Here is a 55,643-nt window from a genome sequence, read left to right as displayed (position 1 = left end):
CCGTCGCGAGGTCCAGGAGGCGCCCTCCGCGCCGCACCTGCCGCCGGGCGCCTACCCGGGAACCTGCCGCGACCTGACCGACGCGCAGCGGGAGGCCCGGGCGACGGCGCGGCCTGCCGCCCTGCGGCTGCGCGCCGCCGTGACCTCCTGGACGGTGCACGACGTCCTGCACGGTGACGTCGAGGGCGTCGTGGACGACGTCGTGCTGCGCCGCAACGACGGCACCCCCGCCTACAACCTCGCCGTGGTCGTCGACGACGCCGCGCAGGACGTCGACCAGGTGGTCCGGGCCGACGACCTCCTCACCTCGGCAGCCCGCCAGGCCTACCTCGCGTCGCTGCTCGACCTGCCCCAGCCCACGTACGCGCACGTGCCGCTGGCGGTCAACGTCGACGGCCGCCGCCTCGCGAAGCGCGACGGCGCGGTGACCCTGCCCGACCTCGGTCGCGACCGCGCGTGGTCGATGCTCGTCGAGTCGCTGGGCCTCGTGGGCGACAGCCCCGCCGAGCTCCTGGAGTCCTTCGACCCTGCGACGGTGCCACGTCGGCCGTGGACCGTCCTCGGCTGAGCGGGCGACGAGCAGCGTGGTCCGGGCCGTCAGTGCTCGGCGAGGAACGACTCCATGAGTCGCGTGACCGCCTCCGGCTGCTCGACGGTGCTGGAGTGCCCGGCATCCGGCACGACCTCGAGCCGTGCGCCGGGGATGGCGGCCGCGATCGCCTCCGCCTTGGCCACGGGCGTCGCGACGTCGTCGGCCCCGACCACGACGAGCGTGGGAGCGGTGATCAGGGGCAGCTCGTCGACCACCGGCTGCCGGTCGGTGACCCCGAGGATGGCGGCGCGCATGCCGCGCCGGTCGACCGTGCGCAGCTTCGCCACCCACGGGTCGACGACCTCCGCGCGCCGTGGTGACGCGAGCAGGTGCGGCCCGAACATCAGCGGCTCGACCTTGCCGCGCACCGGTCCGATGCCGAGCCAGCGGTAGACCCGGGCCAGCAGCCGGTACTGCGCCACCTTGTCCGGGTCCTCGGGACCGGCACTGGTGTCCAGCAGCACGAGCGAGCGCACCCGCTCCGGGTGCCGGGCGGCGAGGCGCATGCCGACGAAGCCGCCCATCGACAGACCGGCGTAGTGCACGGCTCCGAGACCCAGGTGGTCCAGCAGGGCCACCAGGTCGTCGGTCAGGGAGTCCATGTCGGCGGTCCCGTCCTCGGCCGCCGGCGTGTCGCCCTGCCCGCGCCAGTCGACGGTGATGCACCGGTACCGGTCGCGCAGCGCAGCCACCTGCGGGTGGAACATCCACCCGCTGAACAGGAGACCATGACCCATCACGAGGGTCGGCGCACCCGGCCAGGGCTCGCCAGTGTCGGTGTGGTGGAAGGAGATCCCCCGCAGGTCTGCGTGTGGCACGAGTCACAGGGTGCCACAGGTCGAGGCGGCGTGCTCGCACGCGACGACGCCCCCTCCCCGCGCCTCGGGAGAGGCCGTGAGGAGGGGGCGTCGGGTGGGTGCGGACGACCTCAGATGAGGTTCTTCTCCTGCAGCCACTCCTTGGCGACCGTGGCCGGATCAGCCTTCTCGTCACCGTCGACGCGACCGTTCAGCTCGATGAGGTCCTCGGTGGTGAGCTGCTCCGACACCGCGTCGAGCGTGTCCTCGACCGTGTCGCTGGCCTTCGCCTCGTTGATCAGCGGGACGATGTTCTGCGCCGCGATGAGGTTCTCCGGGTCCTCGAGCGTCACCAGGTCGTTGGCGGCGATGGAGGGGGTCGTGGAGTAGATGTTCGCGACGTCGACGTCGCCGTCCTTCAGCGCCTTGACCGTCGCCGGTCCACCGGAGTCGCTGATCGCCGTGAAGTCGACGTCCTCGACGCCGTAGACCTTCTTCAGGCCAGGCACGCCGTAGGAGCGGGTCTCGAACTCGGGGTTGCCGCCGACCTTGACGGTGCCGAGCTTCTTGAGGTCGCCGATGGAGGTGATGCCCTCCTTCTCCGACAGCTCCGACGTGACGTTGTAGGAGTCCTTGTCCTCGGCGGCGGCCGGCTCGAAGGTCTCGAGCTTCTCGGGCAGCGCGTCCTCGAGCGCGTCGTCGACGGCGCCGGACTCGGTGGCCGTGGCGTTCTTGTCGAAGTAGAGCAGGAGGTTGCCGGTGTACTCGGGGATCAGGTCGATCTCGCCGTTCTCCAGCGCCGGGATGTAGGCCTCGCGCGCGCCGATGCGCAGCTTCTTCTCGACCTTGACGTCCTTGGCCTCGAGCGCCTGGGCGTAGATCTCGGCGATGATCTCGGACTCGCCGAAGTCGGCGGAACCGATGACGATCGTGTCGGAGTCGGAGCTGGAGGCGCCCGACTCGGTGGGGTCGCCGCCGCAGGCGGTCAACGTCAGGGCAGCAGCCGCGAGCGCGGCGCCGAGCCCGATCTTGTGCACGGACATGTCTCTCCTAGGGGGTGGTCGTGCTCTGGCTGGTGGGGGTCGGATCGGTGCTGGAGGAAGCGCTGGTGGCCGGTCGGGAGGGGCGGGCGCGCCGCTCGGCCGCCGCCTGCGCGACGGCGAACAGACCGTCGAGCAGCAGCGCGAGGACGACCACGACGACCGACCCGCCGACCATCTGCGGGTAGTCGCGCACGGCCTGGCCGTCGAAGATGTAGCGCCCGAGGCCGCCGAGGGACACGTAGGCCGCGACGGTCGCGGTCGCGACGACCTGCAGCGTCGCGGCGCGGAAGCCGCCGACGACGAGGGGCAGGCCCAGCGGCACCTCGACGCGGGTGAGCACCTGCCACTCGGTCATGCCCTGCGCGCGGGCGGCGTCGACGGTCTGGGGGTCGACGGACTCCACGCCCGCGTACACACCGGCGAGCAACGGCGGCACCGCCAGCACCGTGAGTGCGAGGATCGGCGCCTCGAGACCGAGGCCGAGCAGCAGCGTGAGGAGCGTCAGCACCCCGAGCGTGGGCAGCGCGCGCAGCGCGCCGGTGACCCCGATCGCCAGGCCGCGGAAGCGTCCGGTGTGGCCGATGTAGAGCCCGAGCGGCACGGCGATCGCCGAGGCCACGACGAGGGTGAGTCCGGTGTAGCCGAGGTGCTCGAGCACGCGGTTCGGGATGCCGGCGTCGCCGGTCCAGTGCGCGCCGTCGGTGAGCCAGTCGACGGCGTCGGAGACGACGCTCATGCCTGACCCCCCAGCGACATGCCGCTCTCGACGGTCCGACCGCCCGCGAGCCGACGCCAGAACGGACCCTTGGCGCGCCGGCTGGGGCGATCCCACGGCATGAGCAGCCGACCGGCGAGCACCAGGAGGGCGTCGAGGACGAGTGCCAGGACGACGATACCCACGAGGCCGACGACGATCTCGGTGAGGAAGTCGCGTCGGTAGCCGTTCGTGAACAGCGACCCGAGGCTGGAGACGCCGATCAGGGCACCGACGCTGACCAGGCTGACGGTCGAGACGCTGACCACGCGGATGCCGGCCAGCAGGACCGGTCCGGCCAGCGGCAGCTCGACGCCGAACCCGCGCTGGCGGGAGGAGTACCCGGTGGCGGTCGCGGAGTCGAGGACGGCCGGCGAGACCGACGTGAACGCGTCGGCAGCCGTGCGCACCATGATCGCGACGGCGTAGATGCTGAGGGCCACGACCACGTTGAGGGGGTCGAGGAAGCCCGTCCCGATGATGCCGGGCAGCGTGACGAACAGCGCCAGCGACGGGATCGTGTACAGCACGCTGCCCGCGCCGAGCAGCGTGCCGCGCAGCCGCGGGTGCCGGCTCGCGTACCAGCCGACCGGCACGGCGACGGCGAACCCGATCACGAGGGGCACGACGCTCAGCCAGGTGTGCTGCCAGAACAGCTCGAGCACCTGGTCACGGTTGCGCCACGCCCACTCCACGGGTCAGCCCTCCAGCACGCCGGCGGGACGCCCCGACGCGTCGACGACGACCTTGCGGCCCTCGCGATCCTCCACGTGCAGCGAGCGGCCGCCCTTGTCGAGACCGACGAAGCTGGCGACGAAGTCGTCGGCCGGCCGGGCGAGGATGTCGGCCGGGGCACCGACCTGGGCCACCTCGCCGCCCTTCTTGAGGATGACGACCTGGTCGCCGAGCGCGAACGCCTCGTCGATGTCGTGGGTGACGAACACGATCGTCTTGTCGAGCTGGGTCTGGAGCCGACGCAGCTCGGCCTGCAGCTCGAGCCGGACGATCGGGTCGACGGCACCGAACGGCTCGTCCATGAGCAGGATGTTGGGGTCGGCGGCGAGACCGCGGGCCACACCGACGCGCTGCTGCTGCCCGCCGGACAGCTGGCCCGGGTACTTGCGCGCCTGGGTCTCGTCGAGCCCGACCGTGTGCAGCACCTCCAGCGACCGCTCCCGGGCCGACTTCTTGTCGGAGCCGTTGAGCCGGAGCACCGTGGCGACGTTGTCGACGACCTTGCGGTGCGGCAGCAGGCCGGCGTGCTGCATGACGTACCCGATGCTGCGTCGCAGGGCGACAGGGTTCTGCGTGGCGACGTCGACGTCGTCGATGAGCACCTGGCCGGCGGTCGGGTCGACCATGCGGTTGACCATCCGCAGCAGCGTCGTCTTGCCACAGCCGGAGGAACCGACGAACACGGTGGTGGTGCGCGAGGGGATGGTGAGGTCGAAGGAGGCGACGGCCTGGGTCCCGTCCGGGAACGTCTTCCCGACGGACCGGTACTCGATCATGGGACGACAGTCTCCCCGGCCCCACTGACATCGGCAATCGGAACGGTCGAGACCGGGAGTCCGGCCGCACGCCAGGCGTGGATCCCCCCGACGACGTCGGTGGCGTCGAGGCCGAGCGAGCGCAACGCAGCGGCGGCGAGCGACGACGTGTAGCCCTCGGTGCACAGGACGATCCACTCGGCGTCCCACGCCGCCTGCGGCAGGCTCGCCCCCGACTCGGGGTGCAGACGCCACTCGAGGTGGTTGCGGTCGACGTGCAGCGCACCCGGCACCACCCCGTCGGCCTCGCGCTGCCACTGCGGTCGGATGTCGACGAGGACGGCGCCGGCTCGGACACGGTGCGCGGCCTGGTGGGGCGTGACGCGCACGAGGTGGCGTCGGGCGTCGGCGAGCAGCGCGTCGACGGAGGCGAAGCGGGCGCGTCGTCGGGTCGGCTCGACGGGCAGCGCGCTCACGACGCGACCCGTCCTGCCGCGGGTCCGCGGACGCTCTCGGGGGCGGCGATCTCGGGGTCGTCGCTCCAGACGTGCGCGAGGCGCACCAACCGGTCGGAGCCGTCCGGGCCACGCTCGACGTCGAAGAAGTCCATCCGCTCGAGCGGGGGCGAGTACACGTGGACGCTCACGGCGGTGGCCTCCCGCGTGTTGCGCACGTCGTGCACGTAGCCGGGACCGAACGCCACCACGTCGCCGCGCGTGCGGGTGCTCTCCTCGAGCTCGCGCGCGCCCGGGTCCCACACGAGCTCGTCGAGCTCGCCGGCGACGACGGTGAACGCGCCGCTGGACCCGCCGTGGCCGTGGAGCTGCGTGCCCTGCTCCTCCGTCCAGGAGATGAGCCAGACGTCGACGTCGGCGTCGTGGTGCAGGCGCACGTGCCACCGCTCGTCGGGGTCGGCGTGCACGGAGTGGAGCTCGGCCCGCACCTGCTCGGCCACACAGGTCGCCTGCTCCACGAGCTGCGCGAGGGGCAGGGCGTGGCGGCGACGTCGTGGGCTCATGGGGGTGATCGAACCGTCCCGGACGTCCGCTCGGGCGACGTCCCACGATGCGGGAGCGGTGCTGGCGAGGGATCGGTCGTGATAGGTCCGCGCCGCCGCGCCCCCCGCCGAGTCGTCCGGGAGGGGGCCCTGGTGTGGGTGGTCGCGGGCATGGGATACAGTTGCGTCCGCGGTTGAGCCGCACTGCAAGGCCCCGTGGCGCAGTTGGTTAGCGCGCCGCCCTGTCACGGCGGAGGTCGCGGGTTCGAGTCCCGTCGGGGTCGCAGAGAAGCACGAGGAAGGGCCCATGCCAGCAGGCATGGGCCCTTCGTCGTCCCCCCGCCGACTCGGGAGCCGGCAGCCGTCGCCCCTCCCGCAGTCCCGACTTCCCACGGCAAAGGTCGTCGTCCCGCGGGATCCTTGCCTCGGGACGACGACGTTTACCACGGGACCGTGGTAAACCGCCGACCCCAGATGGCCTGCGTCACACCGGGAATCGGCCCTCACCGCCCTTCGTTGAACATTCCATGACTTCCACGAGCACGACGCCGTACGTCCTCGACGACGCGGCCCTCGACACGCTGTTCCGTGAGGCGCGTACCGCGAACACGTTCACCGACGAGCCGGTGACGGTCGAGGACATCCGCGCGATCCACGACCTGTTCCGTTTCGGCCCGACGGCGATGAACAACCAGCCGCTGCGCCTCGTCGTGGTGCAGAGCCCCGAGGCCCGCGAGCGCCTCGTCCAGCACATGGGCGGCAGCAACAAGGCGAAGACCGCGTCGGCGCCGGCCGTCGTCATCGTCGCGGCCGACGAGGCGTTCCAGGAGCGACTCGCCGAGCACTTCCCCCACGCGCCCGGTGTGCGCACGATGTTCGACGACGACGCCGAGCTGCGCGTCGACAACGCACGTCTCAACACCGCGCTCCAGACGGGCTACCTCATCCTCGCCATCCGCGCGGCAGGTCTGGCCGCAGGACCGATGGCCGGCTTCGACCGCGCCGGCGTCGACGCCGAGTTCCTCGCGGGCACGTCGTGGCGCTCCGAGTACGTCATCAACATCGGTCACCCCGGCCCCGACGCGTGGGGCGACCGGCTGCCGCGCATCTCCTTCGACGACGCCGTCACCGTCGTCTGAGCCCGCTCGTCGCGGGCGACGGTCACCGCCTGCGCGTCCCTCCGAGGACGTGCGATAAGGTGATCGTCGCCCGGCACGACGACGGGCGACGGTCAGGTAGCTCAGTTGGTAGAGCGTCCGCCTGAAAAGCGGAAGGTCAGCGGTTCGACCCCGCTCCTGACCACCTCGGGTAGTTGAGACAATTCCAACAGTTCGTTTGAGGCAATTCAAAGGGCCTCTGACCTGCGGAAACGTCAAAGGTTCCGTCAGATCGCCCGTCTAGACTCCAGATCCGGACGGGACGCGTGGAGGCGGTCACTTGAGCAGCGAAAAGGTCGACGGCGGCGACCGTCCCGCACAGCCCCTACAGGACGATCGCATGGCCTGCCGCCTGCGCGAACTAGGCCACCGCGTAGCAGAACTGCGACGGTCCGCCGGCTTCACTCAGGTCGAACTTGCCGAACGCTCCGCCGTGCACTTCATCACGATCAGTCGGCTTGAGCGAGGCACACAGAACGTCTCGGTGGCGGTCGTCTGGAAGCTCGCGCACGCACTGGACGTTGACGCCTCAGACCTCTTGAAGTAGCGCTCGAGATCCAGATTCGAAGTCACGGCGGTGATCCGCATCCTCGCCATGAAGCCGCAATAGAAAGTCGAGATCATAGGTCCGAGGCGGCCGCATCAGCGCCGGCCTACCCGACCTGCCCGCCACCGGGCCGGGGCAAAACATAGACCCGAGGCAGGGCGTCTCCGCGGCCCGCGTTGACTGCAACGGGCGCAATCCTGATCCGTTTGATCTCGAGCCGGCCGGGACCGTGACGCTGTCGACGCCAGTGCCCCCTGCGGACATGTGGCGCCATAATTCGACCAGTCGGCTCAGCGTGCCCAGACGAGCCGACGGTGGATCTCACGTTCAGAACGCGGACGGAACCTCCACCAGTGCGATTGATATCGCGCACCATCGAATCGGTGCCGAGCAGTTCGATGGCATCGCGCACGCTCGTGCCGCTCGGCACGGCTGCGGCGACATCGGGTTCGTGCCAATCCGCCCATGCCGTGACTGCGATGAGATTCCGAAGCAAGGCCGCATGTCGTGTCTTCGACACTCGTGCCGGAATTACGTGCCTGCCCAAGGTCTTCGTAGCCCCGGAGGGGAGGCGCACGCACCAAGCGAAGTTGTCGGTCAACCGCCCAAGCGAGTCCGCCAGGAGTAATACGCCCTCGACGCGGCCACCGCGGACCTGCAGGACCTGTTCTAGATCGAGTGCTCCCAGCGCATCCACAGCTTCGCTGAAGAGTGCTCCGAGGTCTGTGGACGACTTCAAGAACATCCGCCGAGCCGCGAGATCGAGGACCTCAAGCGCGCGGACCTCGTCTTCGCTCGGTGCTCGTACTGCTTGTATCGAAAGAGGCTCGGCAAAGGCCAGGAAAACTTGCGGGAAGGGCAATCGCAGAGAGTCGGCATCCTCTTCGGTTAGTGGCTCAGAGTCCGCGAACGAGAACGTCTGGCCGGCCGGAAGCCAGAAGGCCGTTGCAGTAGTCATAGCGACCGCGAGGTTGCCCGCCCACGCCCCGTCACTTCCGGTCTCAAGAGCGCGCGACCAGGTCCCGATGGAGGACTTGGCGTACAGGTGACGCAAAGTCGCCGCGCGTCCAGGCCGGGGGTGCTGTGGGCCAACCGAGAAGTCGGAATGCGCATCGCCCAGGCTGCTGACCAACGCCTCACCGAGGATCAGTCGGTCTCGCCACTCCTCAACAAGTTCGTCGACGTCGCGGTGGGAGAGGCGTTCCCGGATGGTGGCGGCGAGCGCGGCAGATGGCGCCGGCCAGTCATCACCTAGGACCGGCGCACTAATCTCCCCCGTGCCTGCGGCGAAACCCAGGTCCTTGAAGACGACGTCCTGTTCGGCGGCTTGGACACCTTGCACCCAGGGAAGCGGATGCCATGCGTAGAGTGCGTCGGCTTGGAGCGTGGTCGGGTGCGTCTTCAAGAGTGGGCCGGTCACCGAGATGAGTTCCTCAAGCGCAGCGACTTGTTCGGCTGTCATGTCTGGAGTTGGGCACGTGTCCTTTGAGGCAAGCCTGAGGCGCCGTTGCCGAGCAAACATGCCGGCATGCGCAGCGAGTCCCCAGCGTTTCTCTCCGTCGGCTTCGGTCGGTCCGCGTTTGCGGGCCCCCCGTAGATACTGGAGCCTGATGATGGCCTCGTGGTCGAGCCGACGCTCGGCGGGGTTGTCGCTGATGTATCCGCCTTGCCCGACGATGCTCATGAACCGCTCGATGCCATCTCGGCCACCACCGAGCGCGTCGATCACAGCGTCGGACGCCTTCTCCCAGGCTTGCTGGACTTGCAGTGATGTGGCGCGCGCCTGCTTGACGGCCTGATTCAAAGCGTCCGCTTCGTTCTCAAGGCGTTCAACCTGCGCGCCGACAGATCTGTCCCGCTCGATTGACTCGGTCCGAGCCTGTTCACGTAGTCCGTCTACCGCTCGGGTCGCGAACTCGGCCTCCGCAAGCGCGGCTTGCTCGCCCTCGAGTTCACCTCGGAGTGCTTCGAGTCGCGCCTGTGCGAGTGATGCGCGTCGCCGCGAGGATGCGTGGCCGTGCTTTCCTCTGGCCATTAGGAGCGACCAACTGCTTCGGCATCCAGAAACGCGTCGCGCTCGGCGGCGGAGCGTTCTAGTAGGCGAGCAAGGTCTCCGATATCTGGGCTGTAGCCGGACTTTCGCACCTTCTCCAGCATCAGGCGGATACGTTCATCGTCGTCCCACAGACTGGCGAGCTCGTCGTGGAGCGTCTGCACTCGATCGATGAGTTCATCAACCTTGGGGGACGTGCTCACAGACCGGTCGCGCTGCACGGGTGTGAGTGCGAGTCGCACACTGCTCTCCTGCGCCGCAGATCTCTGGATAGTCAGCCGACGCGCGCGTACTTCCTTGATCTGTCGTTCAAGATCCACGATCGCCGCGTCCAGATTCTCAGCCATGCCGCCTCTTCGCTGTAGGTCACGAAATTACCAGCAGGCGGAGACATCGCTGTTGCTCTTCGATCAACCGTCGCGTGGTGGGGTTACCGAACTGGCCATGGCTGGTCGGCATCTCCAGGAACCTGGGCTGAGCTACGTCCTCACACGAATGCAAGTCGCCGCCCGCGGCGGGAGGCGCAGACTGGCGGACTCGAATCTCGAACCTTCGACCGGTTGCAGAAACAGGGTGATCGCCTAGCCACAAGACGGTCGCTCTATGCCTCAGGAGCCGCCGCGCATACGGTCTCGACACAGGTCGGAAGTTTGGGCGGCGTCTACGGTGACGGAGCAGCGGCGCACCGGCGGCGGATTACGGCTAGTGGTGCGCGCACCGCGAACAGGACGGGTGACGTGGCCATCGTTTGGACAACGTATGATACACGTACACTTGTTGCGTCAGATCATACGCGATACCATAAGGTATGGATGTCGCAGGAACGGCAGAGCGCGCGATCGCGCAGATCGGCGACGGCTGGATCGCGGGCGATGTAGAGGACGAGGCGCTCGACTTCAAGCGGTTCCCTCCCTCCGGTGATCGCCGAGCTCCCGAGAAGTTCCTCAAGGACCTCGCCGAGTCCGTCGTGTGTTTCGCCAACGGCAACGGTGGGGTGTTGATCGTCGGCGTTGCCGACAAGGCGCCGACTCGAGCCCAGGCATTAGTCGGTGTCGACCCGGTTCGATGGCCCCTGTCTGAACTGGTTGCCAACCTCTTCACACGCACCAGTCCGTCCATCACCGTGCGCGCGCACGCGCTCACGATCGAGGGCAAGACGTTCTACGCTCTCGGCGTGCCTCCGGGAATGGACGTCTACAGCACCACCGAGGGCGTCTACAAGATCCGGATCGAAGACAAGTGCATGCCACTAGAAGGGGAACAACTTCGCGGCCTTCGAGCTGTCCGGCAGGGGCGAGACTGGTCGGCCGAGTCGTCGGGAGCCTCGTGGAAGGCCCTGTCGACAGCAGCACTCGAACACGGGGCCCGATTACTCCGACGCCAAGGTAGCGACGAGCTTGCAGCCATGGCGCTCGAGAATCCCGCGGCTTTCGGCCGGGCTTCTGGTATTGCCACCAAGGATGGCGACCCGACACGGGCGGCGATTCTGCTCTACGGAACATCTCACGCGCTCCAACAGGTCCCGGAGTGGGGCGTCAACGTCCAGACGCGGAATTCCCCGGGCGGCGATGGACGCGTGCTGCTGAGGCGCGGAGACACCTCACTCCCTCTGGTTCTATTGATCGATCAACTCATCACGATCGTCGGCGCGATCGCACAAACCCAGATCATCCGAGTGGGCGCCGAGCAGATCGAACTGGTGGACTATCCGGACGATGTGCTGCGCGAGATCTTCGCCAATGCCTTCGCGCACCGAGACTGGGAAGCATCTGGGCTTGTCGAGATCATCCACAGCCCGGCCGAACTAGCCGTTTCGAGCCCCGGCGGATTGCTTCCCAACCTTCGCCTGGATCGACTCCTTCACGACACCGCCAGTCCGCGAAACCGCGTGCTCGCCGCGCACATGGCGCGACTGCGGCTGGCCGAGATGAGCGGACTCGGATTTGACCGAATCTTCCGCGAGATCGGCAAGCTCGGCAAGGAGCCGCCTGTACTCGAAGACGGTCCCCGATTCCGCGTCGTACTGCCTGGAGGTGCCGGCGATGAAGCCTTCGCACGGTTTCTCCGAAGCGAGGCGATCAGTGACACTTTGGCAGAGGACGTCGACGTGCTCATGGCTCTCACTGCCTTGAGGAACTCACGATCGGTGAACGCGACAACCCTCTCGCCTCGCCTGCAACGCAACGTCGGCGATGCGCAACGAGTTCTCGAACGGATGCAAAGCGCTTCTCTCGTCCATCCCACGAGAGGGACCGCACGACGAGCCCACCCCAACTACACATTGACACCAACGACGGTCGCAGCGATGCGGTCGGCCATCACTTACCGCACTTCGACCGTCGATCACGATGATCAAAAACTATTGCGCCATCTCAAGCGGCATGGACGTATCACCAACGAGGATGTTCGAAACTATCTCGACTGCGACGTTGAGACAGCCCGGAACAGACTGACTCGTCTGCGCCGGCGCGGCGTCATCGACTTCGCACCCGACGCTCCGCGACGTGGAGCGTTCGTGGAGTACGTACTCGTCAGGGAAAGCGAACGGTCCTTGCCAGAAAGGCCCGCTCCGAAGCCCAGCGTCGACCAGCCGGCGCTGTTCGACGGGGACGTCTGAGGGGCCTCGTTCTCTTGGCGCGAAGCGCCGTCTGACACGGTTGGGCCGAATCAGTACACGGCGACGACGTCCACGAGGATCGCCGGCCCCTCCAGCCACGCCTTCACGTCGTCGGCGGGTAGTTCGAGTTCGAAGGCATTGACCAAGTTCTGAATCTCCTGCGAGATGCGAGTCATCAGCATCCGCTTCATCAGGTGCTCCCAATCGTGCAACAGCCATTCCTCGCTGCTGAGGAACCCCTCGCCGCCTCCGTCGATCAACTGACGCACTGTACCGAGGACACGCACTCGTCCTTCGATTCGAGCGACTGAGGCACCACCGACAAAGTTATCGGGGTCGAAGTGGAGGTACACGCGTTGGGCAAGGCTGGAGTCCTTCATCTCCAGGAGCAATGGGATGGGAAGCAACTCGTTGCTCAGGTACACCTGCTTGAGCTGCGAGGCGAACTCAGGATCGGAGTCAATATCGACGTCCCCGAGGTCGGTCAGATCCAGGTCGGATGCCTCCATGACTCTCCGAAGAAGGTAGAAGACCTTCCCCGCCATGCTGGCCGTCGTCAGGGTCGTCAATCCCTCGAGTTCCACGAGATCGTTGATGCTTAGTGGCTGCTCTTCCTTGGGCTCGACCATCAGGATGCCCTCGTGTGTCAACGCGTCGATGATGCGACTGGCCGTCGAACGAGCGGTCGGCTCCAACCGATAACTCGACTGGTACTCCACCGTCGTTCCCCGATCTCCGGAGAGGCCTAAGCCCGAAAGGCCGACGGAACCGCCCGCGGTGCGGCGCGTCGAAGCCGTTTCTACGATGTCGGACTGTCGCGGCACTGCGAGATCGTGGTACTCCGCGTACGCAAGAAGGGCATCTGTGTCGAGGTACGTCGGGTTTCGAAGCGCCATGGCCCCATCATCTCTTCTCGTTACGACATCAAAGCGTCCTACTCTTGCGCGCTTGGGTACGCAGGTCGCTCAGGGTCGAGTCCCAGATGGCGGGTTGGCTGCGTTCTAGTGTCGCGCGTCTGAAGTTGTTTGACGGGTCGAGCGGGGGTCGGCGGTCTTGCTCCCGGCCGCTTGGGTGACAGCCATCCAGCCTTCTGACCGGGAGCTTGCGTGCAGCGGGCAACGTGGGCAGGATGAAGTTTAGTTCAGCATGCACTGTATTGTTCAGTGCATGCTGACTCTTGCCTCCCGCTTGGATGCCATGCAGCGCCTGGGCCGGGCGATGGCCGACCCCACTCGCTCTCGGATACTCCTGTCGCTGCTGGCGTGCCCAGCGCACCCGGCAGAACTCGCCAACGCTCTGGACCTGACGCGCTCGAACGTGTCCAACCACCTGGGGTGCCTGCGGGACTGCGGGATCGTGGTCGCCACCCACGAAGGCCGTCAGGCCCTCTACGAGATCGCTGACCCCCACCTTTCGCGTGCTCTCACCGAGCTGGTCGAGGTCAAGTTGGCCGTCGACGAGGACGCTCCCTGCCTCGACGTCACCTGCGAGGTGCCCGGCTGCCATGAAGAGAGCTCTAGGGCATGACGGTCACGGCACTGCTCCAAGCGATCGGGCTCTTCGTCGCGACCAACACCGACGACATCATCGTGCTCTCGCTCTTCTTCGCCCGCGGAGCTGGACGTCCGGGGACGACGGCGAAGATCCTGGCCGGGCAGTACCTCGGTTTCGTCGGGATCCTCGCCGCCGCACTGCTGGTGACCGTGGGGGCGGGGTGGGCGCTGCCAGAGGAGGCCATCCCCTACTTCGGGCTCGTCCCCCTCGCGCTGGGCCTCTGGGCCGCGTGGCAGGCCTACCGCGGCGAGGACGACGACGATGATGCCGCCGTGTCCGGCAAGAGCGTTGCAGTGGCGACCGTCGCCGGCGTCACCTTCGCCAACGGTGGGGACAACATCGGCGTCTACGTCCCGGTGTTCCTCAACATCAGCACTCCCGCTGTCATCACCTTCTGCATCGTGTTCCTCGTGCTCGTGGCGGTGCTGGTGGCCATGGCCCAGTTCATCGCCACGCGTCGACCCATCGCCGAGGTCCTCGAACGGTGGGAGCACATCCTCTTCCCCATCGTCCTGATCGGATTGGGCGTCGCGATCCTCGTCGGTGGCGGCGCGTTCGGCCTCTAGTGTCGCGCGCCTGAACTGGTTCGCCGTGTGGCGTGGGGCAGGATCTCCTCGGCGGTCTTGGTCCAGATGAATGGGTGGCAGCGCTCGTTCCAACCGTCGATGAAGGTGCTGATCGCTGCGACGAGTTGCTTGACGCTGTCGAAGGAGCCGCGGCGGATGGCCTGTCGGGTGATGATCCCGAAGAAGACCTCGACGAGGTTGAGCCAGGACCCGCTGGTCGGGGTGAAGTGCAGCGTGATCCGCGGGTGCTTGGCCAGCCACTGCTTGATGTCCTCGTGCTTGTGCGTGTGGTAATTGTCCAGGACCACGTGCAGTTCCCGGCGCGGGTAGGCCCTGGCGACCTTCTTGAGGAAGTCGAGGAACTCGGCCTTGCCGTGCCGGTCATAGCACTGATCGGTTACCGCACCGGTGGCCACCTCAAGAGCGGCGAACAGCGTGGTGGTGCCATTGCGCTTGTAGTCGTGGGTCCCCTTCTCCGGCAAGCCCGGTCGCAGCGGCAAGAGCGGGGCGGTCCGGTTCAAGGCCTGGATCTGGGACTTCTCATCCACGCACAGCACGACCGCCTTCTCCGGCGGGTTCAGGTACAGCCCGACCACGTCGCGGACCTTGGCCTCCAGCTCCGGGTCGGCGGAGAACTTGAACGTCTCCCGCCGCCACGGCTTGACCCCGTACTTGCGCCAGGCGCGGGCCACAGTGGCATCCCCGATCCCCAGGTGCTGGCCCAGTAGCCGCGAGGACCAATGCGTCACCCCGAGCCTGGCCGGTGGCGGCTCAAGCGTGGTGGCGATGATCCCGACATCATCGACGCGCTTCGGTCGGCCCGAACGCTCCTCGTCCTCCAGGCCAGCGAGCCCGTCGACGGCGAACCGGTCACGCCACTTGATCACCGTCGGACGCGAAACCCCGACCTGCCGAGCCACCGTAGAGGTGCCCGCCCCCGCCGCGACGGCCAGCACGATCCGCGCCCGCTGCGCACGTCCCGCCGGCAACGTGCGCGACCGTGTCCACGAGGTCAGGGTCGCACGATCCTCAGCGCTGATCTCCAGTACAGATGACGGCATACGCCATCATCCCATACTGTCAACGAATTAATGACGCGCGACACTAGACGCCGAAGGGCAGCACGTCCTGAGTTTCGGATACCTCAAGAGGGCGATCTCTCCGCGCGAGGCGCGCTTCGATCAGAGGAAGGTACGACGTTTCACGCTCGATGCTGATGCTTCGCCGCTTTTCGAGGAGCGCCGCCTCAGCGGTAGTACCCGATCCCGCGAACGGGTCCAGCACGATGCCATTCTCTGGAGTTACGAGGCGGATGAGGAAGCGCATCAGGTCGAGCGGCTTCACGGTTGGGTGGGCCACTCCGTCGACCTTCACTCGTTCGCTCTGGTTCGGCTTGGCCACGCGCAAGGCGGGATAGAGGGACCGCGACGATCGCGCGTCAAGCTCATGCAAGAGCAGATCCTCGACGATGGCGTTCGACGGCCACCGCCCCGCCCTGGTCCCGTCCGGCACGCGCGTTCCGTCGATGTCGAGCGCGCCTGTGCCGTGCTCAAGGACGTTAGCCAGCACTGTGCCGATGATCGGTTTCCGCACGAGGATGGCGGGTTCGTACACGGGCGTTAGCGTGGTGCTCTTTCCTCGGACCTGGTCCACGACTGACGGGCCCAGATCCTTCGCGACTCGGCCGAGGTCGCCCGTCTTGGGCCGTCCAGATCCGTGGATCCAAGCGATCGTATCGCGCACTTCGAAGCCCACGTCCTCCGCTGCAACGGTCAGCCGATGCCAGGTCCTCGTGCCTCCGAACGCAATCAAGTGCCCTCCCGGGCGGAGGGCACGGAAAGCCTCAGCCAGCCACACTGCGCACCATGCCTGGAAGGCGACGGGGTCGTTGTCTGCGTAACCGCGCGAGTGGGTCGCCTTCTCGTTCCAGTTCTGCGACTGCATGCCGAGCATCGACTGATCTGCACTTCCTCGGTCGATGGCGTACGGGGGATCCGTGACAACCGCGTCGATCGTTTCGGTACCGAAGGTCTTCATGATCTCGATGCACGACCCCGTCAAGACTTGGTGCCGCGGGGTGAGCCTGTTCTTCTTGGGTTCCATGCAGCGCCTTATCGGCGCATCAACGCTCGACCAGATCGCCATCTAGACGACGCGGTTCGGGTGGGGGTACCCGACCGCCAGGCTCACCTTGTCTAACGGATTGAACCCGACCCGACGTCTCCGCCGACGCGGCCTGCCCTCAACCGCGCTTACACACTCATGGGCTTCATACGTAACATGAGTGTATGCATACGACCGTCGACGCAGCCCGCCGCCTGACGGTCAGTCCCGCTCGCGTCCGGGCACTCATCCACTCGGGGCACCTCGAAGCAGTGCGCCTCGGGCGGGACTGGCTCATTGAGGAGCGAAGCCTTGCGGAGTTGGCCGCTCGGCCGCGACCGGCCACCCACCGGCCGTTCTCAGGACGGATCGCTTGGGCGACCGCGCAAGAGGCGGCGGGCGCGATCAGCCCGTGGGTCTCGAGTTCTGAACGGTCGCGCGTTCGGAGTCGACTCCGCGGCGAGTCGCCCACCGACGTGTGGCGGGCGCGCCTCGGTCACCGTGCGGCCTCCATACAGCGATTCAAGATCCATCCCACGAATCTGGCAGGTCTGCTGGAAGACAGCCGTGTCCACGAGACTGCGCTCGGTGGGAGGATCCCTTCACACCTCAACGTCGTCGGCGGGACTTCGCTTCTGTGGTGCGCCAGCGACGTGCTTGACGACCTCGTCCTGACCTACGGCCCACTTCGATCCTCAAGTCCGAATCTCGCTGTGCGATGTCTGCCTGCTGGCGTGCACCTCCAAGCGGGAGCACCTGTCCCGCCGCTGATCGCGGCTGCGGACTTGTGCGACGAGGGTGATGCTCGTTCAGTGAGGGCTGGGGAGCGACTTCTCACCCATGCGATCGAGTCCTTCAAGACATAGCGAGGAGGGCCCCCTTCCGCCAGCGCATGCGAGGCAGGTGGCGACCTGAGTCTGAGCAAACCCCGCTTGAGTTCGTGAGGTGCACCGGACGCGGCGCCTCTGGCCGGGTACTGTCGGATCAAGTTCTTTGTTGCGATCGCGCCCTACGAGTCAGGAGCGGACGGTGGAGACGAGCAGCGTCCCTTACGACGACCAGACCCCGGAGCAACAGGCCGTGACGCGTGCGCAATGGAACACTGAGATCGCCAGAACCCGCGCTTCGCTCAACTACGAAGAACTGTTTGCTGCTCGCGGCGAGGTGTACTCGGAGGCCACGCCGGACGGTCGACTACTGCGCCACCCGGCGGCCCCGCCTGAAGAGGCGGACAAGACTCGGTAGACGGTGGGCGCCTCTGAATCTTGGATCGAGCGCTCACACGGCTCCGCACGGCCCCTAAGACACCTTCAACCGATGTCCCGCGAAGCCTTCTCCGGTCGGCTGTCCGCGCTTTAATCCCTCCAGCGGTCTCAGATGGTGGAGCACCCTGACTGGGTACCTCCAGCCCACTCGAAGCTGCTGGACACTTGGCGTTGGCAAGAGCACTGTGCTGCGGATACTGCGTGACGCGGGGCGAGAGGGACGGCGCTTGACCTGACCGGGGAATTTGCAGCCGCCTGCCCTTCACGATCGCGCCCTCGTTGTTAGTTCAAGGAAAGCACGATCTCCTGATCCGGCTCCAAACTGAGGTCGGCAGGGTCGCCATCAAACTTCGCCCCGTTACTGGTGACGTCGACCTTGCTGCCCGGCTCTGCTTCGACGCCACCGATCTGCTCAGGCGACAGCGCCACTCCCCATTGGGTGAAGAGTTGTCCGAGAGTGAACTGTTCGCCAACCGAATCGGCTTCGATGTGGATGGTGCCGTCGCCGTCATGCGTGTGAAGAGCAGACATTGCACCGGTTGCGGGGTCGACGCCGATGTTCGGCGAGACCGAGACTTCTTCGCCGTCGATGATGATGCGCAGGCTCGGGTGATAGTGCTCGGCCGTGCCCATGGGTCCTAGATCAAGGCCAGCAGCTTTCGCGTGAGCCAGGACATCAGCCGGGGTTTGCCAAGGCGGCTTCGACGTGGCGTCTGGTGTTGGCAAGACGACGACATTGCGTGCGTCCGACGGTGCCTGTCCCTGGTCGGTGGCGCAACCAGTTAGGCCCGCAATTGCAGCGAGCGTGACGATCGTTGAGGAGCGAAGGTTCATGAGCGACTTCTTCCACGTGATGAAGGACAAGCAGATGGACAAGCACCGCGCTGCATCAGCGCGGTGCGTTGGCGCCCCCGCCCATCGAGAAGCGGGGGCGCCGACTCCCGCAACTACTTGAGGAGCGCTTCCATCTGCTTGATCTCGGCCTGCTGCGTCGACTCGATGGTCTTGGCCAGAGCGATGGCGTCCGGGTTCTCTCCGTCGGCAATCTCAGTCTTCGCCATGCCCAGCGCACCTGAGTGGTGCTCGATCATCATCGAGAGGAACGCCTGGTCGAACGCGTCACCTGACTTCGACTCAAGGTCCGCCATCTCGGAGTCGGACATCATCCCCTCCATGTCGTGACCGCTGTGGTCCATCCCGCCCATCGAGGATCCATCGGACGAGGCATTCCAATCCTTCAGCCAACCCTGCATGGTGGCGATCTCTGGTCCCTGGGCTGCTTCGATCTTGGAGGCCAGGGCCTTCACCTCCGACGATCCAGCGCGCGTTGCCGCGAGCTTGGACATTTCAACTGCCTGCTCGTGATGCGGGATCATCATCTGCGCGAACATGACATCCGTGTCGTTGAACTTCGCGGAGGTGCTGCTCGCGCTTGACGTGTCGGACGAGTTCGAGTTCGCCGAATGCCCGTCATGACCGGACGTATTGTTGATGGCGAGGTAGGCGCCAACTGCGACGACGACAACGATCGCGAACGCGACAATGGCGCCCTTGGTACTGATGGTCTTCATAATTCTTGAAACTCCTTGTGATTAATCTGGTAATAGAAGTTGAGCAAACCTCAACTTCTCACCGGCGATTCACACAGAGTTCCGTGACGAGATCTGGGGGTGGCGGATGACGACCTGTCACATCGCTGACTGCACCAGGCTCCAGGTCGATGCAGGGCACCAAGACGAATGATGACGCGGTCAGCGCAGGCGCAGTGTCGGGACCCGCGCCACCAGAGGCGGCTGGCGTGCTCGAGCACAGGTCACTGGAGTGCGCGCTTGCAGGGGATTTTGTCGGCTTGCCGCTCGGATCCTCGACATCGACCGCAGTGTCGTCATGACTGTGCTCCGACATCAGCGTGGGTGACGTCGGGGTCGGCATCCCCGACATCGCGCCAACACACGCTTGCGTCTGCCCGACTCCTCCGTGCATGACGACGAGGCCGAAAGCGACCACCAGGACGACCAGCCCACGCCGTGCAGCGAGAGCAGCACGAGAGACCACCGACGTCGAGACAGGTCTCATGACGACGCTCCTCCGATCTCGCGGCCAGACTGGTGTGCCTCCATGACAACGATGGGCACGCCACGCGAGTTCCCAGGAGACAGTGTCGATGATCTTTTGAAACGGAAATCCACTACTTCTATTATCTCATAATTCCCAGTTCCGATGAATATGCATTCTGTCATTGGCCCACAGGGTCGATGGTCAGGCGATTCCAGGCGGTCAGATAATCATCGCAACGTGTAGCCCGCAGCCCGGACCGCTGTTTCGATGCTTTGTCGCGAGGTGCCCTTATCCATCTGCACCTCGAGGCGACCGGTTGCAAGATCAACCGAGACCTCTCGGACCCCGTCCACCTGTCCGACGCTGTCACTCACCGAGCCCACGCAGTGGCCGCAGGTCATGCCTTCGACCTCGAAGACCTCCGGCGCGCGGGTCGTCAAAGACTCGACGCCGAGAACGACGTCACTCCTTGAGTCACCGCAGTTGCATGATGTGCACATCAGTCCACCTTCGTTGATTGATTCGAGTCTGGTTGTCGGGGCTGTCGCTCAAGCGGACCGCAGGAGGCGGGCCATGGCGTCGTTGACTTCCTTGAGCTTCGCCTTCATGTCGGAGCCGCCACCACGTGCTGCATCAGCGACGCAGTGCGCCATGTGCTCGTCGAGTAGCTCCAGCGCAACGGCTTGCCACGCTTTGGTCGCGGCAGACACTTGAGTGAGTACGTCGACGCAGTAGGTGTCTTCGTCCATCATCCGGCTGATGCCCTTCACCTGGCCTTCGATCCTGCGGAGTCGGCGCAGATGGCTGTCTTTTTCGATGGAGATACCCCGGAGCAGAGTCGGGCGCTCCATCCTGAGCGTGATCGTTCACGGTCATACCGACTTCCTTTCTCGATCATCGGTGTGCGCCAGGTCTTCCTGACTGATCTCCCTTGGGCGCAGATCGAGCCGGCGCAGCAGCTGCGCGTTGAGCGCCACCACGATGGTCGAAGCCGACATCAGGATCGCTCCCACCGACATCGGGAGGATGAAACCAATCGGGGCAAGGACACCAGCGGCCAGGGGAACGGCTGCCAAGTTGTAGCCCGCGCCCCACGCCAGGTTCTGCATGCTCTTTCGGTAGGTCGCACGGGACAGGTCGATGATCGAGAGCACCGAGCGAGGGTCGTCCGAAGCCAGGATGATCCCGGCAGAGGCAATCGCGACGTCGGTGCCCGCGCCGATGGCAACCCCGACATTCGCCTGAGCCAACGCGGGAGCGTCGTTGACACCGTCGCCAACCATGGCGACGAGCCGACCCTCCTCCTGCAGTTCCGCGACCTTGCTGGCCTTGTCCTCCGGCCGTACACCGGCAAAGACACGGTCAATGCCCAGAGCGGTTCCTACGGAGTGCGCTACAGCTTCGGCGTCTCCGGTGATCATGACGACCTGAACACCACGCTCGTGGAGCTGATCGATGGCAATCCGCGATTCGGCGCGGATCTCGTCAGCCAGGCTAACGGCACCAATGACCTCACCGTCGCGGAGCACGTGCAAGATGATCGATCCATCCCGCCGCCATTCGTCCGCGACCTCGAGCTCACTGCCACCGGCTTGCTGGAGAAGCGCTGGCCCACCCACCTGTACGCGGCGCCCGTCGATGAGCGCACTCACACCAACCGCAGGATGAGAAGAGAAGTCCGTGGCCGCAGGCACCGGCACGCCGCGCTCCTTGGCGGAACGCACGATGGCGCGAGCCAACGGATGCTCGGAGTCGGTTTCGGCTGCTGCCGCGAGCGCAAGCACGTCGTCGGCCGAGATGCCGCCGGAGGGCGCAGGCTCGATAGCAGTCACCGTCGGCTTGCCCTTCGTGAGTGTGCCCGTCTTGTCGAAGAGCACAGTGTCGACCCGTCGCATCTGCTCCATGGCCACGCGGTCCTTCACAAGGACTCCCGCGCGGGCGGCTCGCTCAGTCGAGATGGAGATGACCAGCGGGATCGCCAATCCGAGTGCGTGCGGACACGCGATGACCAAGACCGTGATGGTGCGGATGACCGCGTCTTCGGGCAGGCCGAAGATCGACCAGACCACTGCCGTGATGATGGCTGCACCGAGGGCGTACCAGAACAGCCAGCCAGCGGCGCGGTCAGCGAGTCGCTGCGTGCGCGACGCAGATGCCTGAGCGTCAGCCACCAACTTCTGAATTCCCGCGAGCGTGGTTTCGTCGCCCGTCGCCGTCACTTCGATACGCAGTCCCGAGTCGGTTGCCACAGTGCCGGCAACGACCTGCTCGCCGACCTCCCGGCGAACGGGTCGAGACTCGCCCGTGATCATTGATTCGTCCATCGAGGCAGAGCCATCGACGATCCTGCCGTCAGCCGACACGCGGCCGCCCGGTCGGACGATCACGACGTCGCCTACTGCGAGAGAACTGGGCGCGACAACCGAGACCGATCCGTCCTTCTCGACACGTTCCGCCTCATCCGGCAGAAGTGCCGCCAGCGAGTCGAGCGCTGAGCTCGTCTGGGCGAGTGAACGCATCTCGATCCAGTGGCCAAGAAGCATGATCGAGACCAGGAGCGCGAGCTCCCACCAGAAGTCCAGGTGGTGCGGAAGGAGGCCCAGGGTCGATCCCCAGGAAGCCACGAAGGCAACCGTGAGCGCGAGGGCAACCAGCAACATCATGCCGGGTTGGCGGCTCTTCGCTTCTTGCCATCCGCCAATCAGGAACGGTCGGCCTGCCCATGCGTAGAGCGCCGTTCCGAGGATCGGCGAGATCCACTCGAGACCCGGGATATCCGGAAGCGAGTAGCCGACCAGGTCCGCAAACATCGAAGAGAGCAGGACGGTCGGAACTGCAAGCAGCAGCGACCACGAGAACAGTCGCCGGAACATCGCAACGTGCCCCTCGTGCCCGCCGTGTCCATGGTGGCCGTGGTAGCCGTGGTCATCTCCGTGGGCATGCTGCCCGGCACTCGGGTCCTGTGTTTCGTGATGGTGATGTTCGTGGTGCTGCATATCCAGTTCCTCCGCTCGCGTGGTACCCCTGGGGGGTATAGGCCACTGTACAGGTACCCCCCAGGGGTATCAGAAGCATGATGACTTCACCTGTGCTGCAGCAGTCGCTTAGCGTGTGAGCGAGGCCAGAAGGGTGGCGTTCAAGACTCTTGGCGCTTCCGCGGAAGACAGCCGCTGCGCCGCGATCTCCGCGGCTGCCGCTTGGAGCAAGGCGTGCATGGCGGCGACTTGCCAATTGGCGGGGAGGTCCACGCGAAAGACTCCCTCGCTTCTCCCCCGCTCAATCAGATTGACTACACGGTCCTCCAGCGGTGCGTGCAGCGCTCGGATGCGATCGGGTGCAAGTTCCTTCTGAGCGACTTCGAGGAGGGCGCGAGACTCGTCGAGCAGTTCCCAGCTCGCGGAGACCAGACTGGCGAAGGCCGTCACCACGTCGCCGTCGAGATCGAGTGCGGCCAGCACGTCGTTGCCGCGACGGAGCACGTCCGAGAGTGCCGCATCGACGAGTTCAGCGCGTGACGTGAAGTGCCCGTAGACCGTGGCCCGGCCAACTCCGGCCGCAGTAGCGACATCGTTCATGGACGCCTCCGGCCGCAGGCGGAACGTCTGGACGGCGGCATCCACGATGGTCGACCGGTTGCGGATGGCGTCTGATCGCGGTCCGCGGCGCGCGCCCTTGTTACGCACTACGCCCTGAACTGTCTGCCGCTGTGGTTGCACTGGAGGCATCTTGAGAACTCTTAACGTGGACGGGAATGTCTGAGTTAGTGTATCGGTTGAGCGATCTCGTACACCGAAGTCCAACTTAAGGAGGTGCGGTCATGACGACCGCGTCCAACACCACCCCTGCGGGCGATGTCGCAGGGAACCAGCCACATCCACGACGATGGCTGGCCCTCGGCATGCTGGGGCTCGCCCAGTTCATGCTCATCCTTGACGTGACTGTCGTCGCGATCGCGTTGCCCTTGATGGGCGCAGATCTCGACATGAGCCGCGAGGCGGTCACCTGGGTCGTCAGCATCTATACGCTGACCTTCGGCGGACTCATGCTTCTTGGCGGACGTCTCGCTGACATCATCGGCCCGCGCACTCTCGTCTACACCGGACTGACCATCTTTACGCTGGCCTCGCTGTCCGCTGGCGTGGCGCAGGACGGCGCCATGATGCTCAGCAGTCGAGTCGGCCAGGGAATCGGCGCAGCGCTCCTGTCGCCTGCCGCACTCTCCGTCGTCGTGCGACTGTTCGAAGGCGAGGAGCGCAACCGCGCCCTAGGTATCTGGTCCGCGCTGGGCGGCGCCGGTGCAGCCGTCGGCGTCCTCGTCGGCGGAGTGCTCTCCGCGGGGCCGGGATGGCCCTGGGTGTTCTTCGTGAACGTCCCTGCCGGCGTGCTCGTTTTTGCGATCCTGCTGCGGGCCCTGCCGGACATGCCGCCGGTCAGGACACCCGGTGCGAGTGCTCGTCCCGACGTCCTGGGTGCGTTGCTCGTCACGGGTGCTACCGGAACGCTGATCTACGCGACGATCGACGCGGGCGAGGCCGGATGGCTGCAGCCGCGGACTCTCTCACTCTTCGCCGTGTCCATCGTCCTCTACGCGGCATTCGGCGCCTGGCAGCGCGTCGCCCGTTCGCCGCTGATGGATCTTGGTCTACTCACGCGACGTCCGGTGGGCTCTGGCACCTTCGTGATCGCCATCGCCACGGCGCTCATGGTGGCCGTGTTCTTCCTGGGCTCGTTCTACCTGCAGGACCGCGCCGATCTCGGACCGCTGGCGACAGGCCTGCTCTTCCTCCCCGTAGCTCTGGCCACGATGGCCGGTGCGCAGGTCGGCGGACGAGTCATCGGCCGCACAGGCGGGCGAGCGCTCGGCGTCGCTGGACTCCTCGTCGCGGCCGTCGGGCTCGCCATCCCCGCGGTCTTCGAAACGACCGTCGGGGTCGTTCTCGGTATCAGTCTGGGCGCAGCGGGCATCGGCACGTTGTTCGTGGTGGCATCCGCGACTGCTCTGGGGATGATCGAGCCGCACGAGGCCGGGATCGCCTCTGGCATCATCTCGACCTTCCACGAGTTCGGCGCATCACTCGGCGCTGCCGTGGTGTCGAGCGTCGCGGCAGCCAGCCTCACCGGCGAGACCGGATCCGGCTTCGCGTCCGCATTCGGCGTCGCTGCGGCCGGGGCCGTGATCTCCGCATTTGTGGCCGGACTGGCACTGCCAAGTCGAAAGTAGCCAGACGGGGGTGCGTGGTCGCCGTATTCGCAGGCGGCCACGCACCTCGTACCAAGTGCGGGGCGGACCGCTATCGAGCCCTCACCGCCAACCCTCGACATGCCCGTGACCGTGCGAACCGGAGCCATCATGAAGTCGCAAGCAAGCAGCCAGCTCAGCAGTGAAGGTCCACTCCGCATCCTGCTGAACGGTCACACGCCTACGGGCGACGACCTCCAGCACCCGGCCCTGATCAACTACGGGCACTTCACCTCGATGCAGGTTCGCTCAGGCAGAGTTCGCGGCCTCCACCTGCATCTCGAGCGCATCCAGAGGTCGCACCGGGAGTTGTTCGGCCACGGGATCGACCTGGACCACGCTCGCGACCTGATGCGCTTCGCCGTAGAAGAAATGCCTGACTCCTACCTACGCGCGATGTTCTTCGAGCAGCACCCCGGTCGACTCTCCGTCATGACAGCTCAACGACCGCCGGTTGCCGCCAACACTGAACCGGTCTCTCTGCTACCGGTCGAGTACCAGCGCCCTGTCGCGCACATCAAGCACGTCGGGACTTTCTGCAAGATCTTCCACTCCGTCCAGGCCGAACGCGCAGGCTACGACGACGCACTCCACATCAGCGTCGATGGCTTCGTCTCCGAGACCACAGGCGCGAACATCGGCTTCTACGACGGCACCCAGGTGGTGTGGCCCACGCAGCCCTCGCTCCCCGGCGTGACCTGGCATCTTCTCGAGACGGCTCTGAGTACCAACGGGACACCTTCGGTGAGGGAGCCGGTCGACGTTCGGGACCTCGGCAGTTTCGCCGCCGCCTTTCTCACCAACTCGATGGGGGTGGCACCCATCGGCGAGATCGGAACCGTGCCTATGGGCGATCCCACCCACACCATCGCCAAGCTCCGCTCGATCTACGACCAGATCCCTTGGGACGAGATCTGACCTCGGCGGATAGGGCCGGCCGCTGGATCGCCCCGCCCCTCACGAATGGCATCCGCCCGATCCCCGTCCACTTCAGAACTTCAACCGCGTTGAGTACGGAGCAGAGGCGCGAGAGAGCCTCCGACTACATCAGGAGGCGTCGACAGGCGGGGAGATGACGTCGAGCAGCGCCTGTGGCCTGACGGTGGGTTCTGATCTCGTCAGAGCCGAGAACTATCGCGGTCGCGCTCGCGCTTGTGGGCGGCCTCCACCGCGTCTTGAAGGGTTCTCAAGTCTGAGCGATGGTGTTGCTCGATCGCGTCCAACCACACGAGGCGCCTTGCTTCGATGAGAGGTTCGAGGGCGTTCGCCAGGCCTTCTTGCATCTCGATTCGAAGTGCTTGCACGGGTGTCGTTGGGAGTTCGTTGGGGGGCCGATTGTCCTTCCAGAGCGCGATCAGTTGTTCGATGGCATGGGCGACCATGGCGTCCAGGGCTTCCATCTCTTGGCGATCGAAACGGCGACCAGCATCGGTGGCCCGAAGTCTCTTGCGGGAGTTGGAGAGTTGGACTCTTCGTGCACTGCACTGAGGACAGAAGTCTTGCCGGTGGTGGAGGTGTCGGCCGAGTCGCGTGTCGCAGGTGGCGCACCAGCGAGCCCCGTCCGGCGCCGTCCGCCGGGTGGGAGGAGGCTCGACTTGCCATATGGGGGCGGCAGGGTCCTTCGGTTTTCGGGGCGTCATTGGCCGGGCCCGTCGCTGAGTTCAGGATTCGTCTGAGCTGATCTCACAGCTCAAACCTTGCTTCACAAACGCTATACGTATCGATAGCGATAGACAAAGCGTTTCGGAGCGCCTGGGTCGACCGAGATCACCAACATGAGCAGTCAGTCCCGGCCCTACGCACCGCCACGCAGGCACAGGCCGGCCAGCCGTGTCGATCTACAACGATGCGCACGGCGCAAGGATTGGGTGGGCCGCGGTCCATCGCCTCACACACCCAAGTGCGGCCGAGCCGAACGAGACGACCGGGGGCGAGCCGAGTCCTTGCGGCCCACCCCCGATGGAGTTGATCAGGCTCCCAGACCATCCCTGGCTCTAGCCAGCCAGGTCGAGGGCAAGCCCGGCCAGGCCTGCCACTCCGACGATCTGCGTCCGAATAGAGGTATCGGCACGCTTGCCCAACTCCTCAAGCCGCAGTGGCATGAGCTCCTCGGCGGCAGCCGGCCGTCTCCACGAGCCGTGACGGAGCGCTACGACCTCGCGAACCGACGGACCGAAGGCCCATCTCTGCTCAAGGTCAGCGGAACATTGCGTCGGTTTGGCTCGATGCCGCTGCGTCACGCCGGTCTTGACGGCGCCGCGCCCCGCGTCCACGCTAAGCGTATTCGCTTAGCACGAGGGGAGAGAAGGAGGCCGCCAACACGCCGTTAGGAAACAAGAAGGAGAGCGACCCGGCCAGGTCGCCCTCCCTCCATAGGCGTCTCACAACGCCGCTCAAGAAACCCAGATCTAGCCAATCGGAGAAGTCCTGATGCACAAAATCGTTACACCCTGCCCTGACAGGGTCAAGCTGCGGCGGACGGTCGCGGACGTCGCTCAAGGAGCCGCCCCCCGGACGGCGGCGCCTCCACCCTGCACCGCCCTACCCGTGAAAACGCCCGCTTCTGCACAACGAGAGCACCGACCGTCCAGTCAACCGGTCGCTCCGGACCTCCAAGACACCGCGGACCGCTCTCGTACTCCTGAGGAAGACCACTCACCTCGCCCGCAGGAATGCTGCACTCCCGTGGAAGTCGTAGTGGCCGATCTCGTGGCTTTCGCCACCACCTACGTGGACTGTCTCCTGCCGGTGCAGACGCTCACGTGGGCTGGGCGCTCGTTCGGAAGGTTCTGCGCACGCTCGCAAGGATCCTTCGACCCGTCCAGGGACCTCACCCTGCCTGCACCGCGGCAGTTCGAACGGTCCCTCCCGCCCGAGGACGCCCCGGTCCTCGTCGCGGCAGTGACGTGGCTGGCCCAGGCGTTCTGGGCAGCGAACCTTCCAACCAAGTCCACCAACGCCTCCGCCGAGTGGGAGCGGGCGCGATGACCCGCAAGGCCATCAAGACACGCTCTTCCGAAGCAGAAGCGATCCGGCTACACGAGGACTTCGGCAACACCGCCAGTCCGCCAAGCCGTACGGCGGGTGCGGCGGAACTTCGACGCACTCAGCCGGATCGGACACGCCTGCTGATGCTGTACAAGCCCCGCACTGATCATCCAGATCAGTACAGCGTCGTTCGTCAGGTCTGCGACCTGACCTTGAGAGTGCCCTTCTCGTCGCTCGAGACCGACCGCAAGTTGATGAGCGTCGGTTGTCGGTACGGCCTGTACTGCATCACGGTTCACGGAGAGTTCGTTCCGGATCGTCACCTCACAAGCCCTCACATCGCGAAGTGGCTCAACTCCGTGAGTGACGACAAGCGCACGACCGCGAACTACAAGTCCAAGCTCAACATCCTGCGCCTGGGCCGACGACCGGAGATCCACACGCCCCGCATCGCACCGAGCGAGCCGTACGAGGCTTCGGAATGGAGAGTTTACGACCGGTTCGCGCGCTCAGGCATCTCTGCAGACGCGACGGCGATGATCGTCTTGGCCGGCATGTTGGGGCTGCGGCCGGGGGAGGTCGCCGGAGCGACGGCGGACCGGATCTGCGTTCAGGAAAACCGGGTTTGGATGACGGTCCCCGACCGCGATGGTGTTCTCCGGATGGTGCCAGGGTTCGGGTTCGCTGCGGAGTGGTTGTTGGCTCAGAAGAACTCGGGTGCGGCTTATCTGGTCCGTCCGAACCTCAAGAAGCGCTCCCAAGTTCCCTCCGTAGTCCGCAAACGAGTCGCCAAGACCATGCCGGAGTTCGAGAACTTCTCGATCGACCGAGCACGGCACACGTGGCTCGGGCACCTTCTGCGCTCACGGATCCCCCTCACTGCGGTCTATGCCGTGGCCGGCCTGACCCCTGGCTCGACGCTGCCGAGCGACCTCATGAAGTACTTCGTGGCTCCGGACGACGACGAGATCTGGGCGTGCATGCAGCGTTCCGCCCGAACCTCCCCCCTCGGCCGCTGAGCGACCCCTCAGCGCCCGATCCGATGTGCCGTCCATACGGCGCAACACGACCCGGAACACTGAACGAAAGGACTGGCCCCATGGCCCCTCGCGCTCCACACCGCGCCTTCAAGACGACCGACGAAAGAGTCGGCCGAGCCGAGCGTTGGATCGACCTCTCGGGCATCCTCGACCACCTGGCTCCCGCCGAACGTGGACTCAGAGCTGGTGCCGGCAGGCCCGTCCAACTCGTCCAGTACTCGATCAGGGCCCTGCTGATCGTGATGGCCGAGATCGCACTCGACGGACGTCCCCTCACGTGGGCCGAGATCACTCTGACCATCTGGTGTCGCTACTCCGACAAGATCCTGCGCAGACTGGGTCTCGAAGGCATCCGCGATGCTAGAACGCTCGAACAGATCCAACGCGCCGCGAGACCCGGCGCCACCGCGGCCGACATCGCCAACGGTCGGAGGGCCGAAGCGCGTGCGCGTCGTCGGATCATCGACGCGTGGGAGCAGGCGACGGTCCCGATCAACGACAACGTCGCCCCCGCCAACCGCCGCATCACCAACCGCGAGCTGAAGGCTGCACGCGCGAGCACCGACGTAAGCGCTCAACGAGCCGCTCGCATCCAGGCCTTCAACCTGCTCATCCAGGGCAGCGTCTATGCCGGCAACGAGTGGTTCAACTCGCGCCGATCCGACGAGCACGCGGCACTGGATCCAAAGGACATCGCGAAAGGCATCATGAGCGGTTGGCGCGGAGACCTCGCCATCGACGAGACCGACGTCGACTACTCCATCGCCACTCTCGGCAGGGGCAACGACCTCACGAGCGACGACGCCTACCACCCGATCGCGGAGATGGCGGAGTTCTTCCGAAAGCCGGGGTCGCGGCTGCAGTGGCCCAACGCGATCGGCCTGACCTTCGCGATCGCGGTGGCCCGCCCGGAGTCTCGGCGCGTTCCCACCATCGCGCTGGCCGGGTCCATCGACCAACCGTCCGCCGGAAGCGCGACCGGCGCCATGGCCGTCATCGATGCGATCGACGACGCAGACCTCAGTCCCGCCCTCGCATCGAATGCCCACCAGTACGTCGTTGTAGATCAGGCGTACCCACACCGGAAGACGTGGGCACGCGACATCGCCGACCGAAACCGCTCCCAAGTCGTGCGCTATGGCAAGACCACGGCTCGCGTCCACGGCCTTCGCGCCTGCTCCGACAAGAACGGCACAGTTGCTGCGCACCTGTTCAACGGCGTCCCTGTGTGCCCGGGGTTCCCCGGCCTCGCCCTGCGGCGCGCCAACCTCGACGTGCCTCTCGTCGCGGACGTGGGCGGCGACCGCCACACGTGGGGGAAGCGCCTCCACGCACATGCGGAGCTCCTCGCGCAGATCCTCCCGTTCGTCATGCCGCGGCACGGACGTCCCGTCCACGTGCCTGACCACGGTCCGGGACGACCCCCTGCGGGCGCATCACCCCGACCGGACATCACGAGGATGAAGGTCGTGTGCCCCGCCGTCGCGGGTCAGGTGCGCTGCCCTCTCGTGCCGCAATCGATGGAGGCTGATCCAACCGTCGTGCCTCCTGTCGAGAACCCGCCGCTCGAGGCAGACCGTCCGGCGACCTGTCAGAGTTCCTACACGCGGCTTCGACTCGACTACTCCCAGTTCCGGCACTACCAGCCCATCATGGCCGGCGACTACCGACACGAGGACTTCTACACGTCGGCCAGATCTCGCAACGAAGGGTTCCACGCGGCACTACTCCACGGGACCGCTGGGCACCTCGCGCGAGGAGACGTCAAGCCCTGGAAGAACGCGTTCGTCACCATCGCCTACGCACTCGCCGTCGGAGCCACCAACCTTCACATCATCGAACAGTGGAACGACGTGCTTGCCAGCAACGGCGGCAAGGCTCCGCTGGAAACCCACGACCGAAACCAACGTCGACGCAAGACTGCCGTCGCCGAGTACCTGGCAAACAAGCGACGCTCGCGGTCCCACTGACCCGAAGCGACACCGCGAACGCCCGCCGATCCATCGATCGGTGGGCGTTCGGCGTCTCGACACCGAAAACCCGTTAGCGTTCCGGGAGCAAATCCGAGTTCTGGACCTCTCACGGCCTCGAAGTTCTCAGGGCCCGAACGGGCCCGAGTTAGCCCGAGTCCCTTGAGGCGCCATGTCGTGGCTCCCGCGCCGTCGCCTCACCCAACCCGGAGCTCAGAGGAACCCGTTAGCGTTCAGACCGTAAACCCGGTAACGCCTGCGCTTCCAGGGTTCTCTGAACTGCAAAAATCAACTACCCACCTCCACGGTCCATCTTCCCGGACTGGCCCTCTCTTGTGGCACCACGAGCGCTGCGGCACGCGCTTCAGACGATCGCGTTCTGCTGGTAGAGCTTGGTCAGCGTGGTGCCGGGACTGTGCTCGACGACGTCGCCGTCCCCGATCCCGGCCCGGCGCATCCACGCGCAGCAGGCCCGCCGCTGCACGGGTGAGGCCAGCTGGCGGACGAGCAGCTCGCGGTACTCCGTGCTGGGCGTCGGCCCGGCGGTTCCGGTCCGGATCAGCCTCGGGTGATGTTGTGGTTCACCCGAAGCACGTTCATGGGGTCGTAGGCCTCCTTGGCCGCGCACAGCGCCTCCCAGTCGGCGTCGTCGTAGGCACGTCGGACCCGACGACGTGTCTGGTCCTTGCTGAACAGGAAGCCGGGCAGCGCCTTCTCGGGCAGCCACGGCGCCAGCGCGTCGAGCACGGAGCGCTGCGCGGCGAAGACCTCCTCGCGACGGTCCTCGAACGCCGGGTTGGTCACGAACAGCTGGTAGCCGCCGCGGGCGTGGCTGGCCGTCGACACCGAGACGGTCGAGGCGAGCACGCCACCCAGCTGGCGCAGCTCGACCCCGCCGAACGGGAGCGTCGCGTGCTGCCCGGCCACGGACACGAGCGCCTCGACCGCGTCGTCGGGAAGCTCGTCGAGCACCCTGGTCTCGATCCACGCCGGGGTGGCCCGCGGCGGGTCGAGGTAGACCTGGCCGATCTGGTCGTAGGGCATCGGCCCGACGGTGTCGGCCTCCACCGTCAGGGCGCGCAGCGGCTTCAGGAGTGCGTCGGCCGCGTCGAGGGACCCGACATAGGCCACCCGGACCTGGACGAAGTAGCGGTTGCGCTTCTCCGGCGGCGTCTGCGGCAGGTCGGGGAAGCGGAGCACGACGAGCGAGGAGCTCATCTCCTGCGGCAGGTCTCGGCTCCATGCAGCCCACGTGCGGATGGCCTCGTCGACGTCCTCCTCCCCGAACGTGATGGTGCCGCCGACGAAGGACTCGAGCACCGGGGTGGCGATCTCGGCCGACACGATCACCCCGGCGTTGCCCCGGCCTCCGAGCGAGGCGGCGAACAGGTCGGGCCGCTGGGTCGGCGAGCAGACGTGGAGCTCGCCGTCGACCGTCGCCACCTCCAGCGACCGGACCGTGTCGGCCGCCAGTCCGTGGCTGCGGGCGAGCACGGGCAGCCCCCCACCGGAGAGGTAGCCCGCGACGCCGACGTCGGGCGAGGAGCCGCAGAGCGCGACCCGCCCGGCGGCGACGACGGTCGGCAGGACGTCGCGCCAGCGGACTCCCGCGCCGACGACGACCGTGTAGGGTCTCAGCTCGACGTCGTCGAGCCCGGACAGGTCGAGCAGGATCGAGCGGCCCAGCTCCACCGAGGCGCCGTGGCCGGTGGCCTGGACGGCCACGGGCCAGCCCTGCTCGTCGGCCACGCGGAGCGCCGCGGCCACCTGGCCCCCGGTCCGAGGACGCACGACGAGGGCCGGCGGGACGTCGAGGGTCAGGTTCCACCCGCGCCAGTCCTCGTCGGTCTGCGGCACGAAGGCCGCGACGGGCTCCGGCAGTGCCGCGAGCGCCGCGAGCGTGCTGTCGAGATCCGCGCGCAGGTACCCCGGGCCCGGCTCGACGACGTGCCACGGCGCGACCCCCGGTCCTGTCCGCGACGCGACGAAGTCGGTCGTCGTCGAGGCGACCGTCCGGCCGGCGACCTGGACCTCGGCCGTGCCGCTGCCCCGGTACGTCTCGCCGTCGATCACCGCGTCGACGGCGATGTGCACCTGGACCGGGTGCTCCCGGTCGAAGAGGGTCTCGACGAGCGTGTACGAGAACCCTTCGGCTCGCGACGTCCACGCGCCGTGGCCCTCGCTCGCCGGGGTCCGCAGGGCCACGGTGCCGTCGCCGGCGAACGACAGGAGGAACGCGTCCTCACGACCGTCGTGCGGCGCGACACCCTTCCAGGTGCCGACGGGGGTCTTCTCGATCGGGTCCATCGGTGGGTCTCCTTGTCTGGCCGGTGCGGCCGGTACGAGCCGTCCCGCTGGGGCGTGGGAGGCGGCGAACGATCAGGGCAACGCTTGTACACTCGTGATGGTCCGGCCGGCCCTGGACGGGCCGCGAGAGCTTCCCAGCGCTGCGTGACCCGCAACCGGGTCGAGTCGAGAGGACGTCATGGAGAAGACCGCACCACTCAGTCCGACCTCCAAGGGAGGGCTGACACGGCAGCGCATCCTCGACAGTGCTCGGCGCTGCTTCGCCACGCACGGGTACGAGCGGACGACGATCCGTCGCGTGGCCGAGGAGGCCGAGATCGACAAGTCCTCCGTCATGAAGTACTTCGGCACCAAGGAGAACCTGTTCCGCGAGTGCGTGGCCTGGGACATCCCCATCGACGCTCTGACCTCCGAGGGCCAGGAGGAGTCGGCGCAGCGGTACGTCTCCACGATGCTGCGCATGTGGGAGGCCGACCCGCACTCGCCGATGGCCGTCCTGCTGCGCACCAGCATGACGAGCGAGCTCGCCGCGTCGATGCTCCGAGAGCACATGACCCGTGCGTCGATCGACGTCATCGAGCGGCACATCGACGCCGACGAGGCCCGCCTGCGCGCGGCGATCTTCTCCGCGATCATGATGGGCCTGGCGAGCGGTCGGCACATCATCGGGCTGCCGGACCTCACCGACGCCGACATCGACCGCATCGTCGAGGTCGCGTCTCCTATGGTCGCCACGCTGCTGCACCCCTAGACCGGTCCAGCCGGGGTCGTCCGGCTCTCGCGCCGCCCCTCACGCTGCGACCCCTGCTGACCCTCGACCGCGGAGTCACGGCGCACGGTCAGCGCGACCACGACCGCCGCGAGGACGTAGATCCCCGCGACGGCGAGGAACGCGGTGGTGAATCCCTCCGAGAGTGCCGCGCGGGCGGAGGCGAGCAACGTCGCGTCCCCGGTGGACTCGGCCCGCAGCAGCTCCTGGGCCGCGGACGGCAGCTGGCCGGTGCTGATTTGGGTGGCCAGGACCACGAGCGTCGCGAGACCGATGGCGCCACCCACCTGCTGGGCGGTGTTCATGACCGCCGCCGCAGCACCCGAGTCGGGGCCGTCGACGCGGGACATCGCCGAGATCGTGAGCGGGACGAAGGTCGACCCCAGGCCGAGGGCCGTCACCGCCATGGGCGCCACGATCGCCGTGGCGTAGCCGGAGTCGACGTCGAGGAAGCTCAGCCAGAGCATGCCGAGCGCGGTGACGGACAGGCCACCGCCGGCGATGACGGCCGGCGCGAGCCGCGGGAGGAGCCGCGGCGCCAGCACCCCGGAGCCGACGAAGATGGCCGTCGCCCAGGGCAGGTAGGCCAAGGCCGACTCGATCGCGGAGTACCCCAGCACCTGCTGCATGTAGAGCGTGAAGAAGTAGTACGTCGCGAACATCCCCGTGCCGAGCAGCAGCATCGCGACGTTGGCGCCCGCGCGGGTCCGGTCGCGCAGGATGGCGAGCGGCAGCAGCGGGTGCGCGACACGGTCCTGGGCGACCACGAAGACGCCGATGAAGACCGCGGCCGCTCCGTAGAGGGCGATCGAGGCCGGGTCGCCCCAGCCGTGCTCGCCGCTGCGGGTGATCGCGTAGACGAGCGAGGTCACGCCGAGGGTGCCGAGGACCGCGCTCGGGACGTTGAGCTCGGAGTGGTGGCGCTCCCCGGACCGCAGGTAGCGGGCCCCGAGGAACAGGGCGACGGCGATCGGGATGTTCACCAGGAGCACCCAGCGCCAGCTCGCGTAGGACGTGAGCACGCCACCGAACAGCAGACCCGCGGTGGAGCCGAGCCCGGCCATCGCGCCGTACAGACCCATCGCCCGACCTCGCGCCTGTCCCTCGAACGACGTGGCGATGAGCGCGAGGGCGGCGGGGGCCACGATGGCCGCACCCATCCCCTGCAGGACACGGGCGCCGATGAGGACCTCCTGCGACCAGGCCAGACCACCGAGCAGCGAGGCTCCGGCGAAGAGCACCAGGCCGACCCGGAAGATGGCGACACGTCCGAGCACGTCACCGAGCCGGCCACCCAGCAGCAGGAAGCCGCCGAAGGCGAGCGCGTACGCGTTCACGACCCACGCGAGCAGCACGCCGCTCATGTCGAACGCCTGCTGGATGCTCGAGAGCGCGATGTTCATGATCGTTCCGTCGAGCACGACCATGAACTGGGCGCCGGCGATCACGGCCAGGGCCAGCCCGGGCCTCGTGACCCCTGGACTGTCGGTGGCGGTGGTGACGGTCTTCTCGGTGGTCATGAAAGTCCCCTGTCGTCGGCGGTGGCGTCGCGATCCCGCAGAAGTGTACAAGCGGTGCTTTCTCAGGATAGCGAAAAGTAGCCAGGTGTACACCCCCTGCCGCGCTCGGCGTCCCGGGGCCGCCCGACCCATGGCCCGACCGGGGGTCAGGACCAGGCGGCGCAGACCAGCAGACCGCGCGCCTGCACCCAGCGGCCGGCGACCTCCGCTCGGACGACGGACGCGCTCGATCCGTCCGTGACCGTCGCGACGAAGCCGTCGCCGTCGTCCAGGCGCACCTCGGCGCCGCGGAAGCCGGGCGAGGTGCCGTGCACGGGGAACCAGGTCTTGAAGACCGCCTCCTTGATGCAGAACAACAGCCGGTCCCAGGCGACCTCGGGTCGCGCGGCCGACCGCTCGGCCAGCCAGGTGCGCTCCGTGGCGCTCGCGATCCGCGCCAGCACGGTGGGTGGAAGCGCGTCGGCCGGCTCCGCGTCGACGCCGAGGGCGCGCCACCGCGACGCCTCCCCCAGCGCGGCGGCGACGTAGCCGTCGCAGTGCGTCACCGACCCCACGACGCCCACGGGCCACGTCGGGGCGCCACGCTCGCCGGGGAGGATCGGCACGGGCGCACGCCCGAGGTCGACGAGGGCCTCGCGGGCGAGTCGCCGGCCCGCGGCGAACTGGCGTCGCCGACGCGGCACGGCGGCAGCGACGACCGCGGCCTCCTCGGGGCTCAGGCCCGAGTCGTCACCCTGCACGCGCAGGTCCGCCACGAGCTCGCGCGCCACCACCCCGGCAGGCACCAGCCCGGCGAGCAGCCCGCCGTCACCGCCGCCAGCTCGCGTCACCATCGCCCCAGGCTAGGGCCGTCGCCCCGCTGGGGAACGTCACCGCCCGAGGCTCGGCGTCACTCCGGCGACGACGTCCCGAAGCGCGCCGGCTGCGGGTAGCGCGGGGAGAGCGTGTCGCCCGATGAGGTGCCGGTGAGCCGGCGCTTGATCCAGGGCGCTGCATGGGTGCGGGCCCAGGCCAGGTTCTCGGCACGCAGCTCACGCGGGGTGCGGACGACGGCCTCGCCGAGCGCGAGCGGCTCGAGGTCGTGCGCGACGCCGAGCACGTCGAGCACGGCGATGGCCATGCGCTGGTGACCCGCCGACGACATGTGCAGGCGGTCGACGTCCCACATCCGCGGCTCGCGGTACTCCCGCATGCGCCAGAAGTCGACCAGGCGCGTGCCGTGCCGTTCGGCCACCTCGCGGACGAGCTCGTTGTAGATCGCGAACCGGCCACGCCCTGCCGCGAAGATGGGGAACCCGGCCGGGTCGAACGCGGTGAACAGCACGACCGTGGCACCGGTGCCGGCGAGCCTGCCGACCGCGTCGTCGTAGCGCGCCACGAGGGCGTCGACGTCGACCCTCGGCCGCATGATGTCGTTGCCGCCGGCGTAGAGCGTGACGAGGTCCGGCCGCGCCGCGAGCGCCGGCTCGAGCTGCTCGTCGAGCACCGCACCGAGCTTGCGACCGCGGATCGCCAGGTTCGCGTAGGCGAACGACGAGCCGACCTCCTCGGCCCGCGCGGCGAGCACCTCGGCGACCCGGTCGGCCCAGCCCCGCACCCCGTTCGGCAGCGTCGGGTCGTGGTCGCCGACGCCCTCCGTGAACGAGTCCCCGAGTGCGACGTAGGTGCGGTAGGTCATCGCTCCAGGCTAGGAGCCCGCTCCCGGCGGACCGCGGCCTGGTCCCCGTAGGCTGGCGGCATGGACCTCGGACTGGCAGGCAGGACGTACGTCGTCACCGGAGGCTCCCGCGGCCTCGGCCGCGCGAGCGCGGAGGTGCTGGTCGCGGAGGGGGCGAACGTCGTCCTGTCGTCGCGCTCGCAGGAGTCCGTCGACGCCGCCGTCGCGGAGCTCGGCGACCTCGGGGCCGGTGGGGTCGCGGGCCTCGCGGCCGACAACGCCGACCCCGCCACCGCGGGCGCGCTCATCGCGCTCGCGCAGGAGCGGTTCGGTGCGGTGCACGGAGCCCTCGTCAGCGTCGGCGGCCCGCCCCCGGGCACCGTCCTCGGACGCAGCGACGAGGAGTGGCGCGGCGCGTTCGAGAGCGTCTTCCTCGGCGGCCTGCGGGTGGCCACGACGGTGGCCGAGGCGATCGAGCCGGGCCAGGGCGGATCGATCGCGCTCGTGCTCTCGACGTCGGCGAAGGCACCCGTCACGGGCCTCGGGATCTCCAACGGCCTGCGACCCGGGCTCGCGATGGCGGCGAAGGACCTCGCCGACGAGCTCGGGCCCCGCGACGTCCGGGTCAACGCCCTGCTGCCCGGACGGGTCGACACCGAGCGCGTGCGCGAGCTCGACGCCCTGTCGGGCGACCCCGACGGGTCACGCGAGCGCGCCGCCGCCGGCATCCCCCTGCGGCGCTACGGCCGACCCGAGGAGTTCGGACGGGCGGCCGCGTTCCTGCTCTCCCCCGCCGCCGGCTACCTCACCGGCGTCATGCTCCCCGTCGACGGCGGGACCTCGCGCACGCTCTGACCCGCACCGGCGTCACCGGCGTGGCAGCACCGTGTCGGTCGGCGCGGTCCGGTCCGCGGGCGTCCACCCGGGCGGCCCGAACAGGTAGCCGAGCTTGTCGCGCAGCCGTGGCGTGGAGCGGACGTCGCGGACGATCTCGACGTAGTCGCCGTACTGCAGCCGCAGCAGGTTGTAGGTGTCGACCTGCTTGGTGAGTCCGTACCGGGGTCGGTGCCGCTCCGGCGCGAACGACCCGAACAGGCGGTCCCAGACGATGAGGATGCCGCCGTAGTTCTTGTCGAGGTACTCGGGGTCGCTGCCGTGGTGCACGCGGTGGTGCGACGGGGTGTTCATGACGTACTCGACGGGCCGCGGGAGCCTCCCGACCAGCTCGGTGTGGACGAAGAACTGGTAGACGAGGTTGAGGCCGAAGGCGACGTAGAGCGTCCACGGCGCGAAGCCGAGCAGCGGCAGCGGGAGCCAGAAGAAGAACTCGAACCACGGGTTCCACTTCTGGCGCAGCGCGGTGCCGAAGTTCATGAACTCGCTCGAGTGGTGGGCCTGGTGCCCCGCCCACGCGATGCGCACCCGGTGGCTGAACCGGTGGTGCCAGTAGTAGCCGAGGTCGACACCGAGGACGACGAGCACCCAGTACCACCAGGTGTCCGTCGGGAGGTGGAAGGGCGCCACGTAGGCGTACACGGCGACGAAGCCGAAGAACGTGACCACCTTGAACGCCGTCAGGAACACCAGCGACAACACCCCCATCGAGATCGAGGTGCGGGCGTCCTTCAGGGCGTAGCCGCTGGTGCTGTCGTCGTGGTCGAGCCAGCGCAGGGCCGCCAGCTCCACGAGGATCGCGAGCACGAAGAACGGGGCGGCGTAGGTGACCGGGTTCTTGAGCGGGTCGAGCAGGTCGTGCACAGCGCCTCCAGGTATATGACTTGTGGGTAAGTTACCACCGGTTCATAACGCCGCGCCAGACCCGGATAGAGTCCGGGCCATGGCCGCTCGACCCAACGCCGGCACCAAGGGGGTCCCCCGCGCCGAGCGCGAGCGCCAGATCCTCGCCATCGCCTCGGTCGCCTTCGGCACCCACGGCTTCGTCGGCACCAACGTCGCCGACGTCGCCCGCGCCGCGGGCATCTCCAAGCCGCTCGTCTACGCCTACTTCGGGTCGAAGGAGGGGCTGTACGCCGCCTGCCTCGACCGCGCCGGCGAGCTGCTCGGCGACGAGATCGAGCGCGTGGCGCGTGGCGACGTCGTCGGCCTCGAGCGCGGCGTGCGGACGCTCGAGGGCATGTTCGGCGTGCTCGAGGACCAGCGGCACGTCTGGCGCCTGCTGCACGACCGCAGCGCGCCGTCCACGCCCGAGGTGGCCGCCGTCGTCGCGGCCCACACCGACCGCATCCACGCCCTCGCCCACGAGGGAGTCAGCGAGCTGCTCGCCCTGGCCGGCGTGCGGGACGCCCTCGACGTCTCGGCCATGACCGCCACCTGGCTCGGCATCGTCGACTCGCTCATGGACTGGTGGGTCGCCCACCCCGAGCAGAGCGCGGCCGACATGGTCGAGCGGGTCACACGCCTCGTCGCCGCCCTGTTCACCGACGCCGCCGGCGCGACGCGATGACGGCCCGACCGGGCGTCGCGGTGCTCACCGGCTCCTCCAGCGGCATCGGCGCCGAGGCGGCCGTGCAGCTGGGACGTCGCGGCTGGACGGTCTGCCTGCTCGCCCGCCGCGCCGACGAGCTCGCCGCCGTCGCCCAGCGGGTCCGCGAGGCAGGCGGCACGGCGCACGTGCACCCGGTGGACCTCACCGACGACGCCGACGTCCGGTCCGTCGTCGACACGCTGCTCGCCGAGCACTCGCGCGTCGACGTGCTCGTCAACAACGCCGCCCGCTCCATCCGGCGCCCGATCCGCGAGTCCGTCGACCGGCTGCACGACTACGAGCGGACGATGGCGGTCAACTACCTGGGCGCCGTGCGGCTCACGCTCGCACTGCTGCCCCGGCTCCTCGAGCAGGAGCGGGTCGACGGCTCCCGGGGTCACGTCGTGTTCTCCTCGACGATGTCGACACAGCTGCCGATCCCGCTCTTCTCGGCGTACCTCGGCAGCAGGGCGGCGCTCGAGTCGTTCGCCCGGTCGCTGCTCGCCGAGCACGGCCACGACGGTGTCACGACGACGGTGGTGCACTTCCCGATGGTGCGCACGCCGATGTCCGGCGCGACCGCGATCTACGCGGCGATGCCGATGATGAGCCCGGAGAGGGCGGGCGGCTGGCTCGTCCGCGCGGCGGTCGACCGGCCCACCCGGGTCACCAGCCTCGGCGGCGCCGTGTCGGAGGCCGGCATGTCCGTGCTCCCGGGCGTGCTCACCAAGGTGGTCACGCCCGGCATCCGCCGCATGGACCGTCGACTCGCGCGACGCACGCGCGAGGACTGAGCCGCGCGGTCAGCGATCGTCGGAGCGCCCGCCGCCCGGCCCGACCACACCGGCCTGCTCGAGGGCGCGCAGCACCAGCCCGGCGCCGACCACCGCGGCACCGAGCGCGACGAGCGCGGTCGAGGCGGCCGTCACGCACGAGAGCACGAGCAACGCGCCGCGACCTCCCGAGAAGCCGTCGGGGACGAGGAGCTGCAGCACCAGAGGGATCGCCGCGCCCGTGACCAGCAGCACCACCCCACCCACGAGGATCGAGCGGGCCTCGACGTACGGGGGCGTCATCACGTCTCCTGACCGGTTCCGGACCGCCCAGGAACCTGCACGCAGCCTAGCGGCGGGAGTAGCATCCTCGGCAGACCTCACCACCCCCGAGGTCGACCGTCCGCGCGCCGGCCACCCGCACCGACGCCCTCTGCAAGGAGCCACCCATGCCCGATCCCGTCTTCAGCCACCCGCACGAACAGGTCGTGTTCTGCCACGACGAGGCGACCGGACTGCGCGCCATCATCGGCCTGTACTCCACCGCCCTCGGCCCCGGCCTCGGCGGCACGCGGTTCCACCCGTACGCGAGCGAGGCCGACGCCCTCGCCGACGTGCTGGCCCTCAGCCAGGGCATGGCGTACAAGAACGCCCTCGCCGGGCTCGACCTCGGCGGCGGCAAGGCCGTGATCATCGGCGACCCGCGCACCCAGAAGACCGAGGCCCTCCTGCGCGCCTACGGACGCATGGTCGAGTCGCTGAACGGTCGCTACTTCACCGCGTGCGACGTCGGCACGTTCAGCCCCGACATGGACGTCATCGCGCGCGAGACGTCGTACGTGACCGGTCGCACCGTCGAGCACAGCGGCGCCGGCGACTCGTCGGTCCTGACCGCGTTCGGGGTCTACCAGGGCATGCGCGCCAGCGCCCAACACGTGTGGGGCGACGCGTCCCTCGCCGGACGCACGGTCGGCGTCGCCGGCGTGGGCAAGGTCGGCAGGCACCTCGTCGAGCACCTCGTGGAGGAGGACGCCCAGGTCGTCGTCACCGACGTCGACGCCGAGGCGCTGGGACGCCTGACCGCCCGCTTCCCGCAGGTCCGGGTCGTCGGCTCCACCGACGAGCTCGTGCGCCAGCAGCTCGACGTCTACGCCCCCTGCGCGCTCGGTCGTGCACTGAGCGACGACGTCGTCGACGTGCTCAGCGCCCAGGTCGTGTGCGGCGGCGCGAACAACCAGCTCGCCCACGAGGGCACCGCGAAGTTGCTCACCGAGCGCGGCATCACCTACGCCCCCGACTACTGCGTCAACGCCGGTGGCGTCATCCAGGTGGCCGACGAGCTCGACCCGCAGGGCTTCAGCTTCGAGCGGGCCCAGGCGCGCGCCACCGGCATCTTCGACACGACGCTCGCGGTGCTGGAGCGGGCCGCCAGCGAGCACCTCACGACGGCCGAGGCAGCCGACCGCCAGGCCGAGCAGCGCATGCGGGAGGTCGGCGGCCTGGGCCGCATCCACCTGCCGCGCTGACTCACGACGACGCCACGCCCGGGTCCTGGGCGTCCACCGCCTCGACCATGGCGCCCAGGAACCGGCGGACGACGTCGATCTCGTCGTCGCTGAAGTCCTGCATCGCCTCGGTCATGGCCGCGGCAACAGGACCGAACATCGATCGCGCCGTCTCCCCGGCGGACGCGGTCATCTCCAGGCTCACCCGGCGTCGGTCGCCGGCGTCGTGGGACCGCTCGACGTGCCCGGACCGCTCGAGCCGGTCCAGCAGCGTGGTGGTGGCGGAGGGGCTGAGCATCAGCTCGCGCGCGAGCACCCCTGGCGAGAGCGGGGCACGCCCCTGCTCGCGGGCGCGCGCCAGCGCGAGCAGGGCCGACAGGTCGGAACGATGGAGGCCGCGCGCGGCCCCCGCGCGGTCGGCGTAGCGGGACGATCGCTCGGACAGCTCGCGGACGAGGCGCACCACGTCCAGGCGCTCGCCGGTGGCCCAGGGCACCGCGCCCGCGCCGCCCTCGGGGTCCGTCGACCCGTCTTGCGCGCTCATGTCACCCATCCTATCCTTCTGGCGTGGAAACTTTCGATCATCGAACATTCTCCCTCGCCCGACTCGTCGGGCGAGGACGGTCCGTCGTCGTCCTCCTGCTCGGCCTCGTGATCGCCGGGGCCGTCCTCATTCTCGCGCCCGCAGCCACCCAGAGCACCAACGCCTCCGTGAACCTGCCTGACGACGCGGAGTCCGCGCTCGCCCAGCAGCGCCTCGCCGCACTCCCTGGCGGCGACGACGCCCCTGCGATCGTGGTCGCCTCCCGCGGCGGGGACCGGCTGTCGCAGACCGACCTCGCCGCGCTGGAGCGGCTCGGCGGCACCCTCGGCTCGAAGCTCGACACCCGGGTCGCCGGCCCGGTGCCGTCGCAGGACGGCACCGTCGCGCTGCTGACCGTTCCCCTGGAGGGCGACGTCGACGCCGAGCAGAACACCGAGCGGGTCGAGACCCTGCGCGCCGAGCTCCGCGACGGCCTGCCCGACGGCCTCGACGCCCAGGTGACCGGCGCCCCCGCGATCCAGGCCGACCTCGGCGCAGTCTTCGAGGGCGCCGACGTGCGCCTGCTGCTCGTGACGGCTGCCGTGGTGGCCCTGCTGCTGATCGTCACGTACCGCAGCCCGTGGCTCTGGCTCGTGCCCCTGGCCGTGATCGGTCTGGGCGACCGGGTCGCCGCGAAGGTGGTCGAGGCGGTCTCGCACTGGAGCGGCGTGCCGATCGACGGCTCCACCACCGGCATCACGTCGGTGCTCGTGTTCGGCGCCGGCACCAACTACGCCCTGCTGCTGATCGCGCGCTACCGCGAGGAGCTGCGCCGCCACGAGGACCGCCGCGAGGCGATGCGCCAGGCCGTCGGTGCCGCGGGCCCCGCGATCCTCTCCAGCTCAGGCACCGTGGTGCTCGGTCTGCTGACGCTGCTGCTCGCCGACGCCCCGTTCGTCAGCCGGATCGGCCTGGCGGGCGCCGCCGGCATCGTCGTCGCCGTGCTCTTCGCGCTCGTCGTGCTCCCGGCCGCCATGTCGATCCCGGGCCGCTGGTTGTTCTGGCCGTTCGTGCCCCGCGTCGGCGACTCCGACCCCACCGAGCGCGGCCTGTGGCGCCGCGTCGGTCGGCGGGTCACCCGCCGCCCCGCGCTCGTGACGGTGGGCGGCCTGGTCGTGCTCGCGCTCATGGCCCTCGGGACGCTCGGCCTGCGCACCGGGCTGGGCCAGGACGAGCAGTTCCTCGACACGCCGGAGTCGATCACCGCCCAGCAGACGCTCGCGTCGGCGTTCCCTGCGGGCGCCTCCTCCCCGACCACCGTCGTCACCAGCCCGCGGCTCGCCGAGCAGGTCGCCCGTGCGGCAGCGGACGTCCCGGACGTGCAGTCCGCCGACGTCGGTCGCCCGAGCGCGACCGTGGCGCCGGTGAGCGTGGTGCTGTCCGACCCGCCGGGCAGCGACGCCGCCCTCGGCACGATCGAGCGGCTCCGCGCCGCCGTGCAGGAGGTCGACCCCGACGCCCTGGTCGGGGGTCAGGACGCGCAGGCCCTCGACGAGGCGACGACGGCGCAACGCGACCGGACGGTGGTCGTGCCCGTGGTCCTCGTCGTCGTGCTCGGCATGCTGCTGCTCCTGCTGCGCTCCGTCGTGGCTGCCGTGCTGCTGGTCGCGACGACGGTGCTGTCGTACCTGTCGGCGCTCGGCGTCGGATGGCTCGTGTTCGACCACGTCCTCGGCTGGTCGGCGATGGACGTGAGCACCCCCCTGCTGGCGTTCATCTTCCTGGTGGCGCTCGGGGTGGACTACAACATCTTCCTCACCGCGCGGGCACGGGAGGAGATGCGGGCGAGCGGCGACGCCACCTCGTCGGTCGTGACGGCCCTCGGGGTGACGGGCGGCGTGATCACGAGTGCCGGCATCCTCCTCGCCGCCGTCTTCGCGGTGCTCGGGGTCCTGCCTCTCGTGCTGCTCGCGCAACTGGGCGTCCTCGTCGGCTTCGGCGTGCTCCTCGACACCGTCCTCGTCCGTGGGGTCGTCACCCCGGCACTCGTGGCCTGGTGCGGACGACGCTTCTGGTGGCCGAGCAGGCTCGCCCACGTCCCTCGGCGGGCACGCTGACAGCGCGGCGGTCCCCCGCACGTGCGAGCCGGTCCGGACCGACGTCCGGACCGGCTCGTCACGTCACCGACCGCCCGCGGACGGACGTCAGGGCGTCCGACGGCGCGCGGTCACGTCGACCACGTCCGCACCGGTGCGGACGCACGCGAACAGCCGCCTCGACGGGCGACCGGGGGAACGGGCCTCAACTGGCCGCTTCGTCCCCGTACTTCCTCGCGAGATCGGCGTACTGGTCCGGGATCGGGTCACCCGAGTCCTGGTGGAGTTCCTGTTGCAGATCGTCGAAGTCCGGATCGAAGGTCCGGTACTTCAGGTCGCGTGCGACCTTGGTCTGCTTTGCCTTTGCACGGCCGCGCCCCATGGGTCCGACCCCCTCGCAGAGAAATCGTCAGTATGTCGTGGTGCCTACCCTACCGAACAATCTCGAACGCGCTGGCAGCGGGGGCACGAGTCACGCGTGTCGGTTCTCCAGCGTGACCGTCCCGCCGGGGCCGTGCACGCCGGCCTCGGCCACCTCTCCCGCGACCCACGCCTGGACGCCGTGCTCGCCCAGCAGGCGCACGGCCGCGTCGGCGTCGTCAGGGTCGACGAGCGCGACCATGCCGACGCCGATGTTCAGCGCCTCCTCCAGGTCGTGCTGGGAGACCTCGCCGAGGTCGGACACGAGGTCGAAGATCGCGGGGCGCGTCCAGGTGCTGCGGTCGATGCGCACCGACACGGTGTCGGGGACGACGCGCTCGAGGTTGGCGGCGAGTCCGCCGCCGGTGACGTGCGACATCGCGTGCGTCCGGGTGCGACGGACGAGGTCGAGGCAGGGCAGCGTGTACAGGCGGGTGGGCGTCAGGAGCGCCTCGCCGAGGGTCGCGCCGAGCTCGGACACGTGACGGTCGAGCGACCACTGCGCCTGGCCGAAGAACACGTGCCGCGCGAGCGAGTAGCCGTTGGAGTGCAGCCCCGAGGAGGCCATGGCCACGACGACGTCGCCGGGGCGGACCAGCTCGGCACCGATCAGCGCGTCGGCCTCGACGACACCGGTCGTGGAACCGGCCACGTCGTACTCGTCGGGGTGCAGCAGCCCGGGGTGCTCGGCGGTCTCGCCGCCCAGCAGCGCGGTGCCGGCCTCCGCGCACGCCTGCGCGATGCCCTTGACCACCGACGCGATGCGCTCAGGGACGACCTTCCCGCACGCGATGTAGTCGGTCATGAACAGCGGCTCGGCACCGCAGACGACGAGGTCGTCGACGAGCATGCCGACGAGGTCGTACCCGATGGTGTCGTGCACGTCCATGCGCTGCGCGATCTGCACCTTCGTGCCGACGCCGTCGGCCGACGTCGCGAGCAGGGGACGGCGGTAGTCCTTCAGCGCCGTGGCGTCGAACAGGCCTGCGAACCCGCCGATGCCTCCGACGACCTCGGGACGGCGGGCCTTGTCGACCCACTCCTTCATGAGCTCGACGGCGCGGTCGCCGGCCTCGATGGACACGCCCGAGGCGGCGTAGGCGCTGGGCTGCTGCGTGCTCGTCACTGGATCACCTTCAGAGGCTTCGCGTCGGTCTCGAGCAGGTGCTTGCCGATCAGGTCGTCCTCGGGCAGCGGGACCGGGTAGATGCCGTCGAAGCAGGCGCGGCAGAGCTTCTCCTTGGGCACGTTCGTGGCCTCGACGAGCTGGTCGAGCTCGACGTAGGCGAGGGAGTCGGCGTCGATCGAGCGGCAGATCTCCTCCACGCTGATGCCGTTGGCGATGAGCTCGGCGCGCGAGGCGAAGTCGATGCCGTAGAAGCACGGCCACTTGACCGGCGGGCTCGAGATGCGCACGTGCACCTCCGCCGCACCCGACTCGCGCAGCATCCGCACGAGCGCGCGCTGCGTGTTGCCGCGCACGATCGAGTCGTCGACGACCACGAGCCGCTTGCCGGCGATGACGTCGCGCAGCGGGTTGAGCTTGAGCCGGATGCCGAGCTGCCGGATGGTCTGCGAGGGCTGGATGAACGTGCGCCCCACGTAGGAGTTCTTGACCAGGCCGTGGCCGAACGGGATCCCGCTCTCCTCGGCGTAGCCGATGGCGGCCGGCGTGCCCGACTCCGGCACGGGGATGACGAGGTCGGCGTCGACCGGGTGCTCGCGCGCCAGACGTCGGCCGATCTCCGCACGCACCGTGAAGACGCGCTGGTCGGAGATGGTGGTGTCGGGGCGGGCGAGGTAGACGTACTCGAAGATGCAGCCCTTCGGCTCGGCCGGCGAGAACCGCTCGGTGCGCAGACCGTTCTCGTCGATGGCGATGAACTCGCCCGGCTCGATCTCGCGGATGAAGGAGGCGCCGACGATGTCGAGGGCGGCGGTCTCGCTGGCGACGACCCACCCGCGCTCCAGGCGGCCGAGCACGAGCGGGCGGATGCCCTGCGGGTCGCGCGCGGCGTAGAGGGTGTGCTCGTCCATGAACACGAGCGAGAAGGCGCCCCGCAGCTTCGGCAGCACCTCGATCGCGGCCTCCTCGACCGACCGGTCGGGGTAGGCCGCCAGCAGGCTCGCCATGACCGACGTGTCGGTGGTGGCGGTCTCGCCCTTGCCGCGCCGGCCGGGACCGTTCTCGGCCGTCCGCTCCTGCAGCATCGTGACGAGGTCGGCGGTGTTGGTCAGGTTGCCGTTGTGCGCGAGGGCGACGGATCCCTGCGCGGTGGGCCGGAACGTCGGCTGGGCGTTCTGCCACACGCTCGCGCCCGTGGTGCTGTAGCGCGAGTGCCCGATCGCGACCGAACCCACCAGCGACTCCAGCGTCGACTCGTCGAAGACCTGGGAGACCAGCCCCATGTCCTTGTAGACGAGGATCTGCTTGCCGTTGCTCACCGCGATGCCCGCCGACTCCTGGCCCCGGTGCTGCAGGGCGTACAGACCGAAGTAGCTGAGCTTCGCGACCTCCTCACCGGGAGCCCACACCCCGAACACGCCACAGGCGTCCTGGGGTCCGACGTCCTGAGGATCGATGTCGTGCGTCAGCCGACCGTCTCCGCGTGCCACCGCACCAGTGTAGGGGCCCGCCAGCACCCTCGGGACCGCCCTGGGCGTGACGTGGGCGGTAAGGGCTGGTGGTGCGATGGCTGAGGGGCTTCGTCCTGCTGGTGCGCTGCCTGCAGTGGTCTCGTCGCCTGCTGCGCTGCCTGCGGTCGCCGCGACCTTGCCGGTGCGCTGCCTGCGGGGGTCTCGCCGTGCTGGTGCGCTGCCTCGGCTGGCGCTGGGTGTGGTCTCCGAAGGGCCTCGACCGGGCGGCTGGCGGGCGCGTTGGGTTGGGCACTCGGGCTGCGGCCCGCGTCGGACGCAAGGATCTGCGTTCGTGCGTGGGACTCCGAGGCTTCTGCGTTTGCTACGGGATCCCGTCACCAACGCAGAAGCGTCCGGCCTCAAGCGCGCGAAGGAAGAATCGTGGGTGCCCTTGGGGGTGGGGTGGGCAGCGCTTCTCCCTTCTCGTGGCACGGTCCACGAGAAGGGAGAAGCACTGCCACGTCTGACCCCGCCGGCGGTGGATCTGCCACCTGTAGGGCCCTCAGAAGGTGGCAGATCCACCGATGGGACGCGCCAACGCGGAACTTTGGCCCGAGAACGCAGAAACGAAGAATCGTGTGTCCAAAGGCGAGCTCAGGCCAGACCCCGAGACCCGGAGCCGCCCCCAGGCCCACTGCCGGTCGAGGCCCTTTCGGAGACCAGACCCAGCGCCAGCCGAGGCAGCGCACCAGCAAGGTCACGACCCCCGCAGGCAGCGCACCAGCAAGGTCAGGACCTCCGCATCAGCCAGCCCAGACCCACCCACGAATCCGCCGAGAGGCGCCCCCGCCCCGACCGCCCTAGCGTGGACGGGTGCTCACCGCTGCTCTCTACGGTGCCGCGACGGCCGTGCCGCTCGTGGGGGGCGCGGCTGTGGGTCTGCGGTGGCGGATCCCGAAGCCGGTGCTCGCTGCGCTGATGGCGTTCGGGGCGGGGACGATGATCGCGGCGGCGTCGGAGGAGCTGTTCGGGCCGGCGTTCACGGAGGTGGGGGCCGGGCTGGCGGGTCTCGGGCTCATCGGGGGCGCGGCGGCGTACGTCGTCCTCAGCCACCTGCTCGACACCCGGCTCGGGACGTCGGCGGTCGGGCTCGGTCTGCTCCTGGGCGCGTTCCTCGACGGCGTGCCGGAGAACACCGCGCTGGGGGTGTCGCTGCAGGAGGGCGGGCTCGCGCTGCTGGTCGCGATCGCCGTCGGCAACACCCCCGAGGCGATCGCCAGCGCCGCCTCCCTGCGCGAGGACCCCGCGCTCGGGCCGCGCCGCGGACTGCTGCTGTGGGCCGGCGTCGGCGTCCTGCTGACCCTCGTCACGGTCGCCGCGCACGCCGGCAGCGACGTCGTCTCCCCCGCGGCGATCGCCGTCGCCCAGGCCGTCGCCGGCGGTGCGACCCTGGCCGTCCTCGCCGACACGCTCCTGCCCGAGGCCTACCGCGACGGCGGCTGGTGGATCGGGCTGTCCACCGCGCTCGGGTTCTGGCTGGCGTTCGTGCTCGGCTGACCCGCCGCGCCTCGTCGTGCGGCGCCCGGGCACCTCCGCCACGATGGACGCATGACGTCCGACCAGGTCACCGCCGAGCGGCTCGTCGCCGCGCCCGCCGACCGGATCTTCGCGATCCTCGCCGACGCGGGACGGCACCAGCTGATCGACGGGTCGGGCACCGTGCAGGGCACCACGGCCGAGAGCGAGCCGCTCTCGATGGGCTCGACGTTCGGCATGTCGATGAAGATGGGCCTGCCCTACACGACCCGGAACGAGGTCGTGGAGTTCGAGCCGAACCGGCGCATCGCCTGGCGCACCACCGGCCTGTTCGGGATCATCGGCGGACGCACCTGGCGCTACGAGCTCGTCGACCAGGGCACCAGCACCATCGTCCGCGAGACGTGGGACATCAGCCGCGACCGGCAGCGGATCTTCCTGCGTCGCGGCAACCTGCCGCGCACCACCAAGCGGAACATGGAGCGGACGCTCGAACGTCTCGCCGAGGTCGTCGAGCAGGCCTGAGCCACGCTCGACCCTTTCCCCGGTGACCCGGGGCCCTCTAGGCTGGCGTGACCCACGCCACAGAGGAGCGCCCGTGCCCGACCTGCCCGACGCCACGTACCTGTCCGACTTCCACCAGCACCGCGCCGAGCAGGACCCCGACGGTCGGTGCTGGACCTACCTCGACCGCACGTGGACGTGGGCCCAGGCCTGGGACGACGTGCGGCGCTTCGCCGGCGCCCTGCAGGCCGAGGGCATCACGCGCGGCGACCGGATCGCCTTCCTCGACAAGAACAACCCGGCGATCCTCATGGCGACGCAGGCGTCGTGCCTGCTAATTGCAGACAGCGAGATTCCAGTGATTGCGGTAGACGATCCGGTGATTCTCGATGCGCTGCACAGGTTTTCTCCGCTTGCGGTGACCGACCGAGATCGGCTGCTACCGCTCCGGCCCGAGTCGGTGGCGTACGTGATCTACACCTCGGGGTCCACCGGGCGCCCGAAGGGCGTGATGCTCACGCAGCACAACATGGTCGAGCACACGCGCAACGCGAAGGGCGACGTCGAGTACGGGCCCGACGACACGATGCTCGTCGCGATGCCGATGTTCCACGTCGGCGGCTCGTCCTACGCCCTGTTCGGCCCGGCCACCGGCACCCACGGGTACATCATCCGCGAGGTCGACCCGACGCTCCTCGCCGGCGCGATGGCGGCCGGGGTGACCCACGCGTTCCTCGTGCCGGCCGTCGTGGCAGGGCTGCTGCAGGCCGGACCCCAGGCGATGCAGCTGTTCAGTCGGCTCAAGGTCTTCTCCTACGGCGCGGCGCCGATGCCGTTGCCCGTCCTGCGCGGCGCGCTCGAGCACTGGCCCACGACCCAGTTCATGCAGGTGTACGGCATGACCGAGATGGGTGGCGTCGTGACGATCCTCGACGACGCCGCGCACCGCGACGAGGACCACCCCGAGCGGCTCGTCTCGGCCGGTCGGCCGATCCCCGGCGTGGAGCTGCGTGTCGTCGACGTCGCCACCCTGCGCGACGTCGAGCCCGGGCAGGCGGGTGAGCTGTGGTGGCGCACCGAGCAGAGCACGGTCGGGTACCTCGGCCGCCCCGACGCCACCGCCGAGCTCCTCCAGGACGGCGGCTGGCTGCGCTCGGGCGACATCGGCCGCGTCGACGACGGCGGGTTCGTCTTCATCGAGGACCGCGTGAAGGACATGATCATCACCGGCGGCGAGAACGTGTACTCCCCGGAGGTCGAGCGCGTGCTCGCGGAGCACCCGGCGGTGCTGGAGACTGCCGTGATCGGCGTCCCGGACGACACGTGGGGCGAGTCGGTGAAGGCCGTCGTCGCGTTCCGGCCCGAGCACCAGATCGACCCGCAGGAGCTCATCGACTACGCCCGCGAGCGCCTCGCCCACTACAAGGCACCGAAGTCGGTCGACGTCGTCGAGGCGCTGCCGCGCAACCCGTCGGGCAAGATCCTCAAGCGCGACCTGCGCAAGGGCTACTGGCCGCAGGACGGGCGCCAGGTCTGACGGCACGACGCGGGCCCCTGGACGCAGCAACGGCCCCGACCCTCCAGGGGTGTGGGCCGGGACCGTTGTGGTCCACAGCATACACCGGGTGAACAGGTTCTCGCGCGGTCGGGAAAGTTCTCAGCGGTGTGGAAAGCGCACCGGATCAGGCGTCCGGGTCGGCCGCCTCGGGCACGTCGAGCGGCAGGTGCGGCGACAGGTCGGACCGCTGGCCCGAGGCCCGGACCCGCGTCCGGTCAGCGGCGGCCTCGGCCCAGGCGACCTGGCCCCGCGCGAGCGCGATCCAGGTCGCCGCGTCCATCTCGACGACGGCCGGCGGCGTCCCCCGCGTGTGGGTGGACCCCTCGATGCACTGCACCGCCGCGTAGGGCGGCACGCGCACCTCGACGCTGCGGCCGGGCGCACGGCGCGCCAGCTCGCCCAGGTAGTGCTTGACGAGCGGCTTGAGCACCTCGCGCGAGGCGTCGCCGTCGTCGAGCCGGGCGAGCAGGCCGTCGACCACCTCGGGCGTGAGCCCCACGGTCGGCCGCGCCACCGGCCTCAGGCCTCCAGGATCGGGCCGAGCGCCGCCGGCAGCGTCCGCCGCCAGGCGTCGCGCAGGTCATCGACGTCGATGGTGAACTGGCCCGCCACCTCGAAGGAGCACCCGCCGGTGCGGCCCACCGAGGTGAGCGTGACGCCGTGCTCCTGCGCGATCTGGACGACCTCGTCGTGGTGGTGCTCCGGTACGGCCAGGAGCGCGCGGGCGGCGGACTCGCTGAACAGCTGCAGGAACGGGTCGTCGTCGAGCTGCAGCTGCACGCCCACGCCGTGCGCGAAGGACCCCTCGGCGAGGGCCATGGCCAGGCCGCCGTCGGAGAGGTCGTGCGCCGACGTCAGCAGGCCCAGACGGCCCGCCTCGCGCACCACGGCCGCCAGGGCCTGCTCGGCGGCGAGGTCGACCGCAGGCGGCAGACCGCCCAGGTGGCCGTGCACGGTGTGCGCCCACGCGCCGCCCGAGAGCTCCTCACGGGTGTCGCCGAGGACCAGCAGGTGGTCGCCGTCGCGGGTGAAGCCCTGGCGCACGCGCTGCCGGACGTCCTCGATGACGCCGAGCACGCCGACGACCGGCGTCGGGAGGATGGCGGTCTCACCGGTCTGGTTGTAGAAGCTGACGTTGCCGCCGGTGACCGGGATGCCGAGCTCGGCGCACGCGTCCTTGAGACCGTGCGTGGCCTGCTCGAACTGCCACATGACCGCCGGGTCCTCGGGCGAGCCGAAGTTGAGGCAGTCGGTGACCGCGAGCGGCAGCGCACCCGAGACCGCGACGTTGCGGAACGACTCGGCGAGCGCGAGCTGCGCACCGGCGTAGGGGTCGAGCTTCGCGAACCGGCCGTTGCAGTCGGTCGAGACGGCCACGCCCAGGTGGGTGCTCTCGTCGACCCGGACCATGCCGGCGTCCTCGGGCTGCGCGAGCACGGTGTTGCCCTGCACGTAGCGGTCGTACTGGTCGGTGACCCACGACTTGTCGGCGAGGTTCGGGCTCGTGACCACCTGCACGACCTGGCGGCCGAGCTCCTCCCCGGTGCTGGGCCGGGGCAGCTGCTCGGCGGTGTCGGCCTGCAGCGCGTCCTGCCAGTCGGGGCGGGCGGACGGGCGCTCGTAGGTGGGTCCGTCGTGCGCGACGGACCGCGGCGGCACGTCGACGATCGTCTCGCCGTGCCAGTCGATGACCAGGTGGTCGCCGTCGGTGACCTCGCCGACCACGACGGCCTCGACGTCCCACTTCTGGCAGATCGCCATGAACGCGTCGAGGTGCTCGGGCTCGACGACCGCCATCATGCGCTCCTGGCTCTCGCTCATGAGGATCTCCTCGGGCGAGAGCGACGGGTCGCGCAGCGGGACGGTGTCGAGCTCGACGTGCATGCCGCCGTCGCCGGCGCTGGCCAGCTCGCTCGTGGCGCACGACAGGCCGGCGCCGCCGAGGTCCTGGATGCCGTTGACGACCTTGGCCGCGAACAGCTCGAGGGTGCACTCGATGAGCAGCTTCTCCATGAACGGGTCGCCGACCTGGACGCTGGGACGCTTGGCCGGGCCGTCGGCGTCGAACGTCTCGGAGGCGAGCACGGACACGCCGCCGATGCCGTCGCCACCGGTGCGGGCGCCGTAGAGGACCACCTTGTTGCCGACGCCGGACGCGAACGCGAGGTGGAGGTCTTCGTGGCGCAGGACGCCGACGCAGAGGGCGTTGACGAGCGGGTTGCCGAGGTAGGTGTCGTCGAAGACGACCTCGCCGCCGATGTTGGGCAGGCCGAGGCAGTTGCCGTAGCCTCCGACGCCGGCCACGATGCCGGGCAGCACGCGGGAGGTGTCGGGGGCGTCGAGGGGGCCGAAGCGCAGCGGGTCCATGACGGCGACCGGGCGGGCGCCCATGGCGAGGATGTCGCGGACGATGCCGCCGACGCCCGTGGCGGCGCCCTGGTAGGGCTCGACGTAGGACGGGTGGTTGTGCGACTCGACCTTGAAGGTGACGGCGTAGCCCTGGCCGATGTCGATGACGCCGGCGTTCTCGCCGATGCCGGCGAGCGTCTTGCCGAGCGGCGTCTCCTGGGGCAGCTCGCCGAACTTCTTGAGGTGCACCTTGGAGGACTTGTAGGAGCAGTGCTCGCTCCACATGACCGAGTACATGGCGAGCTCCGCGCCGGTGGGGCGACGGCCGAGGATCTCGACGATCCGCTCGTACTCGTCGGGCTTGAGCCCCAGCTCGGCCCACGGGAGCTCGCGCTCGGGCGTCTCCTTCGCGTGGGCGACGGTGTCGAGCTGGCGCGGGCTGTCGGGCAGCGGGGCGTCGGTCACCTGAGAATCCTATCGGCGGGCGCGGCCGGGCCGGTGGACTGTCGGCGCGTCAGGCGGTGACGTCGCCGATCGCGAGCGCCGCGGCCGTGTTGACGAGCCACGGCAGGGCCGCGAAACCGACCAGTACGCCGACCACGACGAGCGCGATCGCGGAGCCGCGCAGGGCGCGCGGCCGCAGCACCCAGAGGGCGACGAGGCAGCCGACGAGCACCACCCCGCTGGCGATGGCGGTCACGAGGACGTAGCGCCCGAGGTCGGTGCTCGGGAACGACGCCTCCGGGGCCCCTCCGGGCAGGATCAGCACGTCCGTGCCGAGGAGGTAGCGGGCGGCCACCGAGAACAGCAGCGTCAGCGTCGTGCCCAGGGCACCCCCGAGCGCCACGCCCCAGCCGAGGCTGCGCCCCACGTCGGTCCGTTCCACGCGCCCGAGCCTAGACCGTCGCACCGACCCCGCCGCCCGGCCCGTGCCCGCCCCCTGGGCGGTAGGTGGGCCGCGGAATGCGGGCCGAGGGTAGGTCGGCCGCGCTACCGGGCCCGGGTAGGGCGCCTCACCTACCTCCCGCGGACAGACTCACCAGCGCCAGCAGCAGACCGTCGCGACGGACCGACGCCGAGATGGCGTCCGCGGCCGACGCGGGGAGGTCGGGGCCGGTCTCGACGGGCGTCGTGCTCATGAGCAGCATCTGGCCCGCGAGCACGAGCACCAGCGTGCCGGCCCCGGCGAGGCCTGCGCAGGCAGCCCACGCGGCCGGGCGTCGGACGTCGCGGTGCAGCACGCCGTCACCCTAGTGCGCGAGCACGCGCAGCGTGAACGACGCCGTGCCGCCCTCGTCGAGGCGCTCGGCGGACCGCACGGCCTTCTTGACCGGAAGCACGTACGCGCGCTGCTGCGCGGACGGGAACACCGACGTGCGCCAGGTGGTCGCGCCGACGGTCACCTCGACCCGCACCGAGCCGAAACCTGCGGCCGTCGGACCGAAGCGCTCCTCCACCTCGTCGGAGACGTCGTCGGGCACGGTCACGAAGTGCCAGGCGCCGTCGCGCCAGAGCTCGGCGTCGAAGGTCCACGTCGCGTCGTCCACCCGCTCATGGTGGCGGGGCCGGCGGGGTCAGCGCCAGACGCCCCGCTCGTACTGCGGCGGGTACAGGCCCGCGGGCGGGTCGCCGAGCTCGTGGGCGGCGCGCTGGGGCCAGCCCGGCTCGCGCAGGGCGGCCCGTGCCAGCAGCACGACGTCGGCGTCGCCCCGCTCGAGCACCTCCTCCGCCTGCTGCGGGTCGGTGATCAGGCCCACCGCGCCCACGGGCAGGCCGGATCCGTCGCGCACCTCGCGCGCGAGCGGCACCTGGTAGCCGGGCCCGACCTGGATGTCGGCGGGCAGCAGGCCGCCGCTGGAGACGTCGACGAGGTCCACGCCGTGGTCGGCGAGCTCGCGCGAGAGTCGCGCGGTCTCGGCCGACGTCCAGCCGCCGTCGAGCCAGTCGGTCCCCGAGAACCGCACCACGAGCGCCTTGTCGTCGGGCCAGGCCGCGCGGACCGCGTCGACGACCTCCACGACCAGCCGCGTCCGGTTCTCGAAGGAGCCGCCGTACTCGTCGTCGCGCTCGTTCGACAACGGCGAAAGGAACTGGTGCAGCAGGTAGCCGTTGGCCGAGTGGACCTCGACGCCGTCGACACCGGCCTCGACGGCGTTGCGCGCCGCCTGCACGAACTCCTCGACGATGCCGGGGACCTCGTCGGTGCCCACCGCGCGCGGCTCGGGGTGGGGGAC

56 protein-coding genes and 2 tRNA genes (1 of these 58 running past the window's edge) are annotated in these 55,643 nt (G+C 68.9%); 23 read left to right on the top strand and 35 right to left on the bottom strand.

The annotated features are described in order from the left end of the window. Nucleotides 1-568 carry the 3' portion of a tRNA glutamyl-Q(34) synthetase GluQRS gene (gene gluQRS, locus A6Q81_RS06830; RefSeq protein ID WP_286689949.1) on the top strand. Its footprint begins 293 nt before the window's first position, so only the last 568 of its 861 coding nucleotides appear in the window; the start codon falls outside the window, past its left edge; it ends in the stop codon at nt 566-568. 29 nt (nt 569-597) lie between these two features. On the opposite strand, the gene A6Q81_RS06825 is transcribed toward gluQRS, so the two are convergent. From A6Q81_RS06825 to A6Q81_RS06795, 7 genes are all read right to left on the bottom strand, one after another. After that, complete coding sequence (locus A6Q81_RS06825) at nt 598-1,410, bottom strand: alpha/beta fold hydrolase (protein ID WP_286689948.1); 813 nt, start codon at nt 1,408-1,410, stop codon at nt 598-600. Nucleotides 1,411-1,520: 110 nt separating this feature from the next. Further along, nucleotides 1,521-2,432, bottom strand: coding sequence for an ABC transporter substrate-binding protein (locus A6Q81_RS06820; protein ID WP_067854336.1), 912 nt, complete (start codon nt 2,430-2,432; stop codon nt 1,521-1,523). 7 nt (nt 2,433-2,439) lie between these two features. Beyond that, complete coding sequence (locus A6Q81_RS06815) at nt 2,440-3,168, bottom strand: ABC transporter permease (RefSeq protein WP_253023277.1); 729 nt, start codon at nt 3,166-3,168, stop codon at nt 2,440-2,442. After that, nucleotides 3,165-3,881 (bottom strand): ABC transporter permease, encoded by a 717-nt coding sequence (locus tag A6Q81_RS06810; RefSeq protein ID WP_286689947.1) that lies wholly within the window; start codon nt 3,879-3,881, stop codon nt 3,165-3,167. The genes A6Q81_RS06815 and A6Q81_RS06810 overlap by 4 nt, the downstream gene beginning before the upstream one ends. Nucleotides 3,882-3,884: 3 nt before the next feature. Next, on the bottom strand, nt 3,885-4,697 hold the full coding sequence (locus A6Q81_RS06805) for an ABC transporter ATP-binding protein (RefSeq protein WP_253023273.1): 813 nt from the start codon (nt 4,695-4,697) through the stop codon (nt 3,885-3,887). Then, on the bottom strand, nt 4,694-5,152 hold the full coding sequence (locus A6Q81_RS06800; RefSeq protein ID WP_286689946.1) for a rhodanese-like domain-containing protein: 459 nt from the start codon (nt 5,150-5,152) through the stop codon (nt 4,694-4,696). Before A6Q81_RS06800 ends, A6Q81_RS06805 begins: the two co-directional genes overlap by 4 nt. Continuing rightward, nucleotides 5,149-5,694, bottom strand: coding sequence for a cysteine dioxygenase (locus A6Q81_RS06795; RefSeq protein WP_286689945.1), 546 nt, complete (start codon nt 5,692-5,694; stop codon nt 5,149-5,151). Before A6Q81_RS06795 ends, A6Q81_RS06800 begins: the two co-directional genes overlap by 4 nt. A gap of 189 nt (nt 5,695-5,883) precedes the next feature. Between A6Q81_RS06795 and A6Q81_RS06790 the strand changes: the two genes are divergently transcribed. From A6Q81_RS06790 to A6Q81_RS06775, 4 genes are all read left to right on the top strand, one after another. Next, nucleotides 5,884-5,957, top strand: a tRNA-Asp gene (locus A6Q81_RS06790). Between the two features lie 243 nt (nt 5,958-6,200). Continuing rightward, on the top strand, nt 6,201-6,812 hold the full coding sequence (locus A6Q81_RS06785) for a malonic semialdehyde reductase (RefSeq protein WP_286689944.1): 612 nt from the start codon (nt 6,201-6,203) through the stop codon (nt 6,810-6,812). A 90-nt stretch (nt 6,813-6,902) separates the two neighbouring features. Further along, nucleotides 6,903-6,975 (top strand) — tRNA-Phe (locus A6Q81_RS06780). A gap of 135 nt (nt 6,976-7,110) precedes the next feature. Continuing rightward, nucleotides 7,111-7,377, top strand: coding sequence for a helix-turn-helix domain-containing protein (locus A6Q81_RS06775; RefSeq protein WP_286689943.1), 267 nt, complete (start codon nt 7,111-7,113; stop codon nt 7,375-7,377). A gap of 106 nt (nt 7,378-7,483) precedes the next feature. Here A6Q81_RS06775 and A6Q81_RS06770 read toward each other — a convergent pair whose 3' ends face one another. After that, nucleotides 7,484-9,412: an AcrVA2 family anti-CRISPR protein gene (locus tag A6Q81_RS06770; protein WP_286689942.1), complete on the bottom strand. Its 1,929-nt coding sequence runs from the start codon at nt 9,410-9,412 to the stop codon at nt 7,484-7,486. After that, a complete protein-coding gene (locus A6Q81_RS06765) occupies nt 9,412-9,777 on the bottom strand; it encodes a hypothetical protein (RefSeq protein ID WP_286689941.1) in 366 nt (121 codons plus the stop codon). The genes A6Q81_RS06770 and A6Q81_RS06765 overlap by 1 nt, the downstream gene beginning before the upstream one ends. 461 nt (nt 9,778-10,238) lie before the next feature. On the opposite strand from A6Q81_RS06765, the gene A6Q81_RS06760 reads away from it, so the two are divergent. After that, the gene (locus tag A6Q81_RS06760) at nt 10,239-12,047 is read left to right on the top strand and encodes an RNA/DNA-binding domain-containing protein (RefSeq protein WP_286689940.1); all 1,809 of its coding nucleotides are present in this window, start codon (nt 10,239-10,241) and stop codon (nt 12,045-12,047) included. 50 nt (nt 12,048-12,097) lie between these two features. Here the strand turns inward: A6Q81_RS06760 and A6Q81_RS06755 are convergent, their stop codons facing one another. Continuing rightward, complete coding sequence (locus A6Q81_RS06755) at nt 12,098-12,943, bottom strand: DUF6414 family protein (protein WP_286689939.1); 846 nt, start codon at nt 12,941-12,943, stop codon at nt 12,098-12,100. 271 nt (nt 12,944-13,214) lie between these two features. On the opposite strand from A6Q81_RS06755, the gene cmtR reads away from it, so the two are divergent. Next, nucleotides 13,215-13,574, top strand: a complete 360-nt coding sequence (gene cmtR / locus A6Q81_RS06750) for a Cd(II)/Pb(II)-sensing metalloregulatory transcriptional regulator CmtR (protein ID WP_286689938.1) — start codon at nt 13,215-13,217, stop codon at nt 13,572-13,574. Continuing rightward, entirely contained in the window at nt 13,571-14,167 is a 597-nt protein-coding gene (locus tag A6Q81_RS06745; protein WP_286689937.1) for a cadmium resistance transporter, read from the top strand. Before cmtR ends, A6Q81_RS06745 begins: the two co-directional genes overlap by 4 nt. Here the strand turns inward: A6Q81_RS06745 and A6Q81_RS06740 are convergent. Both A6Q81_RS06740 and A6Q81_RS06735 read right to left on the bottom strand, forming a co-directional pair. Next, nucleotides 14,164-15,228: an IS630 family transposase gene (locus A6Q81_RS06740; protein ID WP_286689936.1), complete on the bottom strand. Its 1,065-nt coding sequence runs from the start codon at nt 15,226-15,228 to the stop codon at nt 14,164-14,166. The two genes, A6Q81_RS06745 and A6Q81_RS06740, sit on opposite strands and share 4 nt — an antisense overlap. 43 nt (nt 15,229-15,271) lie before the next feature. Further along, on the bottom strand, nt 15,272-16,270 hold the full coding sequence (locus A6Q81_RS06735) for a DNA-methyltransferase (protein WP_286689935.1): 999 nt from the start codon (nt 16,268-16,270) through the stop codon (nt 15,272-15,274). A 185-nt stretch (nt 16,271-16,455) separates the two neighbouring features. Between A6Q81_RS06735 and A6Q81_RS17200 the strand changes: the two genes are divergently transcribed. Continuing rightward, nucleotides 16,456-17,136, top strand: coding sequence for a helix-turn-helix domain-containing protein (locus A6Q81_RS17200; protein WP_353681411.1), 681 nt, complete (start codon nt 16,456-16,458; stop codon nt 17,134-17,136). A gap of 163 nt (nt 17,137-17,299) precedes the next feature. Next, entirely contained in the window at nt 17,300-17,515 is a 216-nt protein-coding gene (locus A6Q81_RS06730; protein WP_286689934.1) for a hypothetical protein, read from the top strand. A 302-nt stretch (nt 17,516-17,817) separates the two neighbouring features. Here the strand turns inward: A6Q81_RS06730 and A6Q81_RS06725 are convergent, their stop codons facing one another. The 6 genes from A6Q81_RS06725 to A6Q81_RS06700 all read right to left on the bottom strand — a co-directional run bounded on the left by A6Q81_RS06725 (nt 17,818) and on the right by A6Q81_RS06700 (nt 23,276). After that, the gene (locus A6Q81_RS06725) at nt 17,818-18,369 is read right to left on the bottom strand and encodes a hypothetical protein (RefSeq protein ID WP_286689933.1); all 552 of its coding nucleotides are present in this window, start codon (nt 18,367-18,369) and stop codon (nt 17,818-17,820) included. Nucleotides 18,370-18,482: 113 nt separating this feature from the next. Then, entirely contained in the window at nt 18,483-19,106 is a 624-nt protein-coding gene (locus tag A6Q81_RS06720) for a DUF305 domain-containing protein (protein WP_286689932.1), read from the bottom strand. Nucleotides 19,107-19,820: 714 nt separating this feature from the next. Further along, complete coding sequence (locus A6Q81_RS06715; protein ID WP_286689931.1) at nt 19,821-20,093, bottom strand: heavy-metal-associated domain-containing protein; 273 nt, start codon at nt 20,091-20,093, stop codon at nt 19,821-19,823. Between the two features lie 48 nt (nt 20,094-20,141). Beyond that, nucleotides 20,142-20,444 carry a metal-sensitive transcriptional regulator gene (locus A6Q81_RS06710; RefSeq protein ID WP_286689930.1) on the bottom strand — a complete coding sequence of 101 codons (303 nt, stop codon included), beginning with the start codon at nt 20,442-20,444 and terminating at the stop codon, nt 20,142-20,144. A 21-nt stretch (nt 20,445-20,465) separates the two neighbouring features. Then, nucleotides 20,466-22,589: a heavy metal translocating P-type ATPase gene (locus A6Q81_RS06705; RefSeq protein ID WP_286689929.1), complete on the bottom strand. Its 2,124-nt coding sequence runs from the start codon at nt 22,587-22,589 to the stop codon at nt 20,466-20,468. A gap of 108 nt (nt 22,590-22,697) precedes the next feature. Continuing rightward, entirely contained in the window at nt 22,698-23,276 is a 579-nt protein-coding gene (locus tag A6Q81_RS06700; protein ID WP_286689928.1) for a TetR/AcrR family transcriptional regulator, read from the bottom strand. A 134-nt stretch (nt 23,277-23,410) separates the two neighbouring features. On the opposite strand from A6Q81_RS06700, the gene A6Q81_RS06695 reads away from it, so the two are divergent. Both A6Q81_RS06695 and A6Q81_RS06690 read left to right on the top strand, forming a co-directional pair. Next, nucleotides 23,411-24,814 (top strand): MFS transporter, encoded by a 1,404-nt coding sequence (locus A6Q81_RS06695; protein WP_286689927.1) that lies wholly within the window; start codon nt 23,411-23,413, stop codon nt 24,812-24,814. 105 nt (nt 24,815-24,919) lie between these two features. Continuing rightward, a complete protein-coding gene (locus A6Q81_RS06690) occupies nt 24,920-25,750 on the top strand; it encodes an aminotransferase class IV (RefSeq protein WP_286689926.1) in 831 nt (276 codons plus the stop codon). A gap of 200 nt (nt 25,751-25,950) precedes the next feature. On the opposite strand, the gene A6Q81_RS06685 is transcribed toward A6Q81_RS06690, so the two are convergent. Continuing rightward, on the bottom strand, nt 25,951-26,232 hold the full coding sequence (locus tag A6Q81_RS06685; RefSeq protein ID WP_286689925.1) for a hypothetical protein: 282 nt from the start codon (nt 26,230-26,232) through the stop codon (nt 25,951-25,953). A 1,584-nt stretch (nt 26,233-27,816) separates the two neighbouring features. Between A6Q81_RS06685 and A6Q81_RS06680 the strand changes: the two genes are divergently transcribed. Together A6Q81_RS06680 and A6Q81_RS06675 are read left to right on the top strand one after the other, a co-directional pair. Then, the gene (locus A6Q81_RS06680; RefSeq protein ID WP_286689924.1) at nt 27,817-28,839 is read left to right on the top strand and encodes a site-specific integrase; all 1,023 of its coding nucleotides are present in this window, start codon (nt 27,817-27,819) and stop codon (nt 28,837-28,839) included. Nucleotides 28,840-28,919: 80 nt separating this feature from the next. Beyond that, nucleotides 28,920-30,830 (top strand): hypothetical protein, encoded by a 1,911-nt coding sequence (locus tag A6Q81_RS06675; protein ID WP_286689923.1) that lies wholly within the window; start codon nt 28,920-28,922, stop codon nt 30,828-30,830. 558 nt (nt 30,831-31,388) lie between these two features. Here the strand turns inward: A6Q81_RS06675 and A6Q81_RS06670 are convergent. Then, a complete protein-coding gene (locus A6Q81_RS06670; RefSeq protein ID WP_286689922.1) occupies nt 31,389-33,137 on the bottom strand; it encodes an FAD-binding oxidoreductase in 1,749 nt (582 codons plus the stop codon). A 178-nt stretch (nt 33,138-33,315) separates the two neighbouring features. On the opposite strand from A6Q81_RS06670, the gene A6Q81_RS06665 reads away from it, so the two are divergent. Beyond that, entirely contained in the window at nt 33,316-33,888 is a 573-nt protein-coding gene (locus A6Q81_RS06665) for a TetR/AcrR family transcriptional regulator (protein ID WP_067854317.1), read from the top strand. Here the strand turns inward: A6Q81_RS06665 and A6Q81_RS06660 are convergent. From A6Q81_RS06660 to A6Q81_RS06650, 3 genes are all read right to left on the bottom strand, one after another. Continuing rightward, a complete protein-coding gene (locus tag A6Q81_RS06660; RefSeq protein WP_286689921.1) occupies nt 33,885-35,426 on the bottom strand; it encodes an MFS transporter in 1,542 nt (513 codons plus the stop codon). The genes A6Q81_RS06665 and A6Q81_RS06660 overlap by 4 nt on opposite strands. Before the next feature lie 146 nt (nt 35,427-35,572). Then, nucleotides 35,573-36,259 carry a 4'-phosphopantetheinyl transferase family protein gene (locus tag A6Q81_RS06655; protein WP_286689920.1) on the bottom strand — a complete coding sequence of 229 codons (687 nt, stop codon included), beginning with the start codon at nt 36,257-36,259 and terminating at the stop codon, nt 35,573-35,575. Between the two features lie 56 nt (nt 36,260-36,315). After that, complete coding sequence (locus A6Q81_RS06650; RefSeq protein WP_286689919.1) at nt 36,316-37,104, bottom strand: SGNH/GDSL hydrolase family protein; 789 nt, start codon at nt 37,102-37,104, stop codon at nt 36,316-36,318. Nucleotides 37,105-37,164: 60 nt separating this feature from the next. Between A6Q81_RS06650 and A6Q81_RS06645 the strand changes: the two genes are divergently transcribed. Next, nucleotides 37,165-37,938, top strand: a complete 774-nt coding sequence (locus tag A6Q81_RS06645; protein ID WP_286689918.1) for an SDR family oxidoreductase — start codon at nt 37,165-37,167, stop codon at nt 37,936-37,938. Between the two features lie 12 nt (nt 37,939-37,950). Here A6Q81_RS06645 and A6Q81_RS06640 read toward each other — a convergent pair whose 3' ends face one another. After that, nucleotides 37,951-38,841, bottom strand: coding sequence for a sterol desaturase family protein (locus A6Q81_RS06640; protein ID WP_286689917.1), 891 nt, complete (start codon nt 38,839-38,841; stop codon nt 37,951-37,953). Between the two features lie 79 nt (nt 38,842-38,920). Between A6Q81_RS06640 and A6Q81_RS06635 the strand changes: the two genes are divergently transcribed. Further along, nucleotides 38,921-39,547, top strand: coding sequence for a TetR/AcrR family transcriptional regulator (locus tag A6Q81_RS06635; protein WP_286689916.1), 627 nt, complete (start codon nt 38,921-38,923; stop codon nt 39,545-39,547). Further along, a complete protein-coding gene (locus tag A6Q81_RS06630) occupies nt 39,544-40,362 on the top strand; it encodes an SDR family NAD(P)-dependent oxidoreductase (RefSeq protein WP_286689915.1) in 819 nt (272 codons plus the stop codon). Before A6Q81_RS06635 ends, A6Q81_RS06630 begins: the two co-directional genes overlap by 4 nt. Nucleotides 40,363-40,371: 9 nt before the next feature. On the opposite strand, the gene A6Q81_RS06625 is transcribed toward A6Q81_RS06630, so the two are convergent. After that, nucleotides 40,372-40,644, bottom strand: coding sequence for a hypothetical protein (locus A6Q81_RS06625; protein WP_286689914.1), 273 nt, complete (start codon nt 40,642-40,644; stop codon nt 40,372-40,374). Nucleotides 40,645-40,790: 146 nt separating this feature from the next. On the opposite strand from A6Q81_RS06625, the gene A6Q81_RS06620 reads away from it, so the two are divergent. After that, complete coding sequence (locus A6Q81_RS06620; protein ID WP_286689913.1) at nt 40,791-41,867, top strand: Glu/Leu/Phe/Val dehydrogenase dimerization domain-containing protein; 1,077 nt, start codon at nt 40,791-40,793, stop codon at nt 41,865-41,867. A gap of 1 nt (nt 41,868) precedes the next feature. Here the strand turns inward: A6Q81_RS06620 and A6Q81_RS06615 are convergent, their stop codons facing one another. Further along, entirely contained in the window at nt 41,869-42,390 is a 522-nt protein-coding gene (locus A6Q81_RS06615) for a MarR family winged helix-turn-helix transcriptional regulator (RefSeq protein WP_286689912.1), read from the bottom strand. A gap of 23 nt (nt 42,391-42,413) precedes the next feature. Here A6Q81_RS06615 and A6Q81_RS06610 point away from each other — a divergent pair, with 23 nt between their 5' ends. Beyond that, nucleotides 42,414-44,486 carry an MMPL family transporter gene (locus tag A6Q81_RS06610; protein ID WP_286689911.1) on the top strand — a complete coding sequence of 691 codons (2,073 nt, stop codon included), beginning with the start codon at nt 42,414-42,416 and terminating at the stop codon, nt 44,484-44,486. Nucleotides 44,487-44,670: 184 nt separating this feature from the next. Here A6Q81_RS06610 and A6Q81_RS06605 read toward each other — a convergent pair whose 3' ends face one another. From A6Q81_RS06605 to purF, 3 genes are all read right to left on the bottom strand, one after another. Further along, nucleotides 44,671-44,847 (bottom strand): DUF3073 family protein, encoded by a 177-nt coding sequence (locus A6Q81_RS06605; RefSeq protein ID WP_083516201.1) that lies wholly within the window; start codon nt 44,845-44,847, stop codon nt 44,671-44,673. 90 nt (nt 44,848-44,937) lie between these two features. Further along, nucleotides 44,938-46,011, bottom strand: coding sequence for a phosphoribosylformylglycinamidine cyclo-ligase (purM, locus tag A6Q81_RS06600; protein WP_286689910.1), 1,074 nt, complete (start codon nt 46,009-46,011; stop codon nt 44,938-44,940). Beyond that, nucleotides 46,008-47,501, bottom strand: coding sequence for an amidophosphoribosyltransferase (gene purF, locus A6Q81_RS06595; RefSeq protein ID WP_067854285.1), 1,494 nt, complete (start codon nt 47,499-47,501; stop codon nt 46,008-46,010). The genes purM and purF overlap by 4 nt, the downstream gene beginning before the upstream one ends. 834 nt (nt 47,502-48,335) lie before the next feature. Between purF and A6Q81_RS06590 the strand changes: the two genes are divergently transcribed. The 3 genes from A6Q81_RS06590 to A6Q81_RS06580 all read left to right on the top strand — a co-directional run bounded on the left by A6Q81_RS06590 (nt 48,336) and on the right by A6Q81_RS06580 (nt 51,039). Then, nucleotides 48,336-49,019: a ZIP family metal transporter gene (locus A6Q81_RS06590; protein ID WP_067854282.1), complete on the top strand. Its 684-nt coding sequence runs from the start codon at nt 48,336-48,338 to the stop codon at nt 49,017-49,019. A gap of 51 nt (nt 49,020-49,070) precedes the next feature. Beyond that, nucleotides 49,071-49,523 (top strand): SRPBCC family protein, encoded by a 453-nt coding sequence (locus A6Q81_RS06585; protein ID WP_286689909.1) that lies wholly within the window; start codon nt 49,071-49,073, stop codon nt 49,521-49,523. A 73-nt stretch (nt 49,524-49,596) separates the two neighbouring features. Further along, nucleotides 49,597-51,039 carry an AMP-binding protein gene (locus tag A6Q81_RS06580; RefSeq protein WP_286689908.1) on the top strand — a complete coding sequence of 481 codons (1,443 nt, stop codon included), beginning with the start codon at nt 49,597-49,599 and terminating at the stop codon, nt 51,037-51,039. 145 nt (nt 51,040-51,184) lie between these two features. Here the strand turns inward: A6Q81_RS06580 and A6Q81_RS06575 are convergent, their stop codons facing one another. From A6Q81_RS06575 to A6Q81_RS06550, 6 genes are all read right to left on the bottom strand, one after another. Beyond that, complete coding sequence (locus A6Q81_RS06575) at nt 51,185-51,574, bottom strand: sterol carrier family protein (protein ID WP_083516199.1); 390 nt, start codon at nt 51,572-51,574, stop codon at nt 51,185-51,187. A gap of 5 nt (nt 51,575-51,579) precedes the next feature. Further along, nucleotides 51,580-53,874 carry a phosphoribosylformylglycinamidine synthase subunit PurL gene (gene purL / locus A6Q81_RS06570; protein ID WP_286689907.1) on the bottom strand — a complete coding sequence of 765 codons (2,295 nt, stop codon included), beginning with the start codon at nt 53,872-53,874 and terminating at the stop codon, nt 51,580-51,582. 49 nt (nt 53,875-53,923) lie between these two features. Then, nucleotides 53,924-54,295, bottom strand: coding sequence for a hypothetical protein (locus A6Q81_RS06565; protein ID WP_144433642.1), 372 nt, complete (start codon nt 54,293-54,295; stop codon nt 53,924-53,926). A gap of 127 nt (nt 54,296-54,422) precedes the next feature. Next, the gene (locus tag A6Q81_RS06560; RefSeq protein ID WP_286689906.1) at nt 54,423-54,650 is read right to left on the bottom strand and encodes a hypothetical protein; all 228 of its coding nucleotides are present in this window, start codon (nt 54,648-54,650) and stop codon (nt 54,423-54,425) included. Between the two features lie 9 nt (nt 54,651-54,659). After that, entirely contained in the window at nt 54,660-54,956 is a 297-nt protein-coding gene (locus tag A6Q81_RS06555; protein WP_286689905.1) for a DUF1905 domain-containing protein, read from the bottom strand. A gap of 27 nt (nt 54,957-54,983) precedes the next feature. Further along, the coding region (locus A6Q81_RS06550) for an oxidoreductase (protein WP_502692805.1) at nt 54,984-55,643 on the bottom strand (660 nt) is incomplete at its 5' end.

The sequence above is a fragment of the Aeromicrobium sp. REDSEA-S38_B2 genome (assembly GCF_001628525.1).
GTDB lineage: Bacteria > Actinomycetota > Actinomycetes > Propionibacteriales > Nocardioidaceae > Aeromicrobium > Aeromicrobium erythreum.
This window is presented reverse-complemented; position numbering and strand designations above follow the sequence as displayed.

What these genes read in the sequence shown, in the direction of transcription:
- A6Q81_RS06615 (WP_286689912.1), bottom strand. Translation starts at nt 42,390, where the DNA reads ATGAGCGCGCAAGACGGGTCGACGGACCCCGAGGGCGGCGCGGGCGCG.
- A6Q81_RS06785 (WP_286689944.1), top strand. Translation starts at nt 6,201, where the DNA reads ATGACTTCCACGAGCACGACGCCGTACGTCCTCGACGACGCGGCCCTC.
- A6Q81_RS06670 (WP_286689922.1), bottom strand. Translation starts at nt 33,137, where the DNA reads ATGGACCCGATCGAGAAGACCCCCGTCGGCACCTGGAAGGGTGTCGCG.
- A6Q81_RS06635 (WP_286689916.1), top strand. Translation starts at nt 38,921, where the DNA reads ATGGCCGCTCGACCCAACGCCGGCACCAAGGGGGTCCCCCGCGCCGAG.
- A6Q81_RS06805 (WP_253023273.1), bottom strand. Translation starts at nt 4,697, where the DNA reads ATGATCGAGTACCGGTCCGTCGGGAAGACGTTCCCGGACGGGACCCAG.
- A6Q81_RS06725 (WP_286689933.1), bottom strand. Translation starts at nt 18,369, where the DNA reads ATGAACCTTCGCTCCTCAACGATCGTCACGCTCGCTGCAATTGCGGGC.
- A6Q81_RS06770 (WP_286689942.1), bottom strand. Translation starts at nt 9,412, where the DNA reads ATGGCCAGAGGAAAGCACGGCCACGCATCCTCGCGGCGACGCGCATCA.
- A6Q81_RS06705 (WP_286689929.1), bottom strand. Translation starts at nt 22,589, where the DNA reads ATGCAGCACCACGAACATCACCATCACGAAACACAGGACCCGAGTGCC.
- A6Q81_RS06650 (WP_286689919.1), bottom strand. Translation starts at nt 37,104, where the DNA reads ATGACCTACCGCACCTACGTCGCACTCGGGGACTCGTTCACGGAGGGC.
- cmtR (WP_286689938.1), top strand. Translation starts at nt 13,215, where the DNA reads ATGCTGACTCTTGCCTCCCGCTTGGATGCCATGCAGCGCCTGGGCCGG.
- A6Q81_RS06680 (WP_286689924.1), top strand. Translation starts at nt 27,817, where the DNA reads ATGACCCGCAAGGCCATCAAGACACGCTCTTCCGAAGCAGAAGCGATC.
- A6Q81_RS06660 (WP_286689921.1), bottom strand. Translation starts at nt 35,426, where the DNA reads ATGACCACCGAGAAGACCGTCACCACCGCCACCGACAGTCCAGGGGTC.
- A6Q81_RS06625 (WP_286689914.1), bottom strand. Translation starts at nt 40,644, where the DNA reads ATGACGCCCCCGTACGTCGAGGCCCGCTCGATCCTCGTGGGTGGGGTG.
- A6Q81_RS06710 (WP_286689930.1), bottom strand. Translation starts at nt 20,444, where the DNA reads ATGGAGCGCCCGACTCTGCTCCGGGGTATCTCCATCGAAAAAGACAGC.
- A6Q81_RS06665 (WP_067854317.1), top strand. Translation starts at nt 33,316, where the DNA reads ATGGAGAAGACCGCACCACTCAGTCCGACCTCCAAGGGAGGGCTGACA.
- A6Q81_RS06765 (WP_286689941.1), bottom strand. Translation starts at nt 9,777, where the DNA reads ATGGCTGAGAATCTGGACGCGGCGATCGTGGATCTTGAACGACAGATC.
- A6Q81_RS06715 (WP_286689931.1), bottom strand. Translation starts at nt 20,093, where the DNA reads ATGTGCACATCATGCAACTGCGGTGACTCAAGGAGTGACGTCGTTCTC.
- A6Q81_RS06645 (WP_286689918.1), top strand. Translation starts at nt 37,165, where the DNA reads ATGGACCTCGGACTGGCAGGCAGGACGTACGTCGTCACCGGAGGCTCC.
- A6Q81_RS06755 (WP_286689939.1), bottom strand. Translation starts at nt 12,943, where the DNA reads ATGGCGCTTCGAAACCCGACGTACCTCGACACAGATGCCCTTCTTGCG.
- A6Q81_RS06820 (WP_067854336.1), bottom strand. Translation starts at nt 2,432, where the DNA reads ATGTCCGTGCACAAGATCGGGCTCGGCGCCGCGCTCGCGGCTGCTGCC.
- A6Q81_RS06760 (WP_286689940.1), top strand. Translation starts at nt 10,239, where the DNA reads ATGGATGTCGCAGGAACGGCAGAGCGCGCGATCGCGCAGATCGGCGAC.
- A6Q81_RS06745 (WP_286689937.1), top strand. Translation starts at nt 13,571, where the DNA reads ATGACGGTCACGGCACTGCTCCAAGCGATCGGGCTCTTCGTCGCGACC.
- A6Q81_RS06620 (WP_286689913.1), top strand. Translation starts at nt 40,791, where the DNA reads ATGCCCGATCCCGTCTTCAGCCACCCGCACGAACAGGTCGTGTTCTGC.
- A6Q81_RS17200 (WP_353681411.1), top strand. Translation starts at nt 16,456, where the DNA reads ATGCATACGACCGTCGACGCAGCCCGCCGCCTGACGGTCAGTCCCGCT.
- A6Q81_RS06685 (WP_286689925.1), bottom strand. Translation starts at nt 26,232, where the DNA reads ATGGAAGCCCTGGACGCCATGGTCGCCCATGCCATCGAACAACTGATC.
- A6Q81_RS06795 (WP_286689945.1), bottom strand. Translation starts at nt 5,694, where the DNA reads ATGAGCCCACGACGTCGCCGCCACGCCCTGCCCCTCGCGCAGCTCGTG.
- A6Q81_RS06630 (WP_286689915.1), top strand. Translation starts at nt 39,544, where the DNA reads ATGACGGCCCGACCGGGCGTCGCGGTGCTCACCGGCTCCTCCAGCGGC.
- A6Q81_RS06735 (WP_286689935.1), bottom strand. Translation starts at nt 16,270, where the DNA reads ATGGAACCCAAGAAGAACAGGCTCACCCCGCGGCACCAAGTCTTGACG.
- A6Q81_RS06675 (WP_286689923.1), top strand. Translation starts at nt 28,920, where the DNA reads ATGGCCCCTCGCGCTCCACACCGCGCCTTCAAGACGACCGACGAAAGA.
- A6Q81_RS06585 (WP_286689909.1), top strand. Translation starts at nt 49,071, where the DNA reads ATGACGTCCGACCAGGTCACCGCCGAGCGGCTCGTCGCCGCGCCCGCC.
- A6Q81_RS06605 (WP_083516201.1), bottom strand. Translation starts at nt 44,847, where the DNA reads ATGGGGCGCGGCCGTGCAAAGGCAAAGCAGACCAAGGTCGCACGCGAC.
- A6Q81_RS06695 (WP_286689927.1), top strand. Translation starts at nt 23,411, where the DNA reads ATGACGACCGCGTCCAACACCACCCCTGCGGGCGATGTCGCAGGGAAC.
- A6Q81_RS06720 (WP_286689932.1), bottom strand. Translation starts at nt 19,106, where the DNA reads ATGAAGACCATCAGTACCAAGGGCGCCATTGTCGCGTTCGCGATCGTT.
- A6Q81_RS06740 (WP_286689936.1), bottom strand. Translation starts at nt 15,228, where the DNA reads ATGCCGTCATCTGTACTGGAGATCAGCGCTGAGGATCGTGCGACCCTG.
- A6Q81_RS06815 (WP_253023277.1), bottom strand. Translation starts at nt 3,168, where the DNA reads ATGAGCGTCGTCTCCGACGCCGTCGACTGGCTCACCGACGGCGCGCAC.
- A6Q81_RS06655 (WP_286689920.1), bottom strand. Translation starts at nt 36,259, where the DNA reads ATGGTGACGCGAGCTGGCGGCGGTGACGGCGGGCTGCTCGCCGGGCTG.